A 57,069-nucleotide genomic window follows, 5' to 3' on the forward strand; every position below is an offset into this window, starting at 1 on the left:
AGTCGTTAAGTATTTCTAACAAAAACTGAATATTACATCTGTTAAATAGACTGAAAAATTTATATAATGAGAGTGATGATGCGAGTGCAAGGAGAGGAGCATATGGAAAAGGAATTTGTTTTAACAAGAGAAGAAGAAAATTTATTGTTGGATATTCTGTTTCAGCAAAATTACGCGAGCGAAATTTTAGCGGTGGAGCTTACAGACATTGAGAATGGTTTAAAACAGACAGATGTGACGCAATATAAAAAAATCACAAGATTGTTTTACCGATTAAAAAATAAAGGGTATTAAGCACTACCGGAATGGTAGTCTTTTTTTTGTGTTATATGCTAAAATAGTTATGTATTTTTATTAGAAGAATGTCAGGACAAAATAATAATATGAAAACGCTATCATAAAATGTGAATAGGATCGGAGAATATTAGCAGGAAAAAGGGAAAATGGGGGATGTAACATGATTAGTATTCCGAAAGACGAGTTTCAACAAATTCTTGTGAAGGATTTAATGATTTCATCAGATAAAGTAGCACATGTGCAAATAGGGAATGGTCTAGAACATGCTTTACTCGTTCTTGTGAAATCTGGATATTCGGCGATTCCTGTTTTAGACCCTATGTATAAACTACATGGGTTAATTAGTACTGCTATGATTTTAGATGGTATTTTAGGATTAGAGCGCATTGAGTTTGAAAGACTTGAGAATATGAAAGTGGAACAAGTGATGAAGGAAGAGATTCCAGTTCTTATGTTAGAAGATTCTTTTGCAAAAGCTTTAGAAATGACAATTGATCATCCTTTTATTTGCGCTGTCAATGAAGAAGGTTACTTCGAGGGTATTTTAACACGGCGGGCTATTTTAAAATTGTTGAATAAAAAAGTGAGACAGCATAATCGATAACGTAGGGAAAGTGACTTCACAGAAAAGGCGAAGTCACTTTTTTTCGTGCATATCAGTTGTGTATGTATTATATTTAAAAAGACATAAAGCATAAGAAAAGTTTGAACTAACAAACCGTTCTAATGTATAAAAGTATGCAATTAAATTAAGGATGAAATGCTTATTAAAATTAGGTGTATGGAAGCTAAGGAAAGAGGGAGAAAGTTGCAAATTGATGATTTTCAAATGATGGTTGTGTTAGCTCAGGAATCAAATATGAGAAAAGCGGCGGAACGTTTATTTGTTTCCCAACCTGCGCTTAGTCAACGATTACAATCTATGGAGAAACAATGGGGAATGAAATTTTTTATTCGTTCACAAAAAGGATTAACAATTACACCTGAAGGGGAAAAAGTTGCAAATTATGCAAAAGAAATGTTACAACGGGAAGAGGGTATTAAAAGTGAACTGGCTCTTTTTAGAACCGAAACATACGGTACGTTAAAAATAGCTGTTGCATCAGTCATTGGGCAATATTGGCTTCCACCTGTTTTGAAAAAATTTGTGCATAAGTATCCTTCTGTGAAGATATCTCTGTTTACTGGCTGGAGTAGTGAAGTGCAAAAGCAATTTTATGAAGGAGACGTTCATGTTGCTATACTGAGAGGATCACAAGAATACAAAGGGCAGAAACAACAATTATTTGAAGATGAATTATATTTAGTCGATAAAGAAATAAAAGATATTTCGATGTTAAAAGAGACAAATAGACCATTTATTCAATTTAAAAGTGATTCGACCTACTATGGACAAATACAAAATTGGTGGTATGGATTATTTTCAAATCCACCTAAGCGAACGATTGTAGTTGACCAAATTGAAACGTGCAAACAGCTTGTTTTAAATGGAATAGGTTATGCTCTTTTACCTTCGACTGTTTTAAAAGAAGTGCAGGAAAATATGTATAAAACACCTGTTCAATTAACGAGAGAAACATGGTTATTGACGAGTGACTCGGCAAGGCAGTTGAAGCAAGTACAAGCATTTTTAGAAATTATAGAAGAAATTCAAATGGGAAAATAAGATTATTGTCTTGCTACTGGCTCTATCGTTTGGTAGAGTAACATTATAAATGGATTTAGGAGGCAACAAGAATGAAAATGATGGACGCTAACGAAATTATTTCGTTTATTCAAAACAGTGAAAAGAAAACTCCTGTAAAGGTATACATAAAAGGGGATTTAAAAGAGGTAACATTCCCTGAAACAGTACAAGCATTTGTAAATAAAAAATCTGGTGTATTATTCGGAGAATGGTCTGAAATTAAGACAATTCTTGATGAAAATAACAAGCACATTATTGACTATGTAGTTGAGAATGACCGTCGTAATTCTGCAATTCCAATGCTTGATTTAAAAGGTATTAAAGCTCGTATTGAGCCAGGCGCGATTATTCGTGACCATGTAGAAATTGGTGACAACGCTGTTATCATGATGAATGCAACAATTAACATCGGTGCTGTAATTGGTGAAGGTACTATGATCGACATGAATGCAGTGCTTGGTGGACGTGCAACAGTTGGTAAGAACTGTCACGTAGGTGCAGGTGCTGTACTTGCCGGTGTTATTGAGCCACCTTCTGCAAAACCAGTTATCGTTGAAGATGATGTTGTAATTGGTGCAAATGTAGTTGTTCTAGAAGGCGTTACAGTAGGTAAAGGTGCAGTTGTAGCAGCAGGAGCTGTTGTAACAGAAGATGTACCTCCATATACAGTTGTTGCGGGGACTCCGGCACGTGTAATTAAAGAAATTGATGAGAAGACAAAAGCAAAAACTGAAATTAAACAAGAGCTTCGTCAATTAAACCCAGAGAAATAAAAAATAAAAAGCGTAAGAGCATGAATGTGCTCTTACGCTTTTTATAGATAGAGGTGCAAAAATGACAGTAAGCAAATTTGTCCAAGTTCGTAGAGATTTACATAAAATTCCGGAGATCGGATTTAAAGAGTGGAAAACACAACAGTATATTTTAGATTATATAGGAACGCTTCCTAATGAATATTTGGAAGTGAAAACATGGAAAACAGGTGTAATTGTTAAAGTAAATGGAAAAAATCCAGAAAAAATAATAGGTTATCGTGCAGATATAGACGGCCTACCAATTACAGAGGAAACTGGATATGAATTTTCTTCTGTCCATGAAGGAATGATGCATGCATGTGGACATGATTTGCATGCAACAATCGGTTTAGGACTTCTAACAGCGGCTGTAAGCGAAAGAATAGATGATGATCTTGTGTTTATATTCCAACCAGCTGAAGAAGGTCCAGGTGGTGCACTTCCTATGTTAGAAAGCGATGAGTTAAAAGAATGGAAGCCGAATATGATTCTTGGACTTCATATTGCGCCTGAATACTCTGTGGGAACAATTGCGACAAAAGAAGGTTTATTATTTGCGAATACATCAGAGCTATACGTTGATTTAAAAGGAAAAGGTGGACATGCTGCATATCCGCATACAGCAAATGATATGATTGTTGCAGCGAGTCATCTCGTTACACAACTTCAATCAGTTATTAGTCGTAATGTGAACCCTCTTGACAGTGCGGTAATTACAATTGGGAAAATTACAGGCGGTACAGTTCAAAACATTATCGCAGAAAAGTCTCGTTTAGAAGGAACAATTCGAACGCTATCAGTGGAATCAATGAAACGTGTTAAAAGCCGAATTGAGGCAATTGTTGCGGGAATAGAAGCTTCTTTTCAATGTGAAGCTGTTATTGACTACGGAGCGATGTATCATCAAGTGTATAACCATGAGGAGCTAACGAGAGAGTTTATGCAATTTACACGTGAACAAACGACTATGGACGTAATTACGTGTACGGAGGCAATGACAGGTGAAGACTTTGGTTATATGCTTCGAGAGATACCTGGATTTATGTTTTGGCTTGGAGTAAATTCAGAATATGGTTTACATCATGCGAAATTAAAACCAGACGAAGAGGTTATTGAGAAAGCAATTTTATTTTTAAATCAATATGTGAAGTGGAAGGGAAATAGAAAGTGAACTTACTCGCTAATTGTGCAATAGTTTAGAGTGGGGACTTCTTAGTTCAGAGACGAAAACATCTTTCGTATTCGTTAGTGTTAGACATCTTCATACAAATGAGTAAAGTTAAATTTGACGTCTTAATAATGAGCAGGGGGTTTTTAGCCACTGCTCATTATTAATTATTGCTAATAGGGAAGATAATTATTTAACTACCCTATATATGTTTACTTTTAGTATGAAAAGTGTGTAAAATCAATGTGATACATAGAAAAAAGGGTGGGGAATTACGTGCAAATTAGCAGTGCGATTTTATGTTTCGTCTTATATGCATATGTTATTATTGCGGCGGTTTATTTTGGGATAAGTTTTTACGCCTATCGTTTAGCAAATAATAGTGAATATGAAGAAACATACAAATGGGTGAAAAGATATTTGTCACCTGTACTAGAAATTATGAATGGATTTGTTCTTTTTTTATTTATTGGATTAATTGCTTTCTCAACGAGTTTAGTAGGGAATAAGACTACGTTATTTGTACTAGGTATCATTATTTTTATGCTATTAGGAATTCGGATTGGTAATACGGTGTTTTGGAACGAAAGAAAAATAGATGGTTGGACAGGGATGTTTATTCCATGTATGTTAGCTGCAATTGTGACGAATATAGAACATGAATATTATCAATTACATTTTTGGCTTATCATTGTTTTAACAATCCTCTCTGTTTTGTATATAAGTACTGTCGTGCTAACATACATCGCAAATGAAAAAGGAGATGCAAAAGGTGCGCACTTCTTTAGAGGGCGTGCATTATTATGGAGTGTGCCGACGATGGCAGTTATAGGAATTATTGCGATATTAGTAAATGGATATCAATTTACTAATTGGCAATTGTTTTTAGAAACTTGGTGGATCTTCATTGTTTCGCTTGTAGCTTTTTTAGGCGCAACACATTATTTATTCCATCAACATCATTACATATTGGCACTGTTATTCGCATTTACACAACTTTTATTTGCTTTTTTCGGACAAGAAACGCTATTGTTCGTTTTTGAAACATTTAGTTCATTTGGAAATATATTTGTATTTGGTATGTTAATTTTCGGTATCGCGTTTTATTTACAACAGTATTTTTATATGCAAAAACAAAAATAAGAAGTATATACAGGTTTTTGTAGCGAATTTAAAGTATGTTACAATAAAAGTACATAGTATTTGATGTTATTGGAGGAATTCCTGTGGGCGAAAAAGAGAAAGAATTTGCTGTTATTGGGCTTGGCCGTTTTGGTGGAAGTATTTGCCGTGAATTAGCTCAATTAGGTATGGAAGTAATGGCAATTGACTCAGATGAGGATAAAATTAATGAGTTTGCAAATATAGCTTCGCATGCTGTAATTGCAGATTCAACAGATGAGATGGTATTAAAAAGTCTTGGTATTCGTAATTTTGATCATGTAGTCGTTGCTATTGGAGATAATTTGAATTCAAGTATTTTAACAACGTTAATTTTGAAAGAATTAGGTGTGAAAAATATTACTGTAAAAGCTCAAAATGACTATCATGAAAAAGTGTTAAGTAAAATAGGGGCAGATCATATTGTGCATCCAGAACGAGATATGGGAAAAAGGATTGCTAATAATATCGCATCAAGTAATGTGTTAGATTACCTAGAGCTTTCAGATGAGCATAGTATTGTAGAGATTATCGCAAATAAAAAAATTGATGGGCACTCTTTAATTGAATTAGATATTCGTGCGAAGTTTGGTTTGAACATTGTAGCAATTAAACGTGGAAAAGAAGTTATCGTATCTCCTCGAGCTACAGAAAACGTTCAGGCGGGAGATATATTAATTGTAATTGGTCATGACGATGAAGTAGATCGTTTTAAGCATTTTTTAAGATAAGAGAAAAGGACAATGCCGAGGAGGCATTGTCCTTTTTCTTATATTTCCATAATGATTGGTAAAATCATTGGACGACGTTTCGTTTTTTCGTATAGGAATGGTGCTAATGTGTCTGTAATCTCATTTTTAATTTCAGACCATTGTGTTGTTTTTCGCTCCATTACTTTTTCTAAATGTGTTGTAATTAATGTTTGAGCATCGTTGATTAAATCGCTGCTTTCACGCATATAAACGAAACCACGCGAGATGATATCAGGTCCTGCTGCAACTTTAAATTCTTTCATATCAATGCTTACAACTACAATAACAAGTCCTTCTTCAGAAAGAATGCGACGATCACGTAATACGATATTACCGATATCTCCAATACCATTTCCATCGATATAGACAGAGCCAGATGGGATTTTCCCAGCTACACTTGCTTCATCAGAACGTAAAGCAAGAACATCTCCATTATCCATAATGAAACAATTTTCTTCTGGAATACCACAATCATTCGCTAATTTCATATGCATACGTTGCATACGATATTCACCATGAATTGGCATGAAATATTTCGGCTTAATAAGACGTAGCATTAACTTTTGTTCTTCTTGTCCACCGTGTCCACTCGTATGAATATTTGAGAGTTTACCATGGATTACATCAGCACCAGCGCGGTACAACATGTTAATTGTACGACTTACACTAATTGTATTGCCTGGGATTGGTGAAGAAGAGAAAACAACTGTATCGCCAGGGATAATTTGAATTTGACGATGTGTACCATTGGCAATACGTGAAAGTGCTGCCATCGGCTCCCCTTGACTACCTGTACATAACATAACAACTTTATTAGCTGGTAGGCGGTTTAGCTGAGCTGTGTCTATGAATGTATCCTTTGGACACCGGATATAACCAAGGTTTTGTCCGATTTCAATAGCCGCTTCCATACTTCGACCGAATACAGCTACTTTACGATTGTTTTCAACAGCAGCCTCAACAACTTGTTGTAAGCGATGGATATTCGATGCAAAGGTTGCGAATATAATACGACCGTCTACTTTGCGGAATATATCTTGAATACTATCACCAACGCGGCGCTCAGACATCGTAAAGTTTGGCACTTCACTGTTTGTACTATCAGATAAGAGACAAAGTACACCGTCTTTTCCGATTTCGGCCATTTTTGTTAAATCTGCTGGCTCACCTACTGGTGTGAAATCAAATTTGAAATCACCTGTATGAACGACTTGTCCTTGAGGTGTTTTCACAACAACTCCGTATGAATCCGGAATACTGTGAGTTGTACGGAAGAAGGAAACAGATGTCTTTTTAAATTTAATAACATCATCTTCTTGAATTTCATAAAGTTTTGCTTTACGAAGTAATCCGTGCTCTTCTAATTTGTTTTTTATTAGGGCAATTGCTAATTTTCCGCCGTAAATTGGAATGTTTACTTGACGTAATAGATAGGGAATTCCACCGATATGATCTTCGTGACCATGTGTAATGAATAACCCTTTAATTTTATCTTCGTTTCGCACAAAATAAGTGTAATCTGGTATTACATAATCGATCCCTAGGAGTTCGTCTTCTGGAAATTTAATTCCAGCATCAATTATAATAATTTCATCTTGAAATTGAACAGCATATGTATTTTTACCGATTTCACCAAGACCACCGAGGGCAAAAACGGCAGCTTGATCATTTTTTAGGAATTTCATATGACTATACGATCTCCGCTAATATTAAATCAGCGTTTTGTTTTTCATATTCAAGATGAGCACCAGTAACAGACTGAACGAACTCGATATTATATGCGAACTTATTTAATTTTTTACGAACATCCTTTTGAGACGTAGCCTCTAAATATAAAACTTTTGTATTTTCACGTACTGGGACCTCAGTTAATTTTTCTTGATAAAATACTTTAAAAATCATTGGGAAAACCTCTCCTTGTCTATGTTTTGCATTATCTGTTACTTATTATAAAGCAAACAGTCATGATTTTCATGTTTTTTCGAATGAGAATGAAGAAAAAGCCCGAAATGGGCACAATTTAAGCGATTGTCTTCTTACGGACTAAATCGTTTAAATAACGCTTGAGCTTTTTCTTCAGCTTCTTCAGCATGATTACTCCTTCCTTTCCTTATTTTAAACATGCATATTACTAATGATAACTCCGTCTCTCATACAAGAAAGAAGATTAGAAGTGAATAGTGAATCTTGTTCTTTTTAGTATAGTGTAAGTTATCTTGTAGTAACGATTAGTAGCCGTTAGTTATAGATATAGTATGAGGAAGAATAGAAAAGAAAATTCATCCGAACAAGTATTCACATTTTTTCACTAATAGTATATGCACATTTCATAAATAAGGTCAGAAAGTGAACGCTTTCTTCACAGATGTTTAATATGTTATACTTTTTTTTGAAATTTGAAAAGTGATAATCAAAATAGGAATATAGAGTGCCAGAAAGGATTTTGACAAATGAATGATAAAATTGTCTTTTTTGATATTGATGGAACATTATTAGATCATGATAAGAAAATTCCGCAATCTACAAGAGATGCAGTAAGAGATTTACAAGAAAAAGGTGTGCATGTAGCGATTGCGACAGGGCGTGCGCCATTTATGTTTGAAGATATTCGTGAGGAACTCAATATACATAATTATGTTAGTTTTAACGGGCAGTATGTTGTATTTGAGGATGAGGTATTATTTAATAATCCATTACATCCGGATGCTCTACATAAGTTTACTCAGTTTGCAAAACAAGAAGGATATCCACTTGTATATCTTGACCATCAAGAAATGAGAGCGTCAGTGGAATATCATGAATATGTAAAAGAAGGTTTTGGAAGCTTACAATTCGAGCATCCGGCATATGAACCTGATTTTTATGAGAAACGCGATATTTATCAAACGCTTCTTTTTTGTGAAGTAAACGAAGAAGAAAAGTTTATTCATCATTATCCAGATTTTCATTTTATACGCTGGCATGCATATTCAATGGATATTATTCCTAATGGTGGTTCTAAGGCAAAAGGGATTGAGAAGTTTATTGAGAAAATAGGATTTAATCGTGAACAAGTATATGCATTTGGGGACGGATTAAATGATTTAGAAATGATTGAAGCAGTAGGAACGGGCATTGTGATGGGGAATGGTCATGAGGATTTGAAAAAACTTGCTAATTATGTGACAAAAGATGTTAATGAAGACGGTATTTATCACGGATTAAAGTGGGCTGGCTTGTTATAAGTAAGTGTGGAACCCATTTCATATAATAAAAAGGCGGAAGGTTAACTTCCGCCTTTTTACTATTATCGCTCGAGAGGTTTTGAATCATCGGGAGCCACAAATGGATTGTCTTTATTAATATGGTCATAGAACATAACACCGTTTAAATGGTCGATTTCATGTTGGAATACAATTGCTGGTAAACCTTTTAATCGCAGTTTTACGTCTTCACCGTTAATCGTTGTTGCCTTTACTGTAATTCTTGTGTAACGAGGGACATAACCAGGTACTTCACGGTCTACAGATAGACAGCCTTCACCATTTTGTAAATATGTACGTTCAACAGAATGACTAATGATTTTTGGGTTAAATAATGCGTAGCTATATAACGTATCGTTCGTATCAGTTACATGAACCGCAATCATTTTCTTTGAAATACCGATTTGCGGAGCCGCTAATCCGATTCCGGGGCGTAAATTATATTTTTCAGCCATTTCAGGGTCCTGGCTATTTATTACAAATTCAATCATTTCTTTAAGAGTATTTGTATCTTCCTCGCTAGCAGGTAAGGAGACCTCTTCTGCGACGTCGCGCAAAATAGGATTTCCTTCACGAATTACCTCATTCATTGTAAGCATATGTAATCTCTCCTTTCTCCTTTAGTCTACCAAAGGAGATAAAAAAAGTCATCGGCAAGTAAGGAAGAGCTACTTGGAAACAAATCTTCTACAGATAAGTTATGTAATAAAAAGAAAAGACGGCAAAGCCGTCTGTTTCTTTCCATAGTTGTTTCATTTTACATTAATTAGCGAATGCAAGCAGCGCCAACGATAATTAAAAGGATAAACAACACAACGATTAAGGCGAAGCCGCTTCCAGATCCGCCACAAGAACCGCCATAACCGTAGGAAGGATATGAACAAGTTGTTGGATAGCAATATGAGTATCCGTACATGAGATGACCTCCTTTATCATTTCCCGCTAATACTGCGGTTACTATAATGTATGGAGGAATGATCAGAAATGTATAGGTATTTACCTATAAAAGGAAGAAGTGTTTGTATAATTTTCTTGAGAAGAGAGAAAAACTAAGGAGAATTAAATCGTTTACATATTATTCTAAGAGAAAAAATAAGTTAAAAAGGGAATAATATAACAGCAGGTTATTGCTTACTAATACAGATGTGAAAAATAAAAACACGTTTGTGTAGAGGAAACCGGCATATTATTTATAAAAAAACGTATTCAAAGTAATTGACATCGTAATTAGAATAGTTGTAAACTAAAAAACGTGATCAAGATTGTATTAATATGTTTTTGAAAAAACATTAGTACAGATTGTTAGGTACACAAATTTATTCTCAACCGACAAACAAATTTGTTGGTTTACATTGTTGCGCTTTCAGTCTAGCTAATAGATAGTGAAAGCGTTTCAGAATATGGTTCAAGAGAGGAAGAGGTGAACGGAATGGGTACTAAAACAAAAAAGACCCTATTTAATGTTGATGAGCAAATGAAAGCTATCGCAGCTCAATTTGAAACATTACAAATTTTAAATGAAAAAGGCGAAGTTGTGAATGAAGCAGCTATGCCTGAATTATCTGATGATCAATTAAAAGAATTAATGCGCCGTATGGTGTATACTCGCGTACTAGATCAACGTTCTATTTCTTTAAACCGTCAAGGACGTTTAGGTTTCTACGCACCAACTGCTGGACAAGAGGCTTCTCAATTAGCAAGTCATTTCGCACTTGAAGCAGAAGATTTCATCTTACCAGGATATCGTGACGTTCCACAATTAGTGTGGCACGGTCTACCATTATACCAAGCATTCTTATTCTCTCGTGGACATTTCATGGGTAACCAAATGCCTGAGAATGTAAATGCACTTGCTCCACAAATCATTATCGGTGCGCAAATCATCCAAACTGCTGGTGTTGCGTTAGGTATGAAATTACGTGGTAAAAAATCTGTTGCAATTACTTACACTGGTGACGGTGGTGCTTCACAAGGTGACTTCTACGAAGGTATGAACTTTGCGGGTGCATTCAAAGCTCCAGCAATCTTCGTTGTACAAAACAACCGTTATGCAATCTCTACTCCAGTAGAAAAGCAATCTGCAGCTAAAACTGTAGCACAAAAAGCAGTAGCAGCAGGTATTTACGGAATTCAAGTAGACGGTATGGATCCATTAGCTGTATACGCAGCAACTGCTTTCGCTCGTGAGCGCGCAGTAAATGGCGAAGGTCCTACTTTAATCGAGACTTTAACATTCCGTTATGGTCCACATACAATGGCTGGTGATGACCCAACTCGTTACCGTACAAAAGATATCGAAAACGAATGGGAACAAAAAGATCCAATCGTACGCTTCCGTGCATTCTTAGAAAACAAAGGCCTATGGTCTCAAGAAGTTGAAGAGAAAGTTATCGAAGAAGCAAAAGAAGATATCAAACAAGCAATTGCTAAGGCTGACCAAGCTCCAAAACAAAAAGTTACTGATTTAATGGAAATCATGTACGAAAAAATGCCTTACAACTTAGCTGAACAATATGAAATTTACAAAGAAAAGGAGTCGAAGTAAGCCATGGCTCAAATGACAATGATTCAAGCAATCACTGATGCTTTACGCGTTGAAATGAAAAATGATCCTAACGTACTTGTGTTTGGTGAAGACGTTGGTGTAAACGGCGGAGTATTCCGTGCTACTGAAGGTTTACAAGCTGAATTCGGTGAAGATCGTGTAATGGATACTCCACTTGCAGAGTCTGGTATTGGTGGACTTGCAGTTGGACTTGCACTTGAAGGCTTCCGTCCAGTTCCAGAAATCCAATTCTTCGGTTTCATTTATGAAGTAATGGATTCAGTTTCTGGTCAATTAGCTCGTATGCGTTACCGTTCTGGTGGACGTTGGACTGCTCCAGTAACAATTCGTTCTCCATTCGGTGGTGGTGTTCATACTCCTGAACTACATGCTGATAGCTTAGAAGGATTAGTGGCACAACAACCTGGTCTAAAAGTCGTTATTCCATCTACTCCATACGATGCAAAAGGTCTTTTAATCTCTGCGATTCGTGACAACGATCCAGTTATCTACTTAGAGCATATGAAATTGTACCGTTCATTCCGTCAAGATGTACCAGAAGGTGATTACACAATTGATTTAGGCAAAGCTGACATCAAACGTGAAGGTACAGATGTATCTGTTATCGCTTATGGTGCTATGGTTCATGCTGCATTAAAAGCTGCTGAAGAACTTGAAAAAGAAGGTATCTCTTTAGAGGTTGTTGACTTACGTACAGTTCAACCATTAGATATCGAAACAATCATCGCTTCTGTTGAAAAAACAGGCCGCGTAGTTGTAGTTCAAGAAGCTCAAAAACAAGCTGGTATTGCAGCTAACGTTGTAGCGGAAATTAACGACCGTGCAATCTTAAACTTAGAAGCTCCAGTTGTACGTGTTGCAGCTGCTGATACAGTATTCCCATTCTCTCAAGCTGAGAGCGTATGGTTACCAAACCATAAAGATATTGTTGAAGCTGTTAACAAAGTAATGAACTTCTAATTTTTAGTTTTTCATGTGCAAAAGAAATCAGCACATGCTGGTTTCTTTTGTACATATTCCATAATAATGAAATGAATCAGGGGGCTGAATTCCGTGGCATTTGAATTTAAACTACCAGATATCGGTGAAGGTATCCACGAAGGTGAAATCGTAAAATGGTTTATTAAACCAGGCGATGAAGTAAATGAAGACGATGTACTTCTTGAAGTACAAAATGATAAAGCAGTAGTAGAAATCCCTTCTCCTGTTAAAGGTAAAGTACTTGAAGTACTTGTAGAAGAAGGAACAGTTGCAATTGTAGGAGATACATTAATTAAATTTGATGCTCCTGGATACGAAAACCTTAAATTTAAAGGTGACGATCATGATGAAGCTCCAAAAGCTGAAGAAGCAGCAGTAGAAGCTCCAGCAGCGGAAACTACTCCAGCAGCAACTGCAGAAGTAGTAAATGAGCGTGTAATCGCTATGCCATCTGTTCGTAAATATGCTCGTGAAAAAGGTGTAGATATTCATAAAGTAGCTGGTTCTGGTAAGAACGGCCGTGTTGTGAAAACTGACATCGAGGCATTTGCAAATGGTGGACAAACTGTAGCAGCAACTGAGGCTCCAGCAGCAGTAGAAGCTACGCCAGCAGCAGCGAAAGAAGAAGCACCAAAAGCACAACCAATCCCAGCTGGTGAATATCCAGAAACTCGTGAGAAAATGAGTGGTATCCGTAAAGCGATTGCGAAAGCAATGGTTAACTCTAAGCATACAGCTCCTCACGTAACATTAATGGATGAAGTAGATGTAACAGAACTTGTTGCTCACCGTAAGAAGTTCAAAGCTGTTGCAGCTGACAAAGGTATTAAATTAACTTACCTTCCATACGTTGTAAAAGCTTTAACATCTGCATTACGTGAATTCCCAATGTTGAATACTGCTTTAGACGATGCTTCTCAAGAAATCGTTCATAAACATTACTTCAACATCGGTATCGCAGCTGATACAGACAAAGGTCTATTAGTACCAGTTGTTAAAGATACAGATCGTAAATCTATCTTTACTATCTCTAACGAGATCAATGAACTTGCTGGTAAAGCACGTGATGGTCGTTTAGCTCCAACTGAAATGAAAGGTGCTTCTTGCACAATTACAAACATTGGTTCTGCAGGTGGACAATGGTTCACTCCAGTTATCAATCACCCAGAAGTAGCAATCCTTGGTATCGGCCGTATCGCTGAGAAACCAGTTGTGAAAAACGGTGAAATCGTTGCAGCTCCAGTATTAGCATTATCTCTAAGCTTTGACCATCGTTTAATTGACGGCGCAACTGCTCAAAAAGCATTAAACCAAATTAAACGTCTATTGAATGACCCACAATTATTAGTAATGGAGGCGTAATAACAATGGTAGTAGGAGATTTCCCAATTGAATTAGATACAGTCGTTGTTGGTGCAGGTCCTGGTGGATACGTTGCGGCAATTCGTGCAGCACAATTAGGTCAAAAGGTAGCGATTATTGAAAAATCTAACCTTGGTGGCGTATGCTTAAACGTTGGATGTATTCCTTCAAAAGCGTTAATCAATGCAGGTCATCGTTATGAGAATGCAATGCATTCTGATGATATGGGTATCACTGCAGAGAACGTAAAAGTTGACTTTACAAAAGTTCAAGAATGGAAAAACGGCGTAGTTAAGAAATTAACTGGCGGTGTTGAAGGCCTTCTTAAAGGTAACAAAGTTGAAATCATTCGCGGTGAAGCTTACTTCGTAGATGCTAACACATTACGCGTAATGACTGAAGATGCAGCACAAACTTATACGTTTAAAAATGCTGTTCTTGCAACTGGTTCTACACCAATCGAAATTCCAGGATTCAAATACTCTAAACGTGTTATCAACTCTACAGGCGCTTTAAGCTTACCTGAAATTCCTAAAAAACTTGTTGTAATCGGCGGCGGTTACATCGGTATGGAATTAGGTACTGCATATGCTAACTTCGGTACAGAAGTTACTGTAGTAGAAGCTGGCGACGAAATCTTAGCTGGTTTCGAAAAAGCTATGAGCTCTGTTGTTAAACGTGCTCTACAGAAAAAAGGTAACGTAAATATCCATACAAAAGCTATGGCTAAAGGCGTTGAAGAAACAGAAACTGGCGTAAAAGTTAGCTTTGAAGTTAACGGTGAAATCCAAACTGTAGAAGCAGATTACGTATTAGTAACTGTAGGTCGTCGTCCAAACACTCAAGAAATCGGTCTTGAGCAAGTTGGAATTAAAATGACTGACCGTGGCATTATCGAAATTGATGAGCAATGCCGTACAAATATTTCAAACATCTATGCAATCGGTGATATCGTTCCTGGACCACCATTAGCTCACAAAGCTTCTTACGAAGGTAAAGTAGCTGTTGAAGTAATTAGTGGCCATGCATCAGCAATCGATTACATCGGAATTCCTGCAGTATGCTTCACTGATCCAGAATTAGCATCTGTTGGTTACACTAAGAAACAAGCTGAAGAAGCAGGAATGACAGTAGCTGTATCTAAGTTCCCATTCGCTGCAAACGGTCGTGCGTTATCATTAAACAGCACTGACGGTTTCTTACAACTTGTAACGCGTAAAGAAGATGGTCTTCTTGTAGGTGCACAAGTTGCAGGTGCAGGTGCTTCTGATATTATCTCTGAGATTGGTTTAGCTATCGAAGCTGGAATGACAGCTGAAGATATCGCTCAAACAATCCATGCTCACCCAACATTAGGTGAGATCACAATGGAAGCAGCTGAAGTTGCTCTTGGAATGCCAATTCACATTGTAAAATAATTTAAGTAATGTAAATACCCCATCTCTTATTTAAAGAGATGGGGTATTTTTATTTTCATGAAATGACTTGCAAGGTCTTTATATGTACTTGTCGAATGAATATATAATACTTTAAATGAACCGTTAGCATATATGCCGTTATATAATATGTAATTGATTCAAACTTAATCCCATATATTAATAAAATAGAGCATGTCAAAGGAGAAGGTTCCATGAGAATATTACATGTTATATTTTATCATTTTCTATTATGGAGTAGTTTTTCCATTGTATTAACATTATCGAATGGTGATAAGTTTCATTATAAAGTAATTCTCTTTTTTGTATTTCTTTATTTGGCATATGTGATTGCATGTTTTGTATTACACGTAAGAAAGCAGGCGTTATTCCTTACGTGTTCAAATTGCATACTTTTTTTAATCATATTCTCTATTTTTTAAATTAACGTTTATAGAAATACATTGTTCTTCCATTAAATAGTTGTAACTCTCCTTCTAATTTCTTCGCTAGAAAACGGCTAAATTCATTTGCTTTTCCTTTATCACCAAATGTTGCTGTAGTAGGCAAAGAAACCTGAATAAAAGATTGTTCCTTTTCTATTCCAATCCCAACATAAATAGAATCATATCGATCGTGACTCGATTGGAGTTTTAATGTTGTTGCTGATGTATCTAATATTTCATAAGGAAAAGCTGTATTTGTATAAGCATAATTAATTTGATCACCAGTCTTGGAAGTAACGGTTTTATAGTTATGAAAAAGGTGTTTAACATCTTCTATTGAAACAGATTGTTGATTGGATTTAGGTACAAGTGTGATAAAGGCGTGTTGCATACAAATTCCCCCTTAACTTAGTAGAATAATATCATTCTACATCCTACTGAATTTTTTGACAATTAAAAGGAGTATTACTTTTTTTGTTTAATATATTAATGAGTAGGAAGTGTTATTTAGAAAGGTGGAAACTCATGTTTGAAAAATTGTATGATGAGCATGAAAGTGTGAAGGTACGATTTTTAGGATTTATGACGCATGATACACGTTATGATTTTGGAGTTATTTATACAAATATGTTTTTTGGAAAGCCACTTATTGTTTGTATGCAAACAGGGAGATCTACTTTGCTTGGGAGAGATGATGTAGAAAATGTTCCATATATACAGGACACTTTTAAGTTAGGATCGGAAGAGGAGGCGGAGGAGTTAGCTCAGTTTTTTAAATTTCTTGTTCCGTCTACTTCTTTGCATGCGGAGTATGAAGAATAATTAACAAGAAACAGTCGTACGTATGAGATATGGCTGTTTTTTTGTGTTAATATCGCATACTAATTTAATTTTAAAATATTTAATGTGTTATACTAAAAACCTATTGACGTAAAAAGTATAACATATTAAAATAAAGACAGAAAGTTAAGCGGTTACAAAAGTTTTTGGGATTATAAACTTAGGGGGAAATGAAAAATGGGAACAATCGTATGTCAAGATTGTGAAGGTACAATTGCACACTTCGAGGATGAGAAAGTAACGGTACTTTACGGGAAATGTGGATCTTGCGGATGTGATCACACAGAACATACAAAAGCCCAATAATTGATAGGAAATTGACAGCTAAAAGTTTTTAGGACCATAAACTTAGGGGGAAATGAAAAATGGGAACAATCGTATGTCAAGTTTGCGAAGGAACAATCGGACATTTTGAGGATGAGAAAACGACAGTACTTTATGGGAAATGTGGTTCCAATTGTGACTGTGCTAGTAGAGACAATGCGAAAGCTTAATCATATATAAGTAGATTATTCTTAAAAATCAGGGGGAAATGAAGATGGGAACAATCGTATGCCAAGTTTGTGAAGGAACAATCGCACATTTTGAAGATGAAAAATCAACAGTACTTTATGGGAAATGTGGATCTCATTGCGAATGTGACCATAAAGAACATACAAAAGCTTAATAATTAAGAAAAAACGCCTACACATGTAGGCGTTTTTTTAATAGATTGTAGTTGTATGTCCGACTGTTGCAACAATTGCATCATCTCTAATAGGAATAAATCCTATTGATGTTTGTGGCGTGTTAGGAGGGGCATATTGGCTCATCATACGGCTATCAATACGAGTAATAAAATCGGTTAAATAAGCTGAAATAAAAGCATAAGGAATCCTTCGTTCATTTAATGAATAAATAATTTCCTCTTTCGTTTTTACGCCTACGCCATGTCCGTAAAAAAAGAAGTTTCCTAGATAGATTGTATTTTCTCCTTGCCACTCAATCGTAGCTGGATTAACTTGTGGGTTTTTAAAGTAAACGAGGTCACCTGGAACGATATCGCCACTCGTTTTTGTTATGAGCTTTAAGTCGCGATCGTAGTCCCATGTATAAAGTAAGAGGTTTGCGAATAGACGGTTGAAAGTTTTTTCCTCATATAATGATAGTAATGCTTTGTAAAAAATGATAATCATTGCGGTGGCACATTCAGTTCCATATAGTTTTCCGTTTTTAAAAATATCTTGGATGGCAATAGAAGGGGCTATGTTTGGGAGTAGTTGAAATCCGCCAAGTGATGTTCTTTCCCAAAACTGAGGGTTGCAAAAAGATTGTTGAAACGTACGAAACTGAAATCCACTTTGAAAAAGTTCTAGCGCGGAAGTAATAATATTAACTCGTAAATTAAGATCAAAGCTGAGTTCATCGGCTGTTCGGAAGGAATAAACTTCTTGATTTCCCGCCATTATGGATAAAATCTGTTGTTTTTCAGCTGCAAATGGCTCATATTCATTTGTGATATAAGGGTGTACAATAGAACGGCCTATCACAATCATAATGGTATCCCCACCTATACGTTACAGATTTCGCGATACGGGAAAGTCTATATTGGACTTTAGTCCGCCTTTAGACATAGGATGAAAGTATCGCTTTTTCATAGAAAAACATTTATCCCGCTATTTGCGGGCAGTAAGAATTCCGCCTCAAAATTCGGCTGGAGCCCTGCTGCCCGTAAACGCCCGATTGGTGAAGGCTAATAATCAGTGGGGATGAACAAAACCCCACTGATTAAAGTTTCACTTTATATTTTGGTAGACTTTAACTACAGACAAGTACAAGTCTTTAAAACGCCAATGTGTTCTTTGAATAAAGATAGCATAGGGAGTTCGATAGCCGAATTCAAGCTATCGGTAAAATGATATGTGTCGTCAAGAACAAGACGCTAAAACACCTGAACACGAATCTGTACGGTATGGTATAGTACCGTAGCTCACGAACCTATACGATCTGTTGTGAGAGTGGTGATGGCACACCGCAATCTTGCACGTCAGCGATACCAGAAATGGATTTCGCCTTAGGTAGCAAGAATCCCACTGATGTTAGTCAGCTTGCCCCATTAGGGTGGGAATGTCAAATTCTTTAGTATCGTATGAAAAAAAGAGAAAAAAGGTGAAAGAAAAGCCTATCAACTGATAGGCTTGTACTCTTTAATAACACGTAATGTTTGTAATGTCATATCTTCAGGACCTTGTACAGGTAACCCAGCTTCTAAATTTTTAAGAATATACTCTAAGTTATCTTGTGTAATAATTTCCCCCGGAGTAAAGATTGGAATCCCTGGCGGATAAACCATAACAAAATCAGCTATAATACGACCTGCTGCGTTTTCAAATGGAATGACTTCTGTTTCTGAATAAAAAGCATCTCTAGGAGAAAGTGCTAGCACAGGTATTTCTGGTATTTCTACTTGTACTTGCACACCTTTGTCTGCTCTATTTCTATATGTTGCTGCTAAATCTTGTAATGCTGTGATAAGTGTATCTGTTTCACTTTCTGTATCTCCAAATGTGATAAGACAAAGTATGTTATATAAATCAGAGAGTTCTACTTCAATGTTGTAATGTTCTCTAAGCCATACTTCAGCCTGATGGCCTGTAATACCTAAATCTTTTACAGATACAATTATCTTTGTAGGATCATAGTTAAAAGTAGCATCTGTTCCTAGCATTTCTTTTCCGGGACAATAAAGATGCTCAATAGCATTAATAGCATCACGAACATGCTCAGCTAATTGTATTGTTTGTTCTATGAGAGCTGTTCCTTCGGTAGCAAGACGTTTTCTGGCAACATCAAGAGATGCTAACAAAATGTAAGAAGTTGATGTAGTCGTAAGCATGCTAATAATGGATTGAACATGTTTTACGTTAACAAGACCCTCTTTTACATTAAGAATAGAGCTTTGGGTTAAAGACCCTCCTAATTTGTGAACACTTGTTGCTGCCATATCTGCACCCGCTTGCATAGCTGATATCGGCAGTTCATCATGAAAATGGATATGAACACCGTGAGCTTCATCAACAAGTACAGGAATATCGTAAGAATGAGCTAATTCTACAATTTGCTCTAAGTCTGCAGCAAACCCAAAATATGTCGGATTTATAACAAGTAAGCCTTTCGCATCTGAGTGCTCTTCAAGAGCTTTTTTGACAGATTGAATTGTGATTCCATGTGAAATACCGAGCTTCGGATCAATCTCAGGATGCATGAAAATTGGTTTTGCACCTGAGAAAATAATAGCGGACATTACTGATTTATGCACATTCCGTGGCACAAGGATTTTATCCCCAGGACCGCAAACGCTCATCACCATTGTCATAATTGCACCACTTGTACCTTGAATAGAAAAGAACGTATGATCTGCACCGAAAGCAGCGGCTGCTAAATCCTGTGCTTCTTTAATCATACCCTTTGGATGATGTAAATCATCGAGCGGCGCAATATTAATTAAATCAATTGCTAATGCATTATGCCCAATAAACTCGCGAAATGTAGGATCCATGCCCTGTCCTTTTTTATGACCAGGAATATGGAATTGAACTGGATTTCGCTTACTGTGCTCAACTAAAGCGGTAAACAATGGTGTTTCGTATTGGGACAATCTATACACCCCTTCTTCTTCGTAATATTTATTAGAGTTTGTTTTATATGATTTCATCTCATTCTAAAAGCAAATTAAGATGGCAAACTTTTAGAACGTGACTTGTTTTTCTGCCATTCGCAAAAGCCTTTTTGGGGATGGTAGTCTCACTTTATTCTCTATAAAACAAAAGCATTATATCACCAATAATTATAGATGTATAGAAAAATCGCATTTTCAAGGTGAGTATGTTTAATAGTTATATTTTAAATACTGCAAAGAGGAAGACAATTCCATTGAAATGGATAAATGGTGTATAATGCAGAGTGGCTATAGTGAAGAATAAAAGGTTGTCTTAAAGGTAGCATAATGGAAAAAGAAAGAATACTGAATGAGGTGCAAAAATGGAATATCAATATCCACTTGATTACAATTGGTCAAATGAAGAAATGGTAGCAGTTGTAAAGTTTTATGAAGCGATTGAAAAGGTATATGAAAAAGGAGTTTTGAGAGAAGATTTGATGGAATCATATCGTCGTTTTAAAGAGATTGTGCCATCGAAGGCAGCGGAGAAAAAAATTGATAAAGAATTTCAAGAAGTAAGTGGATATTCTATATATCGTACGATTCAAAAAGCAAAGGAAGTAGCAGAAAAAAAGATTGTTAAAATGTAAAAATATTTTGAAAAATAAAATATGAAGTGCTATAATGTGATAACAACTAAAAACGGACAATATAAATTGTCCGTTTTCTACTATCGATTACAAAGTGCATATAAAGGAAGGAGTGGTTGCATCGTAGATTCAATCTTAGCAAGGAATTGTTCGTTGGTCATTGCTGAAAACTCCTCTGGTGATATATGAATACCGACTAATAACTCTGCTTTTTTCACAGTAGCTAAACGTTCAATCATCTTTTGTAAGTCTTCCGTTTCAAGCGTTTTATGTAGTTTTACACCTGGTTTAGTATGGTCAATGGACCAAACGAAGTCATTTGGAATATTTGTTTTTAAATCATTTAAATGTTCTAAGAAGGCGTGAGCCGTCTCCACTTTTTGTGGACACTCATAGATTAAACCAAAGTATATGAAGGCGTGAGTACCCCATAAACCAATTTGAAAGTGTGGTAACATTTTATATCCACGTTTATTTGTTGAAAAAGCAACCCAAGTATCGTTTGGTGGATTGACTTTGCGGCGTGCATGTTTTGCTACATGGTAGAAAAAGTTTTCATCAGTTTGTTGTGATAAATATTCTGCAAATTGTTCCCCTAAAGCTTCTAGCTTAGGATGAATATTCGTTTTAATTGCGCTCATTCGTTCTTCAAGACCATCAACAGTAAAGACTTCAAAATCAGTTGATGTGAATGTTTGTAGTGTCATGATTGTTCCTCCAACTCCTATTTTGTTTTAATTTTAGCATAGCTTGTACTATTCATAAAAAAAACAGCACAAAAAAATTTAAATAAAAAAATATAATTTTGTTGCATAGATGATTTATCCAACATAGTATAGTATAAAACAAAAAATCAGAAAATTGAATCAATTCTAGTCCGAGGGCAGACGAATATTGGGAGGAGGCAAAAAAATGAGACAGGTGATTAATGCGTTAAAGAGAACAGATGCTGAAAAGAGAATTCCGGTGCTACGTTTGGAGCTAGATTATGAATTAGCAACTTTATATGATGCGATGATGGATAACGACAAACAGAAAAAAGAAGAGTGCGTACAAAAATTAGAAGTGTTAAGACTTGAAATGATCCGTTTAGAAGCGTAATAATAGTATATGTATAAATAATTAGTTGGTGCGAACCTTATAAAGGGTTCGTTTTTTCTGTGAACAGTATAGATCGGAGTGTTTAAACATGCAAGAAGTATGGAAAGACATCGATACACACGCGAAACAGTGGATTCGAGAAGCTGGAGAACATTTAATGGCGTCACTGAAAAAAACACTTATTATAGAAACAAAGTCAAATGCAGCTGATCTAGTAACAAATATGGATCGAGAAACGGAGCAGTTTTTAATTGGGAAAATTAAAGAAACATTCCCACATCATAATATTTTAGGAGAAGAAGGCTACGGAGATGAGATTACCTCTTCTAATGGGGTTGTTTGGTTAATTGATCCAATTGACGGCACGATGAACTTTGTTCATCAAAAAAGAAATTTCGCAATCTCAATCGGGATTTATGAGAACGGTATCGGAAAGATTGGTCTTATTTATGATCCAGTTCATGACGAACTATATCATGCGGTAAAGGGAGAAGGGGCTTTTTGCAATGATTTAGCTATTCCCATGTTGGAAAAAGGAACGGTAGAGCATGGAGTTATAGCTTTGAATGCGATATGGCTTACTGATAATCCATTGCTTAATATGGAAAAAATGATGATGCTCGTTAAGAAGGCGAGAGGTACGAGGTCATATGGTTGTGCAGCGTTAGAAATGGTATATGTTGCAACCGGAAGATTAGATGCATATGTGACACCGCGCTTATCACCATGGGACTTTGGCGGGGGACAGATTATTGTAGAAGAAGTTGGCGGTAAAGTGACAACGTTCTTGGGAACGCCTCTTTCTATTGTAGAGAAAAGCAGTGTGTTAGTTGCAAAACCAGGAGTATACGAAGAATTATTACCATTTGTATCGCAATAATGAAAAAAAGTAAGAGGCATAAAGAAGCTTCTTACTTTTTAATGTTATTGCGATTTACGCATTTTTCTTTTTGTTACAAAACCGTATCCAACTGTAACAAATGTGCCGATAATGCAAATAATAATGCCGATGGGACTATTTTCAGCAACCATAATTCCGATACCAATTAAGAAGATAACACCGATAATTGCTGTTAATAAAAAGCGATATTGAATGTGTTCCATTTCTTCACCCTCCAATCTTATTTTACTTTCACAAAAGTAAGAATACAACTATATTTTCATTCTTGATTTTATTTTGATTGCCATTGTATCCCCTTCGCTCTTATAATAGAGAAGGATTAAAAAGACATTAGGAGTTGGACATGTTGAAAAAACGACAAGATTTACGAAATATAGCAATTATTGCCCACGTTGACCATGGTAAAACAACACTTGTTGACCAGTTATTACGTCAAGCGGGGACGTTCCGTGCGAATGAACATATTGAAGAACGCGCAATGGACTCAAATGATCTAGAAAGAGAACGTGGTATTACAATTTTAGCGAAGAATACTGCGATTCACTATGAAGATAAAAGAATTAACATTTTAGATACACCTGGTCACGCTGACTTCGGTGGAGAAGTAGAACGTATCATGAAAATGGTTGATGGTGTTCTACTTGTTGTTGATGCATATGAAGGTTGTATGCCACAAACACGATTTGTTTTAAAGAAAGCTCTTGAGCAAAACTTAACTCCAATCGTTGTTGTAAACAAAATTGACCGTGACTTCGCTCGCCCTGATGAAGTAGTTGATGAAGTAGTCGACTTATTCATCGAACTTGGTGCAAACGAAGATCAATTAGAGTTCCCAGTTGTATTTGCATCAGCAATGAACGGAACAGCAAGCTTAGATTCAAATCCAGCAAATCAAGAAGAGAATATGAAATCATTGTTTGACACAATTATTGAACATATTCCAGCACCAATTGATAACAGCGAAGAGCCACTTCAATTCCAAGTAGCACTTCTTGATTACAATGACTATGTTGGTCGTATCGGAGTTGGACGCATATTCCGTGGTACAATGAAAGTAGGACAACAAGTTGCATTAATGAAAGTTGACGGAAGTGTAAAACAATTCCGTGTAACTAAATTATTTGGTTACATTGGATTAAAACGTCAAGAAATTGAAGAAGCAAAAGCTGGAGATTTAGTAGCTGTTTCAGGTATGGAAGACATTAACGTAGGTGAAACGGTATGTCCGGTTGAGCATGAAGAGGCTTTACCATTATTACGTATTGATGAGCCAACACTACAAATGACATTCCTTGTAAATAATAGCCCGTTTGCAGGTCGTGAAGGTAAATTCATTACTTCTCGTAAAATTGAAGAGCGTCTTCGTTCACAATTAGAGACAGATGTAAGTTTACGTGTAGATAATACAGATTCTCCTGATGCATGGATCGTATCTGGACGCGGAGAGTTACATTTATCTATCTTAATTGAAAACATGCGTCGTGAAGGTTATGAACTACAAGTATCTAAGCCAGAAGTAATTATTAAAGATGTTGATGGCGTAAGAAGCGAGCCTGTAGAGCGCGTACAAATCGATGTGCCTGAAGAATACACTGGTTCTATTATGGAATCAATGGGCGCACGTAAAGGTGAAATGTTAGATATGGTGAATAACGGAAATGGTCAAGTTCGCCTTACTTTCATGGTTCCGGCACGTGGTTTAATTGGTTACACAACAGAATTCCTAACATTAACTCGTGGTTACGGTATTTTAAACCATACATTTGATTGCTACCAACCAGTACATGCTGGACAAGTGGGTGGACGTCGCCAAGGTGTTCTAGTTTCACTTGACACAGGAAAAGCATCACAATATGGTATTATGCAAGTTGAAGATCGCGGTGTAATCTTCGTTGAACCAGGTACAGAAGTATATGCTGGTATGATCGTTGGAGAACATACACGTGAGAATGATTTAACAGTTAACGTTGTAAAAATGAAACAACAAACTAACATTCGTTCTGCGACGAAAGATCAAACTTCATCAATGAAAAAACCACGCTTAATGACTTTAGAAGAGTCATTAGAGTACTTAAACGATGATGAGTTCTGTGAAGTAACTCCAGAATCAATTCGTCTACGTAAAAAGATTCTTGATAAGAGTGAGCGCGAAAGAGCTGCTAAGAAAAAGAAATCTGTTGAAGCATAAAATAATAAAACAGCTACCTTTTATAAAGGTAGCTGTTTTTTTGTTTTTTTGTTTTTTTGTTTATTTTTTTAGAATATTTACTCTTTTTTTGTGGACAGTATTTTTTTTGCGAGTTACTCTTGTATTAAGTACATAAAGAGAATTTGTTTCATGAGAAGGGGTGAAAGATAGTGTTAGAAAGAATGTCATTTTTCGCGAAACTTTGTAAAGTTGATGAAAATCCAGAGTTAGGGATGTGGTTGCTTTATGGAACAATAATTTTATTAAGTGCACTTGTATATAATTTAGGATTTGCAAGGAAGCTATCGGTACTAAAAAATATAGTGATATATATTTCTTTAGCAATTGGATGCACGGTATTAACTTTTTTTGCAGTTTTTTTACCCGTTGGAGAGGGACTCGTTGTAGCGGCAATTGTACTTGGAATTTATAGACTGCGTTTACGTCAAGCTAAACAACAAAAAACAGGGTGAAAAAAGGAGGGGTTTTCATGCGCTCAGTACAAGATGCATTATATAATTGGTTAACAATTAAAACGGTTGCGGAAGCACGTCCAGATGATAGAGCTGCACAAGAAACGTATGTATTATTTCAAAATATGATATATGAAGAGCATAAATTACGAAATGTAGAAGTTGAAAAGAACGAGGAAATGTATTTGATTACATATGAAATTGATGGAGAAATAAGGTGTGCAAGATTTCCGGTAGAAGCCATTGATTGTTTTTTGGATCAGATGAATCGTGAACCAGAAAAATACAAATAAGTCCTTATCTATATGATTAAGGACTTATTTCCGGTTTACCAATCGTCTTCTACTTTTTTATCACGATATAATCGGAAATTACCACTCGCATGGCGTTCCGTAGTACGCTCTGCAATTCGTTCCGTACATTCCATGCACATATATGTATGAATAGGGCGATTACGCAGTTTTTTTGCCATAGGATTTTCGTCATCTAACATATCTTTTTTATCACAAATCATACATTTGACTCTCATTTCGTCACCTCAATACGAATTCTATCAGTATAAGTATATCATGGAAGTATAATGTTTTTGAATAATAGCGGGAAAAAATAATATTTTCGCAATTCGAAAAATAGGTTATGATAAGGATATATAAATAATATTTGGAGGTGGAAATATGGCGAATGTAGTTGAGCCTACATTGACAGGTGATTTAGTACAATCTTTGCGTAAAGAGTGTATCGTTATGATAGCAACAACAGATTTCGAAAAACAAATTCCTAACGTAAGTGCTATTTCTTGGGTATATGCAGTGAGTGAAACTAGTATTCGATTTGCGGTAGATCAACGCTCACGTATTGTGGGGAATATACGGCATAGTGCAGGGGTTGTATTGACTATAATGGCGAATGAATCCGTATTTTCCATAAGTGGTGAAAGTGAAATTTTAACAGATAGAATGGAAGGGATTCCTCTAAAATTAACGGTAGTAGAAGTGAATGTACAAGAAGTTCGTGATGTTATGTTTTATGGTGCGAAACTTGCTACTGAACCAACATATGAAAAAACATATGATCTTCGAGCTGCTAAAAAGCTTGATAACCAAGTATTAGTAGGAATGAAAGAATTATAAAGAAGATGAATAGGAACATCGTTCATAAACTTTTACAAGTGAGTATTGTGATTTAATGTGAAAAATTATAATAAAAAGTAATATATTGAATAGAAATGAATAAAAAATAAAGAAAAGGTTTAATTTCTATGAATTTCGATTCTACCTCGTTTTTACGGTACATATAATTATAACAATGGTTCGTCCATATTTTATGGATGAAACCCTTGTTCTACAAATTTAAAAGTGGAGTCAGGGGGTAACAGGTTGGATAAAATTTATGTGTTAGATACGAATGTACTTTTGCAGGATCCTTTATCTATTTTTTCATTTGCAACAAATGAAGTAGTGATTCCAGCAGTTGTATTAGAAGAGGTTGATTCGAAAAAACGTTATATGGATGAAGTAGGACGAAATGCTCGCTATGTATCTAAGTTAATCGACAAATTTCGCGAAATAGGAAAGCTGCATGAAAGTATTCCGTTAGAAAACGGCGGTACATTTCGTATTGAATTAAATCATCGCTCATTTGTTCAACTGCAAGATATTTTTGTAGAAAAAACAAATGATAATCGAATTTTAGCGGTAGCGAAAAACCTCTCTTTAGAAGAACAAGAAAAAGAGGACGGGAAATCAGTTATTTTAGTAAGTAAAGATGTACTCGTAAGGGTAAAAGCTGATGCAATCGGATTGCAGGCCGAAGATTATTTAAGTGACCGAGTAATCGAAGTGGAAAATATATATTCAGGATTTTTAGAAGGGTATATATCAAAAGAACAGTTAGATTATTTTTATGAAAAAGGTGAACTACCTTTATCTGAAATCGCAAATCATCCTTTTTATCCAAATCAGTTTGTTGTAATGAAAGATGCACTAGGGGGTTCTAGTTCTGCACTTGGGATTGTGGATCATTTAGGTAAGAAGGTAAAAAAACTTATTTTTCACAATGAACAAGTGTGGGGGATACGCCCACGAAACGTGCAGCAAATTATGGGATTAGAATTGCTACTTCGGGAAGATATTCCACTTGTAACGTTAACCGGAAAAGCCGGTACAGGAAAAACGTTACTTGCATTAGCTTCGGGACTAATGCAAACGGAAGATTTAGGTTTATATAAAAAACTACTTGTCGCGAGACCAATTGTACCGGTAGGAAAAGATATAGGTTATTTACCAGGAGAGAAAGAGGAAAAATTAAGACCGTGGATGCAGCCGATTTTTGATAATCTAGAGTATTTATTCAACACGAAAAAGCCTGGGGAGCTAGATGCTATTTTAGCTGGGATGGGTTCGATTGAAGTAGAAGCGCTTACCTATATACGCGGGAGAAGTATTCCAGACCAGTTCATTATAATTGACGAGGCACAAAATTTAACGAAGCATGAAGTGAAGACGATATTAACAAGGGTAGGCGAAAAAAGTAAGATTGTATTAATGGGGGATCCTCAGCAAATTGATCATCCGTATTTAGATGAATATAATAACGGTTTAACATATGTCGTAGAGAAGTTTAAAGAACAACGTATTAGTGGTCATGTAAAGTTTGTTAAAGGAGAGCGTTCTAATTTAGCACAACTAGCAGCGGATTTATTATAAAAAGGAGTGAGCTTAAGCTCACTCCTTTTTTGCCTTTTAATTATACAATTTAAATGATTGTAAATTTACGGATGTTACGAATCGGATTTTGTCTATTAGATCCATCATGGAAATATAGATGAACAGGCCCGTCTTCTCGTAATGGTTTACCTTCTTTTGAAAAACCGAGAATAGCTTTATGGGCTGTTTCTAACGGAAGTGTAATTGTATTGTCTGTTGTTTCAATTTCGACTTGAGTAGCATCTTCTAAAATTTCAGCATTTTTTAGAAATGGATGAAGTGGTATGCCAAATGTCCCGTTAATAAGCTGTTCTTTTTTATATTTCTTTACACTTTGTTGTATTGGCGGGAAGGCAGCACCATCACGGATTTCGCGATCCCAATGCTCTGAAGTATGCTTTAAGTATGTTTCTAATTCGGATGAGTCTTCTCTAGTTTCATCAAAGTAAGTTGTCAAATCTATTTTTCGATCATCGAAAATCCATACAGTTGGATCGATAGTGATTGGAAAACGAACTTTTCCATTAATAAATAAAATTTCGCTCATTGTTGTTCCCCCATTTGTGTTATACTCCCACTTTTCAGTATAATAGTATTAGGCACTGTTGTCACAAAAAATGTTTCTATTGCAATTTATTAAAACTATCGCTAATATTAATAGATATGAGAGAGTAGGACGGAAACGGAGGGAATCAATTTGGCGTCTGAGACAGTATCAAATCATCAGGAAAAGGCACTAGCCCTTCTACAAGCGGATGCAGAGAAGATTTTAAGACTTATTAAGGTACAAATGGACAATCTTACAATGCCGCAATGTCCATTATATGAAGAAGTTTTAGACACACAAATGTTTGGACTATCCCGCGAGGTCGATTTTGCGGTTCGCCTTGGTCTTATTGGAGAAGAACAAGGGAAAGCAATGTTAGGAGAGCTCGAACGTGAGTTGTCTGCACTTCATGAAGCATTTACAAACAAACAACAATAACGGGTTCAAATAAGGGGGCTCAAACTGAAATAGTTTGGGCTTTTTATTTGTATAATAAAGAAGGAAGAACCTATATACATATGGAATACAACAATAATTAAATTGAAACAGAAAGAGGAAATGAAATGAAAAAAGTATGGAAATCGATGGATTATTCCTTATTACTTCCTCTTGTTATCTTATGTGTGCTGGGAGTTATAATGGTATATAGTTCTAGTTCCATTGTTGCGATTTCGAGGTTTGATAAACCAGCAAATTTCTTTTTTAAAAGACAATTAATGACTTTGGCTGCTGGGACAATCATATTAATAATTATCGCTACTATCCCATATAAAGTGTGGAGGAAACGAATTTTTTTATTAGGGAGTTATGGTATTAGCATTGCATTATTAGCGGCAGCTGCATTTTTCACTAAGACAGTAAACGGCGCAAATGGATGGATATTTGGAATACAGCCTGCAGAATTTGTGAAGATAACTGTTATCCTCGTATTGGCTCATTTTTTTGCGAAAAGGCAAGAAACGAATACGCCTGTTTTGAAAGGATCGGGACCGGTACTTTTTGGTGTTGGTTTAATCATGGTTTTAATTTTAAAGCAAAATGATTTAGGTACCGATTTGTTAATTGCAGGAACAGTAGGAATTATGTTTCTTTGTTCGGGAGTGCGGATTAATTTATGGATTAAACGAATTGTTTTAACTTCTATAGTATGGGTTCCGGCACTATATATTCTCGGTAATTATGCATTAAATCCATACCAAAAGGCACGGTTTTCAGTTTTTCTTGATCCATTTAACGATCCTCAAAATGATGGGTTCCAATTAATAAATTCTTTTATTGGAATTGCTTCAGGAGGGTTAAATGGTCGAGGGTTAGGGAACAGTGTCCAAAAATATGGATACTTACCAGAGCCGCAAACAGATTTTATTATGGCAATTATATCTGAGGAGCTTGGTTTTATAGGTGTAGCTGTCATTTTAATCTGTTTGTTACTTATTATTGTTCGAGCATTTAGGATTGCACAAAAGTGCAAAGATCCGTTTGGAAGTTTAATAGCAATTGGAATTGCAAGTTTGTTTGGAGTTCAAACTTTTATAAATGTTGGTGGTATGTCTGGGTTAATACCGCTTACAGGGGTACCATTACCGTTTGTAAGTTATGGTGGTAGTTCTTTATTGGCTAATTTACTTGCAATGGGTATACTGTTAAATATTGCTAGTTATGTAAAACGACAAGAGAAACAACAAAACGAATTGACTAATGAAATAGAACAAGGTGGACCGCATCTTGTTGTTGTAAAATAAAAAACGCATTGAGCTCTAGAGTTCAATGTGTTTTTTATTTTTTTAGGTTTTAAATGTGATACAATATTAATTCTCTTGAAACAAAAAGTATATTACATTTAAGTAAATGTGATATACAATATTGTTGTTAGAAAAGGAAGAGGTATGCTATACTATTTTTGTGAAACAAATTGAACAGAAAACTTATCATTTGTTGAAAAATAAGGTATGATGGATAAAAATAAAGTGAAGCTTTCTAAGTATAATATAATGTAGAAAGTGAAGAACTTCACGCTCTGTAGAGTGTGTATGTATTTTATCTCTAGAGTGGTAGGAAAATAGAGGGGGAAAATCATGACAAAGCTGCAACGTATTCAAAAAGTATTGGTAGCTAACCGTGGAGAGATAGCAATTCGTGTGTTCCGAGCATGTTCAGAACTTGGACTAAACACAGTTGCGATCTATTCTAAAGAGGATAGCGGTTCTTATCATCGCTATAAAGCCGATGAGTCCTATTTAGTTGGGGAAGGGAAAAAGCCAATTGATGCTTATCTAGATATTGAAGGCATTATTGAGATTGCGAAAAGTAATCATGTAGATGCAATCCACCCTGGATATGGTTTCTTGTCAGAGAATATTCAATTTGCAAAACGTTGTGAAGAAGAAGAGATTATCTTTATCGGTCCAAAAAGTAAGCATTTAGACATGTTTGGAGATAAAGTTAAAGCAAGAACACAAGCGCAGCTAGCACAAATTCCAATTATTCCTGGTAGTGATGGTCCAGTAAATTCAATAGAAGAAGTTGAAGAGTTTGCTGAAAAGTATGATTACCCGATTATTATTAAAGCATCCCTTGGTGGCGGCGGTCGCGGTATGCGTATTGTACGTGCTAGTGAAGAATTAAGAGAATCGTATAATCGCGCGAAATCAGAAGCAAAAGCAGCCTTTGGTAATGATGAAGTGTACGTTGAAAAATTCGTTGAAAAACCTAAACATATAGAAGTACAAATTTTAGCAGATGAAGAAGGTAATGTTGTTCATTTGTATGAGCGTGATTGCTCTGTACAACGACGCCATCAAAAAGTAGTTGAAATTGCACCGAGCGTGTCGCTTTCAGATGATTTGCGTCAGCGTATTTGTGATGCTGCAGTAAAGTTAACGAAAAATGTAAATTATTTAAATGCTGGAACGGTAGAATTCCTTGTAAAAGGTGATGAGTTTTACTTCATTGAAGTAAACCCACGTGTTCAAGTTGAACATACGATTACAGAGATGATTACAGGAGTGGATATCGTTCAATCGCAAATTTTAATAGCTGATGGACATGCATTACATAGCAAAATGGTAGGTGTTCCTAAGCAAGAGGAAGTGGTTGTGCATGGATTTGCAATCCAATCTCGTGTAACGACTGAAGACCCACTAAATAATTTCATGCCGGATACAGGGAAAATTATGGCGTACCGATCAGGCGGTGGTTTTGGTGTTCGTCTTGATACAGGTAATAGTTTCCAAGGTGCAGTTATTACACCGTACTACGATTCTTTACTTGTAAAAGTTACTACTTGGGCACTTACTTTTGAACAAGCCGCTGCAAAAATGGAACGTAACTTAAAAGAATTCCGTATTCGTGGTATTAAAACAAATATTCCATTCTTAGAGAATGTAGTAAAACATAGAAACTTCTTATCGGGAGAGTATGATACTTCATTTATTGACGCGTCACCTGAACTATTCTTGTTCCCGAAACGTAAAGACCGCGGAACAAAAATGTTAAATTATATTGGTACAGTAACAGTAAATGGCTTCCCAGGAGTAGGGAAAAAAGAGAAACCAATTTTCCCAGATGCTCGTATACCAAATGTGATACACTCAGAGCCAATGCAAAATGGAACGAAACAAATTTTGGATGAGCGTGGAGCGGATGGATTAGTAAAGTGGGTACAAGATCAAAAGCGTGTACTTTTAACTGATACAACATTCCGTGATGCACATCAGTCATTACTTGCAACTCGTGTTCGTACAAAAGATTTACATCACATTGCAGAGCCGACAGCGAGAATGTTACCAAACTTATTCTCAGCGGAAATGTGGGGCGGTGCAACGTTTGATGTTGCATATCGTTTCTTGAAAGAAGATCCATGGGAACGATTACTAGATCTTCGTGAAAAAATGCCAAACGTTTTATTCCAAATGTTACTTCGCTCTTCAAACGCAGTAGGTTACAAAAACTATCCAGATAATTTAATTCAAAAATTTGTGGAATGTTCTGCTCAAGCTGGAATTGATGTGTTCCGTATTTTTGATAGCTTAAACTGGGTAGAAGGCATGAGAGTTGCAATTGATGCTGTACGAGATACTGGTAAAATTGCAGAAGCGACAATGTGTTACACAGGAGATATTCATGACCCGTTACGTAGTAAATACGATTTAAATTATTATAAAAACTTAGCAAAAGAGTTGGAAGCATCAGGAGCTCACATTTTAGGAATTAAAGATATGGCGGGCTTACTAAAGCCAAACGCAGCATATGATTTAGTTTCAGCATTAAAAGAGACGGTGTCGATTCCAATTCACCTGCATACACACGATACGAGCGGAAATGGTATTTTAACGTATACAAAGGCAATTGAAGCAGGTGTTGATATTGTCGATGTAGCGGTGAGTTCAATGGCTGGTCAAACGTCACAACCAAGTGCGAATACACTATACTATGCGTTGGGTGGAAACGAAAGACAGCCAGATGTTAATATAGACTCATTAGAAAAACTATCTCATTATTGGGAAGATGTACGTAAATACTATGCTCCATTTGAAAGTGGTATGAATGCTCCTCACACAGAGGTATATATGCATGAAATGCCGGGTGGACAGTATAGTAATCTTCAACAACAAGCAAAAGCAGTTGGCTTAGGAGATCGCTTTGATGAAGTTAAAGTGATGTATCGCCGTGTTAATGATATGTTTGGCGATATTGTAAAAGTAACACCATCATCTAAAGTTGTCGGTGATATGGCATTATTTATGGTTCAAAATCACCTAACAGAACAAGATATTTTAGAACGTGGACATGCTATGGACTTCCCAGGATCTGTTGTTGAAATGTTCTCTGGAGATTTAGGACAACCATATGGTGGTTTCCCGAAAGAATTACAAAAAATTATTTTAAAAGGGAAAGAGCCATTAACAGTAAGACCGGGTGAATTATTAGAACCAGTAGATTTCGATGCTTTAAAAGAAGAGTTATTCCACAAACTTGGACGCGAAGTAACAATTTTTGATGTAGTCGCATATGCATTGTATCCAAAAGTATTTATGGACTACGAAAAAGTTGCCGGGATTTATGGAAATGTATCTGTGCTTGATACACCGACATTCTTCTATGGTATGAGACTTGGTGAAGAAATTGATGTGGAAATCGAGCAAGGTAAAACATTGATGGTTAAACTAGTTTCCATTGGGGAGCCACAGCCAGATGGAAATCGTGTGCTTTACCTGGAGTTTAATGGACAACCGCGTGAAATCGTAGTGAAAGATGAAAGCGTGAAATCAACTGTTGCACAGCGTGTGAAGGGGAATCGTGAAAATCCAAATCATATTAGCGCAACGATGCCGGGAACTGTTATTAAAGTAGTTGTAAAAGAAGGCGATGAAGTGAAAAAAGGTGATTCCATGGCAATTACAGAAGCTATGAAAATGGAAACGACGGTTCAAGCGCCATTTAGTGGTAAAGTGAAAAAAGTATATGTAAATGATGGGGATGCAATTCAAACGGGAGATTTACTCATTGAATTAGATCATTAAAATAAAGAAAAAGAGCTGTGCGAAAGCAGCTCTTTTTTGTGTGTAAATAATACCTTGCCGAATTGGCAAGGTATTATAGTTTTACTTTATTTTGTTTGCTTAGAAGTTGATTCAGTTTCTTTTGCATTGACTGTACTTCTTGTACCTATCATAACTAAATAGCATAGTACAGCAAACAGGCAAGAAATGAAGAGCGAATGTAATAATGCCATTGCTAAACTAGCATTTGTAAATACGACCAAAATCCCTACTATAGCTTGAAGTGTAACAAGGATAAATGAAATAATCCATCCCCAGTATACTACACGCTGCTGCTTGTAATGGCGAATAGCGATAATCATCGCATATAGTATCCAAGCGAAAATTAACATCGCTGCAACTCTATGCCCCATTTGAACCCACTCATGTAGTTGAGTTGGCATAGGTCTATTTTTGCTACATAAAGGGAAGTCTGGACAGGCTAAGGTAGCTCGTTCGTGACGTACTAAAGCTCCTGTGTAGACAACGATATAACTGTAAATTGTTACACCATAAATATGAAATTTCATTTTTTTGTCCATAATAAGTGAACGTGCATCAAATTTCTGATCAATTTCAAAAATAAGACACGTTAACAAGATGACAGAAGCAAATGAAATTAAGGAAATACCGAAATGAATAGCTAATACAGCAGGCATTTGACCCCAAACAACCGCCGCCGCCCCCATTAATGCTTGTGCAACTAAAAATACGAAGGATAAAATTGCTAACGTCTTTGTTTCGCGCACATGTTTATAATATTTCCAGGACAAGATACAAAGAAGAGTAACAAGGATTCCTGCTGATCCAGATGTTAAGCGGTGACTTAGCTCAATAATAGTCTCCATTGATAAATTAGATGGAACAAATTCACCGTTACAAAGAGGCCATGATTTGCCGCATCCTTGGCCTGAACCCGTTTTTGTAACTAAAGCGCCTCCTAGTAAAACTACTAATAAATCGAGACTTGTAATGACTGCTAACCATTTAATAAAGCGTTGCAATCTCTTTCACCATCTTTCTGCTATGAAGTTATTGCGAAATATTTTCATTCCATTATGTATAGAATAAAACGTGCTACAGTCCTATGATATATAAAAAATAATAAAATAGCAAAGAAATGGAGGGTGAGGACAACGTACGTATTATAAAGAAAAAAATGGGATTTAAAATACATATTTTAGGAGGAATTCGGGCTATTTTGAAAAGAAATGGGGAGAATACATGCTAAATATGACAAAATAGTTTATTATAGAAGATAACATCATGTTATGATAAGGATAAATTAGAATAAAGTTTTTTAACGTTCGACACAAAAAGTTCATGTTTTCTTCACAAAATGTTCGGGAAATGTGATTTAATATATTGGAGTATGGGCGTAGATTAGTAGTAGAATGGGTTAACAATATTTCTACTGTAATAATATTGCTATATAGAAGCGGAATATTTCACATGAAATATATGCTTAGAAAGATGATAGGTTTAAGAGGGGGTTAAAGTGATGAACCATGCAACAAGTGAGCTGCATGATGAGTCAGCTGTTTCAATTGTACCGGAAACAACTCGGTTACAAGATTTATCAGCGCTCGTTAAAATGGGGATTGTAAACTCAAATACACTTACTGTATTTACAGGATTTTGGTTGGCTTTACATTTTAATGGATTGAGTGTTATGGACAATCTAGATAAGCTATTTTTCACAATCGTTGGTTCTGCATTAATTATGGCAGGGGTATGTTGTTTAAATAACTACATTGACCGAGATATCGATCCATTAATGGAAAGAACAAAAAACCGTCCAACGGTAACAGGTAAATATAAACCTGGCTTTGCACTTGCATTTGGACTTGTAATTTTACTTCTTGGCTTTGCATTTTTATTACTTACTACACCGATGGCAGTGTTAATCTCATTTATTGGTGCCTTCACATATGTTGTTTTATATACGTTATGGACGAAGAGAAAATATACGTTAAATACTGTTGTAGGTAGTATATCAGGAGCAGTTCCACCTTTAATTGGATGGGCGGCAATTGATCCGTCTTTAAATCATCCAATTGCTTGGATGTTATTTTTAATTATGTTTATTTGGCAAATCCCACATTTCCTCGCATTAGCGATGAAGCGTGTTGATGAATATCGAAATGCAGGAATCCCAATGCTTCCTGTTGTACAGGGATTTGATATTACGAAACGTCAGATTATGATTTGGACAGTATGTTTATTACCACTACCATTTTATATGAGTGGGCTTGGAATAACATTCATGGTAATTGCAACATTGCTTAACATCGGATGGATCGCATTAGGGCTTTATGGCTTCCGTAAGCAAGATGACATCAAATGGTCCGTAAAAATGTTTGTTTATTCCTTGAATTACTTAACAATCTTATTTGTGTCAATGATTGTAGTTACATTCTTCTAAGACAACGACATGATTGGATTTCTTTACGTTGAGATTTACTTTACTTAACTATAAAGTACAATCTAATTCACAAAGAAAGTGGGGGTTGTTTGTATGAAGAAACAGTGGCGACTGCTTTCGTTCGTTTCACTGCTGGCTTTACTGTTAGGGGGATGCGGTAAAGCTTTTCAGTCTACTTTAATTCCGCAAGGGGAAGTAGCAAAAATGCAATATGATTTGCTCTTACTAGCGAGTGCAATCATGGTAGGAGTAGTACTTGTAGTTACTATTATTTTCTTATATGTAATTGTGCGTTTCCGACAAAAAAAGGGTGAGGAAGATTATATTCCAGAGCAAGTTGAAGGAAATCACAAACTAGAAATTATATGGACAGTCATTCCGATTATTCTTTTGTTAATCTTGGCTGTTCCGACTGTTACATATACATTCAAGCTTGCTGATGTAAGTGCGATGGAGAAAAAGAATATTGATAAAGATACTATCGTTGTTGATGTAACAGCGAATCTTTATTGGTGGGAATTTTCTTATAAATCAGAAAAAATAGTAACTTCTCAAGATTTAGTTATCCCCACAGGTAAGAAAGTGTATTTGAATTTGAAGGGTGCCGATATTAAACATTCGTTTTGGGTTCCATCTTTAGCTGGGAAAATGGATACAAATACAGATAATGTAAACAAAATGTGGTTAAAGGCAGATAAATCGGGCACTTATAATGGTTTTTGTACAGAATTTTGTGGCCCATCACATTCTTTAATGCAGTTCAAAGTGAAAGCTCTGGATGAAAGCGAGTACAAAAAGTGGCTTGCTGACATGAAGAAGATTGATGGAAAAAAAGAAGTAGCTTCTACAAAGGCGCAAGAGGGTCAAGAAATATTTAATAAAAGCTGTATTGGTTGTCATGCAGTTGGATCAAATGATAGTAGACCACCTTCTGCTCGTATCGCACCGAACTTAGCAAACTTTGCAGATCGCGATATGGTTGCTGGTATTGCCGAAAATAATGAAGAGAACTTAAAAAAATGGCTCAAAGATCCTGAAAATATGAAACCAGGTAATAAAATGACTGGTAAATATGGCAACTTAACGGATGATCAAATTAATGCATTAAATGCATATTTACAAACGTTAAAGATTGAAAAATAAAGAGGGATCATTTGCGAAGGGGAGGTTGAAAACGTGAGTTCTGTAGCAAAAAAACAGGGGATGGGTGCTGTCATATGGGATTATTTAACGACAGTAGACCATAAAAAGATTGCCATTCTCTATTTAATTGCAGGTGGATTGTTTTTTGTAATAGGTGGAATAGAAGCACTATTTATTCGCCTGCAGTTAGCGATTCCTAACAATGCTTTTCTTGTTGGGGATGCTTATAATCAAGTATTAACGATGCACGGTACAACAATGATTTTCCTCGCAGCTATGCCACTCGTGTTTGCATTTATGAACGCCGCTGTACCACTTCAAATTGGAGCACGTGATGTGGCGTTCCCGTTTTTGAATTCGCTCGGATTTTGGTTATTTTTCTTTGGTGGATTATTTTTAAATTTAAGTTGGTTTTTAGGAGGAGCGCCTGATGCAGGGTGGACATCATATGCATCTTTAGCTTTAGCCTCTAAAGGACATGGTGTTGATTTTTATGTACTCGGCTTGCAAATATCAGGTATTGGTACATTAATTGGAGGTATTAACTTCCTTGTTACAATTATTAATATGCGCGCGCCAGGGATGACGTACATGCGCATGCCGATGTTTACATGGACAACATTTGTAACATCTTCACTTATTTTATTTGCATTTCCACCATTAACTGTAGGATTAGGACTTTTAATGTTAGATCGTTTATTTGGCACAAGTTTCTTTAATCCGGCACTAGGTGGGAACACGATTATATGGGAGCATTTATTCTGGATCTTCGGTCATCCGGAAGTATACATTCTTATACTCCCAGCTTTCGGAATATTCTCAGAAATCTTCGCCACATTTTCGAAAAAACGATTATTCGGTTATTCTTCTATGGTGTTCGCGACAGTATTAATAGGGTTTTTAGGATTTATGGTATGGGCGCATCATATGTTTACTGTTGGTCTTGGGCCTGTTGCAAATGCTATCTTCTCGGTTGCAACAATGGCGATTGCAGTTCCAACGGGTATTAAAATATTTAACTGGCTCTTTACAATGTGGGGTGGAAGTATTAGGTTTACAACACCAATGATGTGGGCGGTAGCTTTTATTCCATCCTTCGTTATGGGTGGAGTTACAGGTGTTATGCTTGCTTCTGCACCAGCTGATTATCAGTTTCATGATAATTATTTCGTAGTAGCACACTTTCATTATGTAATTGTTGGTGGTGTTGTATTTGGTTTACTTGCAGGTGCGCATTATTATTGGCCACTTATGTTTAATAAAGTATTAAATGAAACGTTAGGAAAGATAACATTTTGGTTATTCTTTATCGGTTTCCATTTAACGTTCTTTATTCAGCATTTCCTAGGTCTAATCGGTATGCCGCGTCGTTACTACACATATCTAGAGGGGCAAGGATTGGAAATGGGGAATATGATTAGTTCTATTGGAGCAGTGTTTATGGCTCTTGGAACGATTGTTCTTTTATTCAATGTAATAAAAACAACGGTATCAAAAGAGAAGGCTGGTCGTGATCCGTGGGATGGACGTACATTAGAGTGGACAATGCCAGCACCTACACCGGAATATAATTTCAAACAGTTACCATTTGTTCGTGGATTAGATCCGTTTTGGATTGAAAAGCGTGAGGGTAATAAAGAGATGACAGCAGCGGAACCGGTCGGTGATATCCATATGCCAAATTCTTCATTTTCACCGTTTATTATTTCTCTAGGTCTATTTATAGCTGCTTTTGGTGCGATGTATATGCAGGGTGGCAAAGATAAATTTTGGTTATTAGTAGCGATTATCGGTTTAATCATTACGTTTGGTACAATGTTCCTTCGTTCAGTAATTGATGATCATGGATATCATATTCATAAGGAAGATTTAGATGATAAGGGGGGCAAGGCGTAATGCATGTAGATGAGAAATTAACGAATGAAACATTTCCAGCAGAGCCTGAAAAAGCAACCCTTGAGGGGAAAAATAAGTTTGTTGGTTTTTGGTTATTTCTTGGAGGCGAAACAGTGTTGTTCGCTTCCTTATTTGGCACATATTTAGCGTTAAAGAACTCTACAAATGGTGGACCAACATCTCAAGAGATGTTTCAAATGCCACTCGTTTTCATTATGACGATGCTTTTGTTAACAAGTAGTTTAACGAGTGTATACGCAATGTATCATATGAAAAATTTTAACTTTAAGAAAATGCAACTTTGGTTACTTATAACAGTGTTGCTTGGCTTAGGATTTTTGGGGTTTGAAATATATGAGTTTTATCATTATACGCATGAATTTAAGCATACAATGAGAAGTAGTGCGTTTGGTTCTGCATTTTATGCTCTTGTTGGTACACACGGGCTCCACGTGTTGTTTGGATTATGTTGGATTTTAACATTAATCTTTAGAAACGCGAAGAGAGGCTTGAATTTATACAACGCACCAAAGTTTTATGTTGCATCAATTTATTGGCACTTTATTGACGTAGTTTGGGTGTTTATTTTCACTGTAGTATATTTGATGGGAATGGTGGGATAAACAATGGCGGTTAAGCAAACGAATAATCCTAAGGTGGATCTTGTTTATCGGAAGAGAAAAAGTGCAGAGGAAATGAAGCACCAAGTTGTTACATTTTCACTAATGATTTTTTTAACATTAGTTGCATTTGCAGCGGTGGCATATCCGAAAACATTTAGCCCGATTTTTTCGGTTCCATTTATATTATTGTTAGCAGTCATTCAAGTTATATTTCAGTTATATTATTTCATGCATATGAGTCATAAAGGGCATGAAGCGGCGAGTTTCTTCTTATACTCTGGATTGTTAATTGGTTTATTAACAATATTAGCCTTTATGACAATTGTGTGGATTTAAACAGTGATAGTAGGGGGCTCTGATTTATCATAGCCCTCTTTGTATATGAAATATAAGGATTTTGAAAAGGTAGGTGTGGAAATGGAAAACTTATGGGTATTTGGTTTTCAAGCTTTATGGAGTCCGATTTTTTTATTATTTATGATCTCGATTCTTATTAGTTATTTTTTAGTTATTGGACCATATAGAACGCGATTTGAAAATGCGACGAAGGTAAGTAAGAAGCAAATTTTTTATTTTACGACCGGGATTGTTCTTTTGTATTTTGTAAAGGGAGGACCTATTGATTTAATTGGTCATATTATATTTAGTGCACATATGCTTGAGATGGCAGTAATGTATATTGCGGTGCCTCCGTTATTACTGCTTGGTATACCCGTATGGTTATATCAATATATTACTTCTTTTAAGTTCGTTCAAATTGTGCTAAAGGTTTTTGGAAAGCCACTTATTGCGTTGTTGGTATTTAACGGTCTGTTTTCCTTTTATCATTTTCCAGTTGTTTTTGATACAGTAAAACAAAGTCAAATAGCGCATCCTATTTGCCTTGCTATATTGTTTTTTGCAGCAATGATGATGTGGTGGCCGATGTTAAATCCGCTACCAGAATATCAAACTTTAAGTGATATTAAGAAGCTTGGTTATATGTTTGCTAATGGTATTTTATTAACGCCAGCTTGTGCGTTAATAATTTTTGCGACTGCACCATTATTTGCAACATATACAGATCCGGCCGCTTGGATGAAGGCAATGGAGCTCTGTGTACCGGCGGGGACTTTATCAGATTTAAATATAACTGGACCAGAATTTTTACATTGGATGCCGGTAGTAGAAGACCAACAAACAGGCGGTATCATTATGAAAATTGTCCAGGAAATAGTGTACGGTACGATTATCGGTTATGTGTTCTTTAAATGGGCACGTAGAGAGCGTGAAAAGGATAAAGAGCAGTTGCAACAATTGCCGCCGTATTTACAGACCAAGTAAAAAAGTGTGTGGGATTCCATACACTTTTTTCTTCTTTGGTTTTAGCTAATTATAAAAGATTGAATTTTCAAACTTTTCATGTTAAGTTAGTGTAGGCATGTACTAAAGTGGATATAAAACTTACTACTAGCTTTAATACGTAATAATTCCATATGTAGTGCAAGTTTTTTAGAGAATTACAAATTTATCCCGCATTAAGGGGCAGTAAGACTCCCACCTCGAAATTTGGCGACTGCGAGGGAGTTAGGCGGGAGATCAACTCCCCGTAAAAGCCCGATTGGTGTAGGCTAATAATCAGTGGGGGATGGACAAAACCCCCACTGATTAAAGTTTCACTTTATATTGTTATCTTTAATAAACATGAACTATTTTAAGGGGGAATTTAAATGGGTAGTAGTGGAAGCATGGTAAAGCCGATTAGTGGTTTTTTAACAGCGTTAATTCAATATCCAGTACCGGTAGTAGAGTCGCGTGCAGACATTGATAAACAAATTAAACAGATCATAAAAACAATTCATTCAACGAAATCAGGTTATCCTGGATTAGAATTGATAGTATTTCCCGAATATAGTACACAGGGGCTCAATACAAAAAAATGGACTACAGAAGAGTTTTTATGTACAGTTCCTGGACCAGAAACAGACTTATTTGCTGAGGCATGTAAAGAATCTGAAGTATATGGTGTTTTTTCTATAATGGAAAGAAATCCTGATGGTGGAGAACCGTATAATACAGCAATTATTATTGATCCACAGGGTGAAATGATTTTGAAGTATCGTAAGTTAAATCCTTGGGTGCCAGTCGAGCCTTGGAAAGCTGGAGATTTAGGCTTACCTGTTTGTGATGGACCTGGAGGAAGTAAATTAGCTGTTTGTATTTGTCATGATGGTATGTTCCCTGAAGTAGCCCGTGAAGCGGCCTATAAAGGTGCAAATGTCTTGATTCGTATTTCCGGATATAGCACACAAGTTAGTGAACAATGGATGTTAACTAATCGTTCAAATGCATGGCAAAATTTAATGTATACATTGTCAGTGAACTTAGCGGGTTATGATGGTGTATTTTATTACTTTGGTGAAGGACAAGTATGTAATTTTGATGGGACTACTTTAGTGCAGGGACACCGAAACCCTTGGGAGATTGTTACTGCCGAAGTATATCCGGAGCTAGCAGATCAGGCTAGATTAGGATGGGGTCTCGAAAATAATATATATAATTTAGGTTCAAGGGGATATGTAGCGACTCCTGGTGGGGTGAAAGAAAACCCGTATACGTTTGTAAAAGATTTAGCTGAAGGTAAATATAAGGTTCCTTGGGAAGATGAGATTAAAGTAAAAGATGGATCCATTTATGGGTATCCAGTCAAAAAGACGATTCATTCTTAGGTAAGAGAAATAGAACAAGCGCATCGATATGATGCGCTTGTTCTATTTACTCAATAATTTGAAATTCTTTCAACTCTTTTTCAATATTTTGTAGGAGTTGTTCGCTTTTTTGAAGTACATTCGTTGGGAAAATCTCATCATCTCCATATTCAACGCCATGAGGATAATAATGTTTTCCTAATAAGGGTGGCAATAGTTTTACTTGAGCGTGTCTGCCGCCGATGTCACCTTCAACAGCAAATCCTTGTACACGTAAATAATAAATATCCTTTAATATTTCAAATTTATAATCATATGTAACGCGTTCGTAATCCCATTGTCCAGCAAGTACAAAATGATTGTTTTCCATAATCTCAGTTAAAAGAGTTAGATCAACGACTGCATCATTAAAGTTTGTATTTGTAAATTGCATAGAATACCTCCTTATTTTAATGTTAGTACACTATTTTTATAATAGTACGAATAATAAGAAAGTGCAATTCGTATTGCGAGAAAAGGGATAATCCAGACTTTTTTCGTGAAAATATGATATAGTGAAAAGAGTACGGTACACACAAAAAAGGAAAAAAAAGGATTTGTGTATATCTCGATTTTATGCTTTGTTCAGGAGGTATATCGTTTGAAGAAATTATTGCGTATCGTAATGATTACATTTTTAATTTTAGCTGTTGATTTATACGGGAAGTTACTCGTGTCACAATATATATTAACTCCATCTCACTCTAAGCAAGAAAATAAAATTGTGAAAAAGAAGAAGCAAGTAAATGAAGAATCCACAGACACTGTATTAAATATGATTGGTGGGGACTCTGAGAATTTATTAGCGAAGTGGGGCGAACCATCTCGAATAGAGCCTTCTGCTTATGGATATGAATGGTGGGTGTATAATCAAGATTTAGCTCAGTATGTTCAATTTGGAGTTGCTGAACGTAAAGTTGTAACGGCGTATGTTGCTGGTGAGCAAGTTAAGGTGGCTCCCTATCATATAAATGAAAAGTATGAAGAGGTATATAAAAAGAATCCACTTTCACATGAGATTTCATTAAAAAGAGGAAAGAATAGTTATCAATTTGAGTTATCTGATACGGAAGTAATGGAACAACCGCTAGTACCTGTAGAAGATGGATGGGCACAATTATACTTTGATCACTTTACACATGAGCTTGTTGGTCTTCGTTATATGGATGATGAAACGTTATTACGACAAAGACCATATCAACTTGTTTATTCAGGTGAATTAATAGCGGAACAGCCGCTGACACCAGAAAAAATGAAGCAAGTAGAAAATGGAAATATGCAACAAATTCTCGATTTAACAAATATTATTCGAAGTCGTCATCAATTACCGTTGTTAACATTTGACCAACAAACTGCAGATGTTGCATTAGGCCATAGTAAAGATATGAAGGATAATAATTATTTTTCACACGATTCACCTACTTTTGGTACGTTAGGAGATCGCTTGCAAAGTGGGCAAGTGGCTTTTCAACTTGCTGGTGAGAATATAGCGGCGCAACATAGTGATGGAATTGCGGCGGTACAGGGTTGGTTAAATAGTGAGGGTCATAGAAAGAATTTATTAAATGAACAATTTACTGGATTAGGTGTTGGGGTATATGATAAATTTTATACTCAAAACTTTATCCGAAAATAAAATGAAACTTTAATCAGTGGGGGCATCCTTCACTGATTATTAGTCTTCACCAATCGGGCTTTAACGGGCAGTAAGACTCCCGCCTAACTTCTGCGTATTCGTAGAAGTTTAAGGTGGGAGTCTTACTGTCCACAAATAGGGAGATAAAAAGGTGCATGAATCGTCTAAAAATAGGCGAACCATGTGCCTTTTTTTTCTTACAATATAGTAGATATACATGAAGAGGTGAGGATTATGCCAACAACAAAAGGGCCGTTACATCCATCGGTTCAACAGTTTAAAGAGTTTGTAAACCATCACCCTAAAATGGTTCATGAGGTTAGAAGTGGTCAAAAAACTTGGCAGCAATTTTATGAAGAATGGTACTTACTTGGTGAAGAAGATCAAATATGGATAGCGTATAGACCTGATGGAGCACCTGCTTTTTCTTCGGTAAAAGAAAATAAAGAAGAAAAAGAAAATCGAACAGAAGAGGAAAAAACTGCTGATGTGATGGGGCAAATGCTTTCTTTCTTTAAAAAGCTAGACGTAGAACAAATGCAACATCATTTAGCAAATGTAACGAGTGCGATTGGTAGTGTGCAACAAGTTATCCAACAATTTCAAGGGAACCGTGCGCAGCAAGAACAAAGTACTTCTGAAAATAATCCTTTTTTCTTTCAAAAGGATTAGGGGGAAAGAGAATGAGAGCAGAGCTTATGGAGTTTATAAAAGCTGATGAGGATTTAGCTCGCTATATTCGGGAACAGCCATACTGGTACCGGAAATTGACGCGTAACCCAGAAGAAAAAGAAGCTTTTGAGTTAGCTGCCATGCAGCATTTCAAAAAAACGATACCAGATAAAGTGGAAAAATTTCAAAATCAATTGGCTGTTGCTTCAATTATGATTGATATGTTCCAGTATATGAAGCAGCAAAATACGACGTAATTGGAAGGGAAAACTATGTCCGTTATGCAAAACTTTTGTTACAATAGAATCGGATTATTTAAAAAAGGAGTTGCAGCATGACGGAAATTTGTTTAGTACGACATGGACAAACTGATTGGAACTTTCAAGAGATTATTCAAGGGCGCGAAGATATTCCACTTAACGAAGTTGGGAAGAAGCAAGCGAGTCAAAGTGCAGCTACCCTGCAAGCGGAATCGTGGGATATAATTATAAGTAGTCCGTTAATTAGAGCGCAAGAAACAGCTAAGGAAATTGCTGGGGCTATTGGATTACCATCTATTTTATTAGATGAGCGATTTATGGAACGTAATTTTGGGGAAGCTTCTGGGAAACCAGTTGCGGCCGTTAGAGAGTTAATTGCAGAAGGTAATATAGAAGGAATGGAGCAGGATGAAGAAATTGTAGAGCGCTGTTTTACGGCTTTACAAGAGGTTGCAGCAGCACATGGAGATAAACGTATTATCATTGTTGCGCATTCACATGCAATAAAAGCTATTTTACACGCAATTGCACCAGATGAAATTACATTTAAAACGCCGTTAAAAAACGCATGTATTAGCTACGTGAAAGAGAATAGCGGGAAATGGGATGTTCTTAAATATAATATTGCGGAGCATATTATTGTATAAGAGTGCAAGGGGATTGTATGAAAAGTAGTTAGAATTATATCTTTCTTTTAGGTGAGACACTTCAATTAGTAGTTCTGTTCCAAATGTGTTATGATGAATACTCGGAGGTGTCTCTCATGATTGTAGCGACGCTGGAAAGCGTATTGATTTTAGATAAGGCAGAGCAGCTTGCAAAAGCGATCATCTGTTCAGATATAGCAGAAGATTACCGTAAGTATTATAAGGATTTACAAGAAGATATAGAAGTCCAGACGCTAATTCAGCAATTTACAACGATGAAAGAGCGATACGAAGAAGTGCAACGTTTTGGTAAATATCATCCTGATTATACTTTCGTTTCGACGAAAATGAGGGAATTAAAGCGTTCTGTAGATATGCATGATAAGGTTGCAACCTTTAAAAGAGCAGAAACTGCTTTACAAAAGTTATTAGATGAAGTTAGTGTAGCAATTGGTTCTGAGGTGTCTTCTTCCGTTAAAGTTCCAACAGGAAATCCGTTTTTTGATGCGGGTGGCTGTGGCGGTGGGTGTGGTACCGGAGGCGGTTGTGGTTGTAAAAAAACAGGGTAATTTACCCTGTTTTTTAGAATATAGAAGAAAACGTATACAGAGTTTGTCCTTTAATGTCATAAATTTTTGATTGGTTTTCATAAAATATAAGAATATAAGTTTTTAAAAGGAGAAGATGGAGAAGATTATGTTCGGGCAACGACAAAGTATGATTGTTTATTTACATTCATTGAAACATGCCAAGATTTTAAGGAAATATGGTAACATTCATTACATATCAAAACGTTTGAAATATGCCGTTGTATATTGTGATATGGAACAAATTGAGCATATGATGCAAAAATTGAATAAACTTCCTTTTGTAAAAAAAGTAGAACAGTCGTATCGCCCATTTTTAAAAACGGAATTCGAAAATTCGCGTCCTGATCGGGCAAAAGAATACGATTATAGCTAAGTAAAAAAATCCCCTGCTAAATTTAGCAGGGGATTTTTTTACTTGAAATAACGTGTTATTTCATTGGAGGAATGAAATTGTTCATTCGTAAAATACCAATTAGATGATTAAAAAATAGTTCTTTTTCAGGGAAAGTTGTTGATGGTTTTACAGTAAAGGGAGTAACTTTTTTCCCTATTTGTTCCGCCATTTCTTCAAATAAAACGACACGTTTACTTTTTTTATTTTCAAGTACAGGAATGCCTTCACGACATATGTATAATGGTTGGAAATCACCAGTAGTTGTCGGTTTTAGTATTACAACAAGTGAACACACTTTTTTTTCGGTTTTTACAGTTTCGAATTGTAACATATGTGTTACACGTTCTTGGTTTGTTTTGGCAATTTCAAGTAATTCATATAAGTCAGAGTAGCCTTCTCCGAGTTCTATAAAGCGTTGAATCATATTTTTTTCCTCCTCTTTCTTTTACTGTACCACCTCACTTTTTAAATGAAAAGTAGACAAATAAAAAAACCCTGCAAAGCAGGGCCCTTCTAATACTAGTATGTACTACTAGTAAGAAGGCAAAGGGAGAGGAGAAACCGGAGGAAGAACTTATGGGGAAACGTAAGTCTTCTCCGCGGTTGGCAACAACATCGAAAATGATGTTGTTATATTTATTTATGTCCAATCTAAAATGAAGATATACATAATGAAATTAAAATTTATGTTAGGCTTTTTATTTTTCTTTTTTTTATTTTATGATAGGATAAAAAAGGTAAAGTGGAACTGATGTACATAGAGGGGTTTTGTTCGCAAATAGTGAGATGAACATGCAAGAAATAGCGAACGGTTATTTTAACTAAAGTTCTCTATAGGTTAAGTAACGAATTAGTGAAGAATTGTATGGTTTGGTAGCGGTTACCGACTTGAGATGCATTTACAGTAATCGCTCGATAGATTGAAATAAAGGTAGTGACAACAGATGAGAGTAGTTTCAGGAAAATGTAAAGGGCACCCACTTAAAGCGGTACCTGGTAATACAACACGTCCAACGACAGATAAAGTGAAAGAATCTATTTTTAATATGATAGGTCCTTATTATGATGGTGGTATCGCTCTTGACTTATTTGGTGGTAGTGGTGGTCTTGGAATTGAGGCCATAAGTAGAGGGATTGATAAAGCGATTTTTGTTGACCGAGATAGTAAAGCGATAAAAGTCATTCATCAAAATTTAGAAAGCTGTAGAATACAAGAACAAGCTGAAGTGTATCGAAATGATGCGGAACGTGCGGTAAAGGCGCTTATAAAGCGTGAAATATCATTCGATCTTATACTAATAGACCCTCCATATAAAGGTCAAAAAATTGTGTCTTTAATTAGTGTGATCGATCAACATGGATTGTTAAATAAAGATGGCATCATTATGGCAGAGCATGGGGATGACGTGGTTTTACCTGATTCAATAGGAGAACTTGTAAAAGTACGGGCAGAAAACTACGGGATTACAGCAATTTCGATTTATAAGTATGAAGGTGAGGGGACAGAATGACAAGTATAGCTATTTCTTCAGGGAGTTTTGATCCAATTACCCTTGGACATTTGGATATTATTAAAAGGGGAGCAAAAGTATTTGATGAAGTATATGTAGTTGTTTTAAACAATTCATCAAAAAAACCATTCTTTTCGGTAGAAGAACGCCTAGAGTTAATTCGAGAGGCGACAAAGGATATTCCGAATGTAAAAGTTGATTCACATAGTGGATTATTGGTGGAATATGCAAAAATGCGTAATGCAAATGCAATATTACGTGGTTTGCGAGCAGTTTCTGATTTTGAATATGAGATGCAAATTACTTCAATGAATCGAAAATTAGACGAAAGTATCGAAACCTTCTTCATTATGACAAATAATCAATATTCATTTTTAAGTTCAAGTATTGTGAAAGAAGTTGCGAGATATGGGGGAAGTGTAGTAGACCTTGTTCCTCCGATTGTAGAGCGTGCTTTAAAAGAAAAGTTTCAAACCCCGTTAAAGTGAACGGGGTTTTTCTTTATGAATGCGTAAAAACAATAAGATAACATATAAATATAAACAAAATAAGGTGAAGATTGGTCCGTAGTGTATAAATGATGTCCAAATATCAGTTAGTGTGTAAGAATGATTCAATAAAAATACGGGAAGATCTTCTTGCGTAGGCGAGAAAGAATGAACTTTTTCATAAAATGGCCCCCAAAATATAAAAGTGAGAATAGGAGCGAGAATACTTTGGATAATTCGAGCTAAAAAATAAGGTTTAAAGCGGATATCTGTCTCCGCTAATATGCTTGCTACTTGTGCCTGAATAGAAAGGCCGCTAAATGCTAGAATGAAGCTTGTTACCATCGCTTGTTGAAGAAGTGTTGATTCATTAATTTGACTAATCATTTGGCTTCCAAGCGTCATTTCAAAAATACCGGATAATATCGGAATATTAAATTGGGATGTAAGTTGGAAGAATGATAAAATATGTTGCATAATAAAAGAAAGCGCTTCTGTAATTTCGAAAACAGTAATCATTTTATTTAAAACAGAGAATAAAATAATAAACCCACCAATCATGAGCAATGTTTGAATAGAAGAAACGATAGCGTCACCGAGTAGTTTTCCAATCGGTCTTTTTTCTTGCATACGTGTTTGGTGGAGGATGGAAAAAGGGTTTTGAAAGGCACGCTTTTGATTCGTATGTTTGTCTTTTATGTAAGTATCGTTATTACCATAAAAGCGCATAAGTAATCCGACGATAAAGTTACTTATATAATGTGCTGCTGCTAATACGAGCCCTAATTTCGGATTATTGAAAAAACCAATAGAAACCGCTCCGAAAATAAAAAGTGGATTAGAAGAATTTGTGAAAGATACGAGTCGTTCCGCTTCGATTTGTGTTAGTTGATTGCTCTTGCGTAGTCTAGCGCTTAATTTGGCGCCGGCGGGGAATCCTGAAGCCATTCCCATTGCCCAAACAAATCCGCCTATCCCTGGAACACGAAACAGTGGACGCATTAGTGGTTCTAATATAACACCGATAAATTTTACAATACCAATACTGATTAGAAGTTCCGCAATGATGAAAAACGGTAGTAGTGAAGGGAATACAACTTCCCACCATATATTTAACCCGCGAATTGAAGCTTGCAAAGCATCTTGGGGGTGAAGTACAAGAGAAAAGGTTAAAAATAACATTGATATGGTAAGAAAAGCAGTTTTCCATTTTTCGTACATGTAAGAAAATCCCCCTTTGTCCCAAAAACGTTCATTTCAGTATACGTGGATATGTGGTGAATTTAGACCATAAGTATGAAAAAGGAATGAAAAAAATTAAAGGGTGAGAAAAATGAAGGAACCAAAAATCGGTTTAGCGCTTGGATCCGGAGGTGCAAAAGGTTTTGCTCACATAGGGGTAATAAAAGTGTTAAGGGAAGCTGGCATCCCTATTCACATGATAGCAGGTAGTAGTATAGGAGCATTAATTGGTACATTTTATGCAGCGAGTTGTGACGTTGAAAGACTGTATAGATTGGCCGCTGTTTTTAAAAGGAAATATTATTTGGATTTTACAGTTCCTAAAATGGGATTTATTGCTGGAAAACGTATCAAAGATATGATTAAAATGTTTACATATAATAAAAATTTAGAAGAGTTAGATATCCCGACGGCTGTTGTGGCTACTGACATTTTGAAGGGGGAAAAAGTTGTTTTTACAAGCGGTCCGATTGCGGAGGCGGTTCGAGCTAGTATATCTGTGCCGGGGGTGTTTGTTCCAGAGAAAATAGATGGGCGCTTATTAGTGGATGGAGGGGTAATTGACCGTATTCCCGTATCGGTTGTAAAAGATTTAGGGGCTGATATTGTTATTGCTGTTGATGTATCTCCAATTAAGGTGAATGGAGAGGTTACATCGATTTATGATGTGATTATGCAAAGTATTGAAATTATGCAACATGAACTCGTGATGAATCGGCAAATAGCATCAGATTTAATGATGCGGCCAGCAGTAGAACAATTTAGTTCGCGTGCTTTTACACATATTGAAGATATCATTCGGGTCGGAGAAGTGGAAGCAGAAAAACACATTTCAAACATTTATTTACTAATTGAGCAGTGGAAGGAGAAACATAATGTTTAAGCGTTTTCGGTTTATATATGCAATTTTAATAGGGGTTATATTGGCGATGCTACTTGTTTATGTGCGTTTGCCGTATTATGTGACAAAACCAGGTATGGCGGCGAAATTAGCGCCATACGTTCAAGTAGATGGTGGAACGAAAGAGTCTGGTGATTTCATGCTTGTCACTGTCTCAATGGGACCTGCCAATGTGGTGAACTTAATAGCCGCGCAATTTAATAAATATACACACGTTTCAAAGGCGGAAGAAATATTGCAAAAAGGCGAGAGTGATGAAGAATATCAATTTCGCCAAAATTATGCAATGAAAGATTCGCAAAATGCAGCGATCTATAATGCTTATAAACGTGCAAATCGCTCTGTTTCTTTTGAAAATAAAGGTGTACTAGTTGCTGGTGTAGCAAAGGGTATGCCGTCAGAAGGAAAACTTAAGCTTGGAGATGTTATTATAGCTGTCGATGGAAAAACATTCGACAAGACGGAACAATTTATTGAGTATATGACAGGGAAAAAAGAAGGGGACACAGTAAATATTGAATACAAGCGGGGCGGAAAACAGTTTAAAGAAAATTTAAATGTAAAGACGATCCCTAATGGGAATGGACGCGTCGGTATAGGGGTCTCTATCGTTACGGAAAGAGAGTTAGTAGTAGATCCGAAAGTGAAAATTGATTCCCATGAAATAGGAGGCCCGTCAGCAGGGTTAATGTTTACACTAGAAATTTATAATCAGCTCGTTGAAGAAGATTTAACAAACGGACATGAAATAGCTGGAACAGGTACAATCAATGATAAAGGAGAAATTGGTCCAATTGGTGGTATTCAGCAAAAAGTAGTAGCTGCTAGTGATGCGGGAGCTGAAGTGTTTTTTGCGCCAAATGAAAAAGGTGTAGAGAAATCGAATTATAAAGATGCTCTTGAAGCTGCGAAAGATATTAAAACAAAGATGAAAATTGTACCAGTGGACACACTGGATGATGCATTAACGTATTTAGAAAAAATGGGTAAAACAAAGTAAACCTCTCTGAAGAAGAGAGGTTTTTCTTATAGGAATTTTTTCATTATTTCATCATAACGAATTGGGTGATGCGTTGCGTCTTGTTTTAGCAGTTGTGTCCGCAAAGGTTCTTGCATTATGGAGAAATATACAGCATTTGATTTTCGTTCTATGTCTAAAGTTGGATGTTCGAATGTTTTTGTATGAGTAAGGATTGGGAGTTCTATTTTTTTCTTATTTCTAGAAAGATAAGTTTGTCCTTTTTGTGACATTCCGAGAAGACGGATATACGGCGCATGTTGCTCTATATTTGCTTTGTGTATTTCTTCCTTCGTTGTATTTGTTAAAATATGTGTACAAGCTCTTTGCAATCTAGTCCATGTATAACGTTTTGTTTTTAATGCTTCCATGAATGAATAGAAAGATGAACTGTTTTGTATTTTTGATAAAATACGATGCTCTAAACCTTCTTCCATTTCATATATATGCTGTAAGTCCTCTGAAGACATCGTCATAAGTTTGTATTTAAAAAATGAAAAGTATTTTTCCCAGTTATGTAACGTCCCGTAGTTTTGCTTGTATTTTTCTAAAAGAGAAGCAGTCATTTTCGGGATAAAAGGCTCAATAGTTGTAGAGGAACTGTTTTCATTAAATAGCTGTTTGCGAATACTTGTTGCACTTGCAATATGTTGATCGTGAAATGTTTCATCATGATAATGAGAGGCGAATCTTTTTATAGTTTGTGCTTGCATCGAACTGTTTTGTAAGAGAATTGCTTTAATGTACTGTAAGCCTAAAATGTTATTTGGTTGTGACATATCTACGTTTTTTTCGGATGGTAAGATGTGTAGAAAGGCTTCAGATGTAGCTTTCGCATAACTATTACCTGCATTCATAAATTGCTTCACAAGACGATTAAAAGTCTCTTCTTCATTTTTTTGTATAGCGATGGTATTGTAGAAATTTTCAGCTTGTCCATCTTCACTACCGAAACAAATTTCAGAAACACCAAGGGCGTTTAAAATCGAAATTGCGCCATTTGCGAAAGTTTCGGCCTTTTGTGTTGCGAATGCATATGGAAGCTCTACAACAAGGTCTACGCCGTTTGTTAAGGCCATTTTAGTACGATACCATTTGGAGATGAGTGCGGGCTCACCACGCTGCAAAAAAGGACCACTCATAACGGCGATAATAATATCAGACTGTGTTAACTTTTTTGTTTGTTGCACATGATAAGCATGACCGTTATGAAAAGGGTTATATTCAACAACAATACCACTGGATTTTATGGTAATCTCTCCTTTCGATGTAGCATCTTTTTGGAAAACGTGATAGTCTATATATTATTTCCTATGATGACTTCATTATAGTGTAAAGAAAAAACATTGACAAATATAAAATGGCTAGCTATAATTTTGTTTGTTGCCTTGAGGTGATATGATATGAAATGGTCCATCCATCAATTGAATAAATTGAGAAATAAAGGATTGACATTAAATGAAATGGTAGATGTAAGTGAGCTAAAAGAGGTCGAGAAAGATATTCGTGAAATTAATCCTGCTCATGTAACAGGAAGAGTTGATTTTGGCTCCGGTAAGTTTACGTTTCATCTACATATAACTGGAAGCATGGTTTTACCATGTTCTCGCTCTTTAGTAGATGTGACATTACCATTTGACATTAAAACAACTGAGGTGTTCCAAACTTCGGAAGAAGAATTTGAAACAGAAGCTGAAATTCATTGTTTAGAAGGAGAAGTACTTGACTTACTGCCCGTAATCAAGGAAAATATACTTTTGGAGATTCCAATGCAAATTTTCAGTGATGATGTTTCTGGTGGAGCACCGATGCAAGGTCAAGACTGGCAAGTGATTTCGGAAGAAAACAAAGAAAAGACTGTTGATCCACGATTAGCAGGACTTGCAAAGTTTTTTGACAAATAATCGGAAGACTGGTTTAGGCCTTCATATGAAAATAACTATTTCTTTTAAGGAGGTGGGAAGAATGGCTGTACCTTTTAGAAGAACTTCTAAAACAGTAAAAAGAAAGCGTCGTACGCATTTCAAATTATCAGTACCTGGTATGGTAGAGTGCCCAAGCTGTGGTGAAGCGAAATTAGCTCACCGTGTATGTAAAGCATGCGGTACTTACAAAGGTAAAGAAGTAATCAGCAAGTAATTGCGGGGAAATAAACGTAGAAGATATCTTCTACGTTTATTTTTTTTTGTCTTATTCTTTATTTGTTGTATTCTATCTTTTCTAGTAACTGCATATGCTTAATAAAAAATGCATAGGGAGGACTAGAGAGATGGCGACAACAAGACAAGATGCTTGGACTGATGATGAAGATTTGCTTCTGGCAGAAGTAGTACTCCGGCATATTCAAGAAGGTGGAACGCAACTTTCTGCCTTTAAAGAAGTGGGGAGACATTTGTCTCGCACACCAGCAGCATGTGGATTTAGGTGGAATTCTTATGTTAGAAAGCAATACAAAGAACGTATTGAAGAAGCAAAGCAACTTCGTAAAGTAGAAAATTATGAAGTGAAAGAGACAAAGGTATTAGAGCCTACATCAATTACATTGAATGATGTTATTGAATTCTTGCGAAATTATAAAGATGAAAGCTCTTTAATGGTGTTGCAACAACAAATTGAATCGTTACAAACAGAGAAAGAACGTCTTCTGGAGCGATTATCAGTATATGAGGAAGAATATAGAACATTACTTGATTATATCGATCAAAAAAGAAGTGTAATGGTAGCGGAAAGAAATGGCGCTCGCTCGAATGGAGAATTAGAAAAATTAAAGAAATAAAAACAGCTGCGTAACAGCTGTTTTTTTTGTTTCTTATGCAGATTCTTCGTTTGTAATCGCATTCGAATTTGTTTCTGGATGCCAAATATAAAAATCACCATCAGTTACTGATACTGGCTGGAAACTTAATTTATCCCAAAAACCAGATGACTGGATACGTGCTATCGTTTTAATTGGGAATTGTAGTTGTTTCGCATAATTAACAAGCATTTGTCCGAATCCTTGTTTTTGAAAAGTCGGCAATACTTCAAGTTTATAAAGTTCTAGGTAAGTACCTGTAATTTCAAATGGTTCCCCGCCGTTCCTTTTCATATATAGACTCATACGTGCGATTAGTGATCCTCCATAATAAATACCGTAAAATGGAGACTCACTATCATTTTCAATAATGTTTGCTTGTAATTCTTCCAACATGGATAGTTCTTGAGCTCCGCACCCTTTGAATTTTTTAAATTCATCTAATGTTTTATAATTGATGAGCAAGCGTTCAACTTTTGGGAATCCCATTACATCACGTCCTTTTCTTATCTTGTTGAATGCAGAAAAGTTAAAATATTTATAATAATATTATAACTCATTTTTAAATTTTTATGAAGAAGATAGAATATTTCTTTCATTATTTTTTTGAGGATTTGCTAAACTAAGAATAGAACTATGTATATAGGTAGTATATACATAGTGAAAGAAGAGGTTGCATTTGTTAAAAGATAATTGAATCCTCAACTATGTAATTGTAATTTAATAAGATATAAAGGGGGAAAGGCAAGGGAACTTATATCACTTGTTAATATGAGTTCTTTGTGTGAAGATGAAAATTGGAATTGTTGGACCGGGAGCTATTGGTCTCCTATATACATTTTATTTACAAAAAAGTAATCAAGATGTTACGTTGTTTACAAGAAACGATAAGCAAGCAGAAGAATTAAACTTAACGGGTGTAACTTGTATTAGGAATGGAGAACGTGAAACGGTATTTCCATCTATTTTACCGATAGAAAGTATGCTGGATAAACAGTTAGATTATATATTTATTGCTGTAAAGCAATATCATGTAACTGATATATTACCTTTTGTGCAGGGAGAATCGTCATTAATCTTTTTGCAAAATGGAATGTCACATCTTCACGTTATGCGAAAAATAGGAAATGAACGTATAGCAGTCGGGATTGTGGAGCATGGTGCAAAAAAAGAGGATGGACATACAGTTCGTCATACTGGAATAGGTGTTACAAAGTTTGGTGTAGTGCGTGGTCAATCTAGTTGTTTTAAAAAGGTATTTAATTGTTTTCCTTTTGATTATTTTCCGATTCAGATAGAAGATGATTGGAAGGGGATTATGCGTAATAAATTAGTAGTCAATGTATGTATTAATCCGTTGACGGCATTATTACGGGTTGAGAACGGGGAGTTAATTTCAAACCCGCTTTTTTATCAAATGATGGAGCAAGTATTTCAGGAAGTTGCATTTCTTGTTAAAGAAGAAGATAAGGAAATGCTATGGAAAATGGTATGCCAAGTATGTGAAAAAACATCCCATAATACTTCATCTATGTTAGCGGACGTAAGGGCGAATAGACAAACGGAAGTTAATGCAATTGTTGGATATGTATTAGAAGAAGCTGAGGAACAACAACAATCTGTTCCGACACTTCGATTTTTGTTCAA

66 protein-coding genes (1 of these 66 running past the window's edge) are annotated in these 57,069 nt (G+C 35.9%); 49 read left to right on the forward strand and 17 right to left on the reverse strand.

Going from position 1 to position 57,069, the window contains the following annotated elements:
• The first annotated feature begins 102 nt into the window (after window positions 1-102).
• From abbA to DET63_RS15735, 7 genes are all read left to right on the forward strand, one after another.
• Window positions 103-294, forward strand: coding sequence for an antirepressor AbbA (gene abbA / locus DET63_RS15705; protein ID WP_002145987.1), 192 nt, complete (start codon window positions 103-105; stop codon window positions 292-294).
• 163 nt (window positions 295-457) lie between these two features.
• Window positions 458-901: a cyclic-di-AMP-binding protein CbpB gene (cbpB, locus tag DET63_RS15710; RefSeq protein ID WP_002066926.1), complete on the forward strand. Its 444-nt coding sequence runs from the start codon at window positions 458-460 to the stop codon at window positions 899-901.
• Between the two features lie 177 nt (window positions 902-1,078).
• Window positions 1,079-1,963, forward strand: coding sequence for a transcriptional regulator CcpC (locus tag DET63_RS15715; RefSeq protein ID WP_003191095.1), 885 nt, complete (start codon window positions 1,079-1,081; stop codon window positions 1,961-1,963).
• Window positions 1,964-2,034: 71 nt separating this feature from the next.
• Entirely contained in the window at window positions 2,035-2,757 is a 723-nt protein-coding gene (dapD, locus tag DET63_RS15720) for a 2,3,4,5-tetrahydropyridine-2,6-dicarboxylate N-acetyltransferase (protein ID WP_113937178.1), read from the forward strand.
• A 61-nt stretch (window positions 2,758-2,818) separates the two neighbouring features.
• Window positions 2,819-3,949: an N-acetyldiaminopimelate deacetylase gene (locus DET63_RS15725; protein ID WP_113937179.1), complete on the forward strand. Its 1,131-nt coding sequence runs from the start codon at window positions 2,819-2,821 to the stop codon at window positions 3,947-3,949.
• Window positions 3,950-4,222: 273 nt separating this feature from the next.
• Window positions 4,223-5,089: a hypothetical protein gene (locus DET63_RS15730; RefSeq protein WP_002014843.1), complete on the forward strand. Its 867-nt coding sequence runs from the start codon at window positions 4,223-4,225 to the stop codon at window positions 5,087-5,089.
• 83 nt (window positions 5,090-5,172) lie between these two features.
• Window positions 5,173-5,838 carry a potassium channel family protein gene (locus DET63_RS15735; protein ID WP_000504033.1) on the forward strand — a complete coding sequence of 222 codons (666 nt, stop codon included), beginning with the start codon at window positions 5,173-5,175 and terminating at the stop codon, window positions 5,836-5,838.
• Window positions 5,839-5,876: 38 nt separating this feature from the next.
• Here the strand turns inward: DET63_RS15735 and rnjA are convergent, their stop codons facing one another.
• Complete coding sequence (gene rnjA / locus DET63_RS15740; RefSeq protein WP_002033834.1) at window positions 5,877-7,544, reverse strand: ribonuclease J1; 1,668 nt, start codon at window positions 7,542-7,544, stop codon at window positions 5,877-5,879.
• Window positions 7,545-7,548: 4 nt separating this feature from the next.
• Entirely contained in the window at window positions 7,549-7,761 is a 213-nt protein-coding gene (locus DET63_RS15745; RefSeq protein ID WP_000576436.1) for a DNA-dependent RNA polymerase subunit epsilon, read from the reverse strand.
• Between the two features lie 548 nt (window positions 7,762-8,309).
• On the opposite strand from DET63_RS15745, the gene DET63_RS15755 reads away from it, so the two are divergent.
• The gene (locus DET63_RS15755) at window positions 8,310-9,083 is read left to right on the forward strand and encodes a Cof-type HAD-IIB family hydrolase (protein WP_113937180.1); all 774 of its coding nucleotides are present in this window, start codon (window positions 8,310-8,312) and stop codon (window positions 9,081-9,083) included.
• Window positions 9,084-9,145: 62 nt separating this feature from the next.
• On the opposite strand, the gene def is transcribed toward DET63_RS15755, so the two are convergent.
• Both def and DET63_RS15765 read right to left on the reverse strand, forming a co-directional pair.
• The gene (gene def / locus DET63_RS15760) at window positions 9,146-9,700 is read right to left on the reverse strand and encodes a peptide deformylase (protein WP_002014846.1); all 555 of its coding nucleotides are present in this window, start codon (window positions 9,698-9,700) and stop codon (window positions 9,146-9,148) included.
• 167 nt (window positions 9,701-9,867) lie between these two features.
• On the reverse strand, window positions 9,868-10,017 hold the full coding sequence (locus DET63_RS15765; protein ID WP_002014847.1) for a YjcZ family sporulation protein: 150 nt from the start codon (window positions 10,015-10,017) through the stop codon (window positions 9,868-9,870).
• Window positions 10,018-10,530: 513 nt separating this feature from the next.
• On the opposite strand from DET63_RS15765, the gene pdhA reads away from it, so the two are divergent.
• The 5 genes from pdhA (at window position 10,531) to DET63_RS15790 (ending at window position 15,868) form a co-directional block, all read left to right on the forward strand.
• Complete coding sequence (pdhA, locus tag DET63_RS15770) at window positions 10,531-11,646, forward strand: pyruvate dehydrogenase E1 component subunit alpha (protein WP_000536893.1); 1,116 nt, start codon at window positions 10,531-10,533, stop codon at window positions 11,644-11,646.
• Window positions 11,647-11,649: 3 nt separating this feature from the next.
• Complete coding sequence (gene pdhB, locus DET63_RS15775; RefSeq protein WP_000068162.1) at window positions 11,650-12,627, forward strand: pyruvate dehydrogenase complex E1 component subunit beta; 978 nt, start codon at window positions 11,650-11,652, stop codon at window positions 12,625-12,627.
• A 93-nt stretch (window positions 12,628-12,720) separates the two neighbouring features.
• Window positions 12,721-14,010 (forward strand): pyruvate dehydrogenase complex dihydrolipoyllysine-residue acetyltransferase, encoded by a 1,290-nt coding sequence (gene pdhC / locus DET63_RS15780; protein ID WP_113937181.1) that lies wholly within the window; start codon window positions 12,721-12,723, stop codon window positions 14,008-14,010.
• A 5-nt stretch (window positions 14,011-14,015) separates the two neighbouring features.
• Window positions 14,016-15,428, forward strand: coding sequence for a dihydrolipoyl dehydrogenase (lpdA, locus tag DET63_RS15785; RefSeq protein ID WP_002014851.1), 1,413 nt, complete (start codon window positions 14,016-14,018; stop codon window positions 15,426-15,428).
• A 212-nt stretch (window positions 15,429-15,640) separates the two neighbouring features.
• The gene (locus DET63_RS15790) at window positions 15,641-15,868 is read left to right on the forward strand and encodes a hypothetical protein (protein WP_113937182.1); all 228 of its coding nucleotides are present in this window, start codon (window positions 15,641-15,643) and stop codon (window positions 15,866-15,868) included.
• Window position 15,869: 1 nt separating this feature from the next.
• Here DET63_RS15790 and DET63_RS15795 read toward each other — a convergent pair whose 3' ends face one another.
• The gene (locus tag DET63_RS15795; RefSeq protein WP_002014853.1) at window positions 15,870-16,262 is read right to left on the reverse strand and encodes a DUF1885 family protein; all 393 of its coding nucleotides are present in this window, start codon (window positions 16,260-16,262) and stop codon (window positions 15,870-15,872) included.
• A 134-nt stretch (window positions 16,263-16,396) separates the two neighbouring features.
• Here DET63_RS15795 and DET63_RS15800 point away from each other — a divergent pair, with 134 nt between their 5' ends.
• From DET63_RS15800 to DET63_RS15815, 4 genes are all read left to right on the forward strand, one after another.
• Window positions 16,397-16,693 carry a DUF3055 domain-containing protein gene (locus DET63_RS15800; protein ID WP_113937183.1) on the forward strand — a complete coding sequence of 99 codons (297 nt, stop codon included), beginning with the start codon at window positions 16,397-16,399 and terminating at the stop codon, window positions 16,691-16,693.
• A gap of 195 nt (window positions 16,694-16,888) precedes the next feature.
• Window positions 16,889-17,017, forward strand: a complete 129-nt coding sequence (locus tag DET63_RS15805; protein ID WP_000536778.1) for a GapA-binding peptide SR1P — start codon at window positions 16,889-16,891, stop codon at window positions 17,015-17,017.
• Between the two features lie 59 nt (window positions 17,018-17,076).
• The gene (locus DET63_RS15810; protein WP_002033839.1) at window positions 17,077-17,205 is read left to right on the forward strand and encodes a GapA-binding peptide SR1P; all 129 of its coding nucleotides are present in this window, start codon (window positions 17,077-17,079) and stop codon (window positions 17,203-17,205) included.
• A gap of 44 nt (window positions 17,206-17,249) precedes the next feature.
• On the forward strand, window positions 17,250-17,378 hold the full coding sequence (locus tag DET63_RS15815; RefSeq protein WP_000536785.1) for a GapA-binding peptide SR1P: 129 nt from the start codon (window positions 17,250-17,252) through the stop codon (window positions 17,376-17,378).
• A 37-nt stretch (window positions 17,379-17,415) separates the two neighbouring features.
• Here DET63_RS15815 and DET63_RS15820 read toward each other — a convergent pair whose 3' ends face one another.
• Complete coding sequence (locus DET63_RS15820) at window positions 17,416-18,246, reverse strand: protein-glutamine gamma-glutamyltransferase (RefSeq protein ID WP_002066931.1); 831 nt, start codon at window positions 18,244-18,246, stop codon at window positions 17,416-17,418.
• 629 nt (window positions 18,247-18,875) lie between these two features.
• A complete protein-coding gene (gene speA, locus DET63_RS15825; RefSeq protein WP_002128878.1) occupies window positions 18,876-20,348 on the reverse strand; it encodes an arginine decarboxylase in 1,473 nt (490 codons plus the stop codon).
• Window positions 20,349-20,731: 383 nt separating this feature from the next.
• Between speA and DET63_RS15830 the strand changes: the two genes are divergently transcribed.
• On the forward strand, window positions 20,732-21,001 hold the full coding sequence (locus tag DET63_RS15830) for a UPF0223 family protein (RefSeq protein ID WP_113937184.1): 270 nt from the start codon (window positions 20,732-20,734) through the stop codon (window positions 20,999-21,001).
• Between the two features lie 80 nt (window positions 21,002-21,081).
• Here the strand turns inward: DET63_RS15830 and DET63_RS15835 are convergent, their stop codons facing one another.
• Window positions 21,082-21,708, reverse strand: coding sequence for a YktB family protein (locus tag DET63_RS15835; RefSeq protein WP_002014864.1), 627 nt, complete (start codon window positions 21,706-21,708; stop codon window positions 21,082-21,084).
• Window positions 21,709-21,913: 205 nt separating this feature from the next.
• Between DET63_RS15835 and DET63_RS15840 the strand changes: the two genes are divergently transcribed.
• Entirely contained in the window at window positions 21,914-22,102 is a 189-nt protein-coding gene (locus DET63_RS15840; RefSeq protein WP_002121995.1) for a hypothetical protein, read from the forward strand.
• Between the two features lie 88 nt (window positions 22,103-22,190).
• Window positions 22,191-22,982: an inositol monophosphatase family protein gene (locus DET63_RS15845; RefSeq protein WP_002138115.1), complete on the forward strand. Its 792-nt coding sequence runs from the start codon at window positions 22,191-22,193 to the stop codon at window positions 22,980-22,982.
• 44 nt (window positions 22,983-23,026) lie between these two features.
• Here DET63_RS15845 and DET63_RS15850 read toward each other — a convergent pair whose 3' ends face one another.
• Window positions 23,027-23,206 (reverse strand): DUF5325 family protein, encoded by a 180-nt coding sequence (locus tag DET63_RS15850; RefSeq protein ID WP_000400129.1) that lies wholly within the window; start codon window positions 23,204-23,206, stop codon window positions 23,027-23,029.
• A 140-nt stretch (window positions 23,207-23,346) separates the two neighbouring features.
• Here DET63_RS15850 and typA point away from each other — a divergent pair, with 140 nt between their 5' ends.
• The 3 genes from typA (at window position 23,347) to DET63_RS15870 (ending at window position 25,957) form a co-directional block, all read left to right on the forward strand.
• Complete coding sequence (gene typA / locus DET63_RS15855) at window positions 23,347-25,191, forward strand: translational GTPase TypA (RefSeq protein WP_002066916.1); 1,845 nt, start codon at window positions 23,347-23,349, stop codon at window positions 25,189-25,191.
• 170 nt (window positions 25,192-25,361) lie between these two features.
• Window positions 25,362-25,664, forward strand: coding sequence for a YlaH-like family protein (locus DET63_RS15865; RefSeq protein ID WP_002014795.1), 303 nt, complete (start codon window positions 25,362-25,364; stop codon window positions 25,662-25,664).
• A gap of 17 nt (window positions 25,665-25,681) precedes the next feature.
• Window positions 25,682-25,957 carry a hypothetical protein gene (locus DET63_RS15870; protein ID WP_002014793.1) on the forward strand — a complete coding sequence of 92 codons (276 nt, stop codon included), beginning with the start codon at window positions 25,682-25,684 and terminating at the stop codon, window positions 25,955-25,957.
• 35 nt (window positions 25,958-25,992) lie between these two features.
• On the opposite strand, the gene DET63_RS15875 is transcribed toward DET63_RS15870, so the two are convergent.
• Window positions 25,993-26,193, reverse strand: a complete 201-nt coding sequence (locus DET63_RS15875; protein ID WP_002088318.1) for a YlaI family protein — start codon at window positions 26,191-26,193, stop codon at window positions 25,993-25,995.
• Between the two features lie 145 nt (window positions 26,194-26,338).
• Here DET63_RS15875 and DET63_RS15880 point away from each other — a divergent pair, with 145 nt between their 5' ends.
• Together DET63_RS15880 and DET63_RS15885 are read left to right on the forward strand one after the other, a co-directional pair.
• On the forward strand, window positions 26,339-26,794 hold the full coding sequence (locus DET63_RS15880) for a PNPOx family protein (protein ID WP_002014791.1): 456 nt from the start codon (window positions 26,339-26,341) through the stop codon (window positions 26,792-26,794).
• A 246-nt stretch (window positions 26,795-27,040) separates the two neighbouring features.
• Window positions 27,041-28,369, forward strand: a complete 1,329-nt coding sequence (locus DET63_RS15885) for a PhoH family protein (RefSeq protein WP_002088317.1) — start codon at window positions 27,041-27,043, stop codon at window positions 28,367-28,369.
• Between the two features lie 49 nt (window positions 28,370-28,418).
• Here DET63_RS15885 and DET63_RS15890 read toward each other — a convergent pair whose 3' ends face one another.
• The gene (locus DET63_RS15890) at window positions 28,419-28,916 is read right to left on the reverse strand and encodes a peptidyl-prolyl cis-trans isomerase (RefSeq protein ID WP_113937186.1); all 498 of its coding nucleotides are present in this window, start codon (window positions 28,914-28,916) and stop codon (window positions 28,419-28,421) included.
• A 150-nt stretch (window positions 28,917-29,066) separates the two neighbouring features.
• Between DET63_RS15890 and DET63_RS15895 the strand changes: the two genes are divergently transcribed.
• From DET63_RS15895 to pyc, 3 genes are all read left to right on the forward strand, one after another.
• Complete coding sequence (locus DET63_RS15895; RefSeq protein ID WP_002088314.1) at window positions 29,067-29,354, forward strand: Fpa/YlaN family protein; 288 nt, start codon at window positions 29,067-29,069, stop codon at window positions 29,352-29,354.
• Between the two features lie 125 nt (window positions 29,355-29,479).
• Window positions 29,480-30,658 (forward strand): FtsW/RodA/SpoVE family cell cycle protein, encoded by a 1,179-nt coding sequence (locus tag DET63_RS15900; RefSeq protein WP_113937187.1) that lies wholly within the window; start codon window positions 29,480-29,482, stop codon window positions 30,656-30,658.
• A 333-nt stretch (window positions 30,659-30,991) separates the two neighbouring features.
• Window positions 30,992-34,438, forward strand: a complete 3,447-nt coding sequence (gene pyc / locus DET63_RS15910) for a pyruvate carboxylase (protein ID WP_113937188.1) — start codon at window positions 30,992-30,994, stop codon at window positions 34,436-34,438.
• A gap of 86 nt (window positions 34,439-34,524) precedes the next feature.
• Here pyc and ctaA read toward each other — a convergent pair whose 3' ends face one another.
• Window positions 34,525-35,460 carry a heme A synthase gene (gene ctaA, locus DET63_RS15915; protein ID WP_002014781.1) on the reverse strand — a complete coding sequence of 312 codons (936 nt, stop codon included), beginning with the start codon at window positions 35,458-35,460 and terminating at the stop codon, window positions 34,525-34,527.
• A gap of 497 nt (window positions 35,461-35,957) precedes the next feature.
• Here ctaA and cyoE point away from each other — a divergent pair, with 497 nt between their 5' ends.
• From cyoE to DET63_RS15950, 7 genes are all read left to right on the forward strand, one after another.
• Window positions 35,958-36,881, forward strand: a complete 924-nt coding sequence (gene cyoE / locus DET63_RS15920) for a heme o synthase (protein WP_002066903.1) — start codon at window positions 35,958-35,960, stop codon at window positions 36,879-36,881.
• Between the two features lie 93 nt (window positions 36,882-36,974).
• Window positions 36,975-38,024 (forward strand): cytochrome c oxidase subunit II, encoded by a 1,050-nt coding sequence (gene coxB / locus DET63_RS15925; RefSeq protein WP_002088304.1) that lies wholly within the window; start codon window positions 36,975-36,977, stop codon window positions 38,022-38,024.
• A 60-nt stretch (window positions 38,025-38,084) separates the two neighbouring features.
• Window positions 38,085-39,920, forward strand: coding sequence for a cytochrome c oxidase subunit I (gene ctaD, locus DET63_RS15930; protein ID WP_181777920.1), 1,836 nt, complete (start codon window positions 38,085-38,087; stop codon window positions 39,918-39,920).
• Entirely contained in the window at window positions 39,920-40,543 is a 624-nt protein-coding gene (gene ctaE, locus DET63_RS15935; RefSeq protein ID WP_002121963.1) for a cytochrome c oxidase subunit III, read from the forward strand. Before ctaD ends, ctaE begins: the two co-directional genes overlap by 1 nt.
• Before the next feature lie 3 nt (window positions 40,544-40,546).
• Window positions 40,547-40,879 (forward strand): cytochrome c oxidase subunit IVB, encoded by a 333-nt coding sequence (ctaF, locus tag DET63_RS15940; protein ID WP_002014776.1) that lies wholly within the window; start codon window positions 40,547-40,549, stop codon window positions 40,877-40,879.
• An 81-nt stretch (window positions 40,880-40,960) separates the two neighbouring features.
• Window positions 40,961-41,866, forward strand: a complete 906-nt coding sequence (gene ctaG / locus DET63_RS15945; RefSeq protein ID WP_113937205.1) for a cytochrome c oxidase assembly factor CtaG — start codon at window positions 40,961-40,963, stop codon at window positions 41,864-41,866.
• 386 nt (window positions 41,867-42,252) lie between these two features.
• Entirely contained in the window at window positions 42,253-43,251 is a 999-nt protein-coding gene (locus DET63_RS15950) for a formamidase (RefSeq protein ID WP_000535796.1), read from the forward strand.
• A gap of 46 nt (window positions 43,252-43,297) precedes the next feature.
• Here DET63_RS15950 and DET63_RS15955 read toward each other — a convergent pair whose 3' ends face one another.
• Window positions 43,298-43,663 carry a YugN family protein gene (locus tag DET63_RS15955; protein ID WP_002066906.1) on the reverse strand — a complete coding sequence of 122 codons (366 nt, stop codon included), beginning with the start codon at window positions 43,661-43,663 and terminating at the stop codon, window positions 43,298-43,300.
• 207 nt (window positions 43,664-43,870) lie between these two features.
• Here DET63_RS15955 and DET63_RS15960 point away from each other — a divergent pair, with 207 nt between their 5' ends.
• From DET63_RS15960 to DET63_RS15985, 6 genes are all read left to right on the forward strand, one after another.
• A complete protein-coding gene (locus tag DET63_RS15960) occupies window positions 43,871-44,905 on the forward strand; it encodes a CAP domain-containing protein (protein WP_033707146.1) in 1,035 nt (344 codons plus the stop codon).
• 234 nt (window positions 44,906-45,139) lie between these two features.
• The gene (ylbD, locus tag DET63_RS15965; protein WP_002138106.1) at window positions 45,140-45,577 is read left to right on the forward strand and encodes a YlbD family protein; all 438 of its coding nucleotides are present in this window, start codon (window positions 45,140-45,142) and stop codon (window positions 45,575-45,577) included.
• Between the two features lie 11 nt (window positions 45,578-45,588).
• Window positions 45,589-45,834, forward strand: coding sequence for a YlbE-like family protein (locus DET63_RS15970; RefSeq protein ID WP_002014770.1), 246 nt, complete (start codon window positions 45,589-45,591; stop codon window positions 45,832-45,834).
• A gap of 77 nt (window positions 45,835-45,911) precedes the next feature.
• Complete coding sequence (locus DET63_RS15975) at window positions 45,912-46,484, forward strand: histidine phosphatase family protein (RefSeq protein WP_002066909.1); 573 nt, start codon at window positions 45,912-45,914, stop codon at window positions 46,482-46,484.
• A 116-nt stretch (window positions 46,485-46,600) separates the two neighbouring features.
• Entirely contained in the window at window positions 46,601-47,053 is a 453-nt protein-coding gene (locus DET63_RS15980) for a YlbF/YmcA family competence regulator (RefSeq protein ID WP_002066910.1), read from the forward strand.
• Between the two features lie 127 nt (window positions 47,054-47,180).
• Window positions 47,181-47,447: a YlbG family protein gene (locus DET63_RS15985; protein ID WP_002088292.1), complete on the forward strand. Its 267-nt coding sequence runs from the start codon at window positions 47,181-47,183 to the stop codon at window positions 47,445-47,447.
• A 55-nt stretch (window positions 47,448-47,502) separates the two neighbouring features.
• On the opposite strand, the gene DET63_RS15990 is transcribed toward DET63_RS15985, so the two are convergent.
• Entirely contained in the window at window positions 47,503-47,892 is a 390-nt protein-coding gene (locus DET63_RS15990; RefSeq protein ID WP_113937189.1) for a DUF7147 family protein, read from the reverse strand.
• Between the two features lie 520 nt (window positions 47,893-48,412).
• Here DET63_RS15990 and rsmD point away from each other — a divergent pair.
• Window positions 48,413-48,979 (forward strand): 16S rRNA (guanine(966)-N(2))-methyltransferase RsmD, encoded by a 567-nt coding sequence (gene rsmD, locus DET63_RS15995; protein WP_002066890.1) that lies wholly within the window; start codon window positions 48,413-48,415, stop codon window positions 48,977-48,979.
• Window positions 48,976-49,467: a pantetheine-phosphate adenylyltransferase gene (gene coaD, locus DET63_RS16000; RefSeq protein WP_002088286.1), complete on the forward strand. Its 492-nt coding sequence runs from the start codon at window positions 48,976-48,978 to the stop codon at window positions 49,465-49,467. The genes rsmD and coaD overlap by 4 nt, the downstream gene beginning before the upstream one ends.
• On the opposite strand, the gene ylbJ is transcribed toward coaD, so the two are convergent.
• Complete coding sequence (gene ylbJ / locus DET63_RS16005; RefSeq protein WP_113937190.1) at window positions 49,459-50,688, reverse strand: sporulation integral membrane protein YlbJ; 1,230 nt, start codon at window positions 50,686-50,688, stop codon at window positions 49,459-49,461. The two genes, coaD and ylbJ, sit on opposite strands and share 9 nt — an antisense overlap.
• A gap of 112 nt (window positions 50,689-50,800) precedes the next feature.
• Between ylbJ and DET63_RS16010 the strand changes: the two genes are divergently transcribed.
• A complete protein-coding gene (locus DET63_RS16010; protein ID WP_033707141.1) occupies window positions 50,801-51,592 on the forward strand; it encodes a patatin-like phospholipase family protein in 792 nt (263 codons plus the stop codon).
• Window positions 51,585-52,610, forward strand: a complete 1,026-nt coding sequence (locus tag DET63_RS16015) for a SepM family pheromone-processing serine protease (protein WP_113937191.1) — start codon at window positions 51,585-51,587, stop codon at window positions 52,608-52,610. The genes DET63_RS16010 and DET63_RS16015 overlap by 8 nt, the downstream gene beginning before the upstream one ends.
• A 26-nt stretch (window positions 52,611-52,636) precedes the next feature.
• Here DET63_RS16015 and DET63_RS16020 read toward each other — a convergent pair whose 3' ends face one another.
• Window positions 52,637-53,878: a nucleotidyltransferase gene (locus DET63_RS16020; RefSeq protein WP_181777921.1), complete on the reverse strand. Its 1,242-nt coding sequence runs from the start codon at window positions 53,876-53,878 to the stop codon at window positions 52,637-52,639.
• 153 nt (window positions 53,879-54,031) lie between these two features.
• Here DET63_RS16020 and DET63_RS16025 point away from each other — a divergent pair, with 153 nt between their 5' ends.
• The 3 genes from DET63_RS16025 to DET63_RS16035 all read left to right on the forward strand — a co-directional run bounded on the left by DET63_RS16025 (window position 54,032) and on the right by DET63_RS16035 (window position 55,404).
• The gene (locus DET63_RS16025) at window positions 54,032-54,532 is read left to right on the forward strand and encodes a YceD family protein (protein ID WP_002014753.1); all 501 of its coding nucleotides are present in this window, start codon (window positions 54,032-54,034) and stop codon (window positions 54,530-54,532) included.
• Between the two features lie 61 nt (window positions 54,533-54,593).
• Window positions 54,594-54,767 carry a 50S ribosomal protein L32 gene (gene rpmF / locus DET63_RS16030; protein WP_001984764.1) on the forward strand — a complete coding sequence of 58 codons (174 nt, stop codon included), beginning with the start codon at window positions 54,594-54,596 and terminating at the stop codon, window positions 54,765-54,767.
• 130 nt (window positions 54,768-54,897) lie between these two features.
• Complete coding sequence (locus DET63_RS16035; protein WP_002066865.1) at window positions 54,898-55,404, forward strand: RsfA family transcriptional regulator; 507 nt, start codon at window positions 54,898-54,900, stop codon at window positions 55,402-55,404.
• Between the two features lie 33 nt (window positions 55,405-55,437).
• Here the strand turns inward: DET63_RS16035 and DET63_RS16040 are convergent, their stop codons facing one another.
• A complete protein-coding gene (locus tag DET63_RS16040; protein ID WP_002014751.1) occupies window positions 55,438-55,911 on the reverse strand; it encodes an N-acetyltransferase in 474 nt (157 codons plus the stop codon).
• Window positions 55,912-56,206: 295 nt separating this feature from the next.
• Here DET63_RS16040 and panE point away from each other — a divergent pair, with 295 nt between their 5' ends.
• Window positions 56,207-57,069 carry the 5' portion of a 2-dehydropantoate 2-reductase gene (panE, locus tag DET63_RS16045; protein ID WP_002066866.1) on the forward strand. 25 nt of this gene lie beyond the right edge of the window, so 863 of the gene's 888 nt are visible here — the first part of the coding sequence; the start codon lies at window positions 56,207-56,209; its stop codon lies beyond the right edge, outside the window.

Source organism: Bacillus sp. DB-2, assembly GCF_003315125.1.
GTDB lineage: Bacteria > Bacillota > Bacilli > Bacillales > Bacillaceae_G > Bacillus_A > Bacillus_A mycoides.

Coding starts and splice junctions, on each gene's coding strand:
- DET63_RS15745 (WP_000576436.1), bottom strand. CDS start 7,761: ATGATTTTTAAAGTATTTTATCAAGAAAAATTAACTGAGGTCCCAGTA.
- DET63_RS15975 (WP_002066909.1), top strand. CDS start 45,912: ATGACGGAAATTTGTTTAGTACGACATGGACAAACTGATTGGAACTTT.
- DET63_RS16040 (WP_002014751.1), bottom strand. CDS start 55,911: ATGGGATTCCCAAAAGTTGAACGCTTGCTCATCAATTATAAAACATTA.
- DET63_RS15755 (WP_113937180.1), top strand. CDS start 8,310: ATGAATGATAAAATTGTCTTTTTTGATATTGATGGAACATTATTAGAT.
- DET63_RS15990 (WP_113937189.1), bottom strand. CDS start 47,892: ATGATTCAACGCTTTATAGAACTCGGAGAAGGCTACTCTGACTTATAT.
- ctaG (WP_113937205.1), top strand. CDS start 40,961: ATGGAAAACTTATGGGTATTTGGTTTTCAAGCTTTATGGAGTCCGATT.
- DET63_RS16025 (WP_002014753.1), top strand. CDS start 54,032: ATGAAATGGTCCATCCATCAATTGAATAAATTGAGAAATAAAGGATTG.
- DET63_RS15725 (WP_113937179.1), top strand. CDS start 2,819: ATGACAGTAAGCAAATTTGTCCAAGTTCGTAGAGATTTACATAAAATT.
- ylbJ (WP_113937190.1), bottom strand. CDS start 50,688: ATGTACGAAAAATGGAAAACTGCTTTTCTTACCATATCAATGTTATTT.
- lpdA (WP_002014851.1), top strand. CDS start 14,016: ATGGTAGTAGGAGATTTCCCAATTGAATTAGATACAGTCGTTGTTGGT.
- DET63_RS15800 (WP_113937183.1), top strand. CDS start 16,397: ATGTTTGAAAAATTGTATGATGAGCATGAAAGTGTGAAGGTACGATTT.
- DET63_RS15715 (WP_003191095.1), top strand. CDS start 1,079: ATGGAAGCTAAGGAAAGAGGGAGAAAGTTGCAAATTGATGATTTTCAA.
- typA (WP_002066916.1), top strand. CDS start 23,347: ATGTTGAAAAAACGACAAGATTTACGAAATATAGCAATTATTGCCCAC.
- DET63_RS15955 (WP_002066906.1), bottom strand. CDS start 43,663: ATGCAATTTACAAATACAAACTTTAATGATGCAGTCGTTGATCTAACT.
- coaD (WP_002088286.1), top strand. CDS start 48,976: ATGACAAGTATAGCTATTTCTTCAGGGAGTTTTGATCCAATTACCCTT.
- DET63_RS15950 (WP_000535796.1), top strand. CDS start 42,253: ATGGGTAGTAGTGGAAGCATGGTAAAGCCGATTAGTGGTTTTTTAACA.
- DET63_RS15845 (WP_002138115.1), top strand. CDS start 22,191: ATGCAAGAAGTATGGAAAGACATCGATACACACGCGAAACAGTGGATT.
- DET63_RS15810 (WP_002033839.1), top strand. CDS start 17,077: ATGGGAACAATCGTATGTCAAGTTTGCGAAGGAACAATCGGACATTTT.
- pyc (WP_113937188.1), top strand. CDS start 30,992: ATGACAAAGCTGCAACGTATTCAAAAAGTATTGGTAGCTAACCGTGGA.
- dapD (WP_113937178.1), top strand. CDS start 2,035: ATGAAAATGATGGACGCTAACGAAATTATTTCGTTTATTCAAAACAGT.
- DET63_RS15830 (WP_113937184.1), top strand. CDS start 20,732: ATGGAATATCAATATCCACTTGATTACAATTGGTCAAATGAAGAAATG.
- DET63_RS15985 (WP_002088292.1), top strand. CDS start 47,181: ATGTTCGGGCAACGACAAAGTATGATTGTTTATTTACATTCATTGAAA.
- DET63_RS15890 (WP_113937186.1), bottom strand. CDS start 28,916: ATGAGCGAAATTTTATTTATTAATGGAAAAGTTCGTTTTCCAATCACT.
- ctaE (WP_002121963.1), top strand. CDS start 39,920: ATGCATGTAGATGAGAAATTAACGAATGAAACATTTCCAGCAGAGCCT.
- DET63_RS15980 (WP_002066910.1), top strand. CDS start 46,601: ATGATTGTAGCGACGCTGGAAAGCGTATTGATTTTAGATAAGGCAGAG.
- rnjA (WP_002033834.1), bottom strand. CDS start 7,544: ATGAAATTCCTAAAAAATGATCAAGCTGCCGTTTTTGCCCTCGGTGGT.
- DET63_RS15870 (WP_002014793.1), top strand. CDS start 25,682: ATGCGCTCAGTACAAGATGCATTATATAATTGGTTAACAATTAAAACG.
- rpmF (WP_001984764.1), top strand. CDS start 54,594: ATGGCTGTACCTTTTAGAAGAACTTCTAAAACAGTAAAAAGAAAGCGT.
- pdhB (WP_000068162.1), top strand. CDS start 11,650: ATGGCTCAAATGACAATGATTCAAGCAATCACTGATGCTTTACGCGTT.
- DET63_RS15765 (WP_002014847.1), bottom strand. CDS start 10,017: ATGTACGGATACTCATATTGCTATCCAACAACTTGTTCATATCCTTCC.
- DET63_RS15805 (WP_000536778.1), top strand. CDS start 16,889: ATGGGAACAATCGTATGTCAAGATTGTGAAGGTACAATTGCACACTTC.
- cbpB (WP_002066926.1), top strand. CDS start 458: ATGATTAGTATTCCGAAAGACGAGTTTCAACAAATTCTTGTGAAGGAT.
- ctaF (WP_002014776.1), top strand. CDS start 40,547: ATGGCGGTTAAGCAAACGAATAATCCTAAGGTGGATCTTGTTTATCGG.
- DET63_RS16010 (WP_033707141.1), top strand. CDS start 50,801: ATGAAGGAACCAAAAATCGGTTTAGCGCTTGGATCCGGAGGTGCAAAA.
- DET63_RS15795 (WP_002014853.1), bottom strand. CDS start 16,262: ATGCAACACGCCTTTATCACACTTGTACCTAAATCCAATCAACAATCT.
- DET63_RS15850 (WP_000400129.1), bottom strand. CDS start 23,206: ATGGAACACATTCAATATCGCTTTTTATTAACAGCAATTATCGGTGTT.
- DET63_RS15900 (WP_113937187.1), top strand. CDS start 29,480: ATGAAAAAAGTATGGAAATCGATGGATTATTCCTTATTACTTCCTCTT.
- ylbD (WP_002138106.1), top strand. CDS start 45,140: ATGCCAACAACAAAAGGGCCGTTACATCCATCGGTTCAACAGTTTAAA.
- pdhA (WP_000536893.1), top strand. CDS start 10,531: ATGGGTACTAAAACAAAAAAGACCCTATTTAATGTTGATGAGCAAATG.
- DET63_RS15840 (WP_002121995.1), top strand. CDS start 21,914: ATGAGACAGGTGATTAATGCGTTAAAGAGAACAGATGCTGAAAAGAGA.
- DET63_RS15880 (WP_002014791.1), top strand. CDS start 26,339: ATGGCGAATGTAGTTGAGCCTACATTGACAGGTGATTTAGTACAATCT.
- DET63_RS15815 (WP_000536785.1), top strand. CDS start 17,250: ATGGGAACAATCGTATGCCAAGTTTGTGAAGGAACAATCGCACATTTT.
- coxB (WP_002088304.1), top strand. CDS start 36,975: ATGAAGAAACAGTGGCGACTGCTTTCGTTCGTTTCACTGCTGGCTTTA.
- DET63_RS15790 (WP_113937182.1), top strand. CDS start 15,641: ATGAGAATATTACATGTTATATTTTATCATTTTCTATTATGGAGTAGT.
- DET63_RS15835 (WP_002014864.1), bottom strand. CDS start 21,708: ATGACACTACAAACATTCACATCAACTGATTTTGAAGTCTTTACTGTT.
- abbA (WP_002145987.1), top strand. CDS start 103: ATGGAAAAGGAATTTGTTTTAACAAGAGAAGAAGAAAATTTATTGTTG.
- DET63_RS16015 (WP_113937191.1), top strand. CDS start 51,585: ATGTTTAAGCGTTTTCGGTTTATATATGCAATTTTAATAGGGGTTATA.
- DET63_RS15820 (WP_002066931.1), bottom strand. CDS start 18,246: ATGATTGTGATAGGCCGTTCTATTGTACACCCTTATATCACAAATGAA.
- def (WP_002014846.1), bottom strand. CDS start 9,700: ATGCTTACAATGAATGAGGTAATTCGTGAAGGAAATCCTATTTTGCGC.
- DET63_RS16035 (WP_002066865.1), top strand. CDS start 54,898: ATGGCGACAACAAGACAAGATGCTTGGACTGATGATGAAGATTTGCTT.
- cyoE (WP_002066903.1), top strand. CDS start 35,958: ATGAACCATGCAACAAGTGAGCTGCATGATGAGTCAGCTGTTTCAATT.
- DET63_RS15875 (WP_002088318.1), bottom strand. CDS start 26,193: ATGAGAGTCAAATGTATGATTTGTGATAAAAAAGATATGTTAGATGAC.
- DET63_RS15970 (WP_002014770.1), top strand. CDS start 45,589: ATGAGAGCAGAGCTTATGGAGTTTATAAAAGCTGATGAGGATTTAGCT.
- ctaD (WP_181777920.1), top strand. CDS start 38,085: ATGGGTGCTGTCATATGGGATTATTTAACGACAGTAGACCATAAAAAG.
- rsmD (WP_002066890.1), top strand. CDS start 48,413: ATGAGAGTAGTTTCAGGAAAATGTAAAGGGCACCCACTTAAAGCGGTA.